General features: G+C 51.9%; 52 protein-coding genes and 1 pseudogene (1 of these 53 cut by a window edge). 33 read left to right on the forward strand and 20 right to left on the reverse strand.

Going from position 1 to position 53,325, the window contains the following annotated elements; genetic code table 11:
- The 5 genes from groL to X965_RS15210 all read left to right on the forward strand — a co-directional run.
- Positions 1-872, forward strand: the 3' portion of a protein-coding gene (gene groL, locus X965_RS15190; RefSeq protein WP_004234968.1) for a chaperonin GroEL. The gene continues 775 nt to the left of window position 1, outside the view; the window shows 872 of its 1,647 coding nt (coding positions 776-1,647); its start codon lies beyond the left edge, outside the window; it ends in the stop codon at positions 870-872.
- Positions 873-1,034: 162 nt separating this feature from the next.
- Complete coding sequence (locus X965_RS15195; protein WP_004234972.1) at positions 1,035-1,775, forward strand: MurR/RpiR family transcriptional regulator; 741 nt, start codon at positions 1,035-1,037, stop codon at positions 1,773-1,775.
- A gap of 270 nt (positions 1,776-2,045) precedes the next feature.
- Entirely contained in the window at positions 2,046-3,602 is a 1,557-nt protein-coding gene (locus X965_RS15200) for a PTS transporter subunit EIIC (RefSeq protein ID WP_004234974.1), read from the forward strand.
- 11 nt (positions 3,603-3,613) lie between these two features.
- Positions 3,614-4,984, forward strand: a complete 1,371-nt coding sequence (locus X965_RS15205; RefSeq protein ID WP_004240599.1) for an adenylosuccinate lyase family protein — start codon at positions 3,614-3,616, stop codon at positions 4,982-4,984.
- 187 nt (positions 4,985-5,171) lie between these two features.
- Positions 5,172-5,519, forward strand: a complete 348-nt coding sequence (locus tag X965_RS15210) for a DUF4156 domain-containing protein (protein WP_004234982.1) — start codon at positions 5,172-5,174, stop codon at positions 5,517-5,519.
- Between the two features lie 15 nt (positions 5,520-5,534).
- On the opposite strand, the gene X965_RS15215 is transcribed toward X965_RS15210, so the two are convergent.
- From X965_RS15215 to epmB, 3 genes are all read right to left on the reverse strand, one after another.
- On the reverse strand, positions 5,535-5,762 hold the full coding sequence (locus tag X965_RS15215) for a hypothetical protein (protein WP_004234983.1): 228 nt from the start codon (positions 5,760-5,762) through the stop codon (positions 5,535-5,537).
- A 157-nt stretch (positions 5,763-5,919) separates the two neighbouring features.
- Complete coding sequence (locus X965_RS15220; protein WP_036418772.1) at positions 5,920-6,702, reverse strand: class I SAM-dependent methyltransferase; 783 nt, start codon at positions 6,700-6,702, stop codon at positions 5,920-5,922.
- 99 nt (positions 6,703-6,801) lie between these two features.
- Entirely contained in the window at positions 6,802-7,830 is a 1,029-nt protein-coding gene (gene epmB, locus X965_RS15225; protein WP_004240597.1) for an EF-P beta-lysylation protein EpmB, read from the reverse strand.
- A 40-nt stretch (positions 7,831-7,870) separates the two neighbouring features.
- On the opposite strand from epmB, the gene efp reads away from it, so the two are divergent.
- Positions 7,871-8,437, forward strand: coding sequence for an elongation factor P (gene efp / locus X965_RS15230; protein ID WP_004234989.1), 567 nt, complete (start codon positions 7,871-7,873; stop codon positions 8,435-8,437).
- A 54-nt stretch (positions 8,438-8,491) separates the two neighbouring features.
- Here efp and X965_RS15235 read toward each other — a convergent pair whose 3' ends face one another.
- Positions 8,492-9,331, reverse strand: a complete 840-nt coding sequence (locus X965_RS15235; protein WP_004234991.1) for a hypothetical protein — start codon at positions 9,329-9,331, stop codon at positions 8,492-8,494.
- 41 nt (positions 9,332-9,372) lie between these two features.
- Positions 9,373-11,046 (reverse strand): kdo(2)-lipid A phosphoethanolamine 7''-transferase, encoded by a 1,674-nt coding sequence (eptB, locus tag X965_RS15240; protein ID WP_004234993.1) that lies wholly within the window; start codon positions 11,044-11,046, stop codon positions 9,373-9,375.
- Positions 11,047-11,302: 256 nt separating this feature from the next.
- On the opposite strand from eptB, the gene X965_RS15245 reads away from it, so the two are divergent.
- The 12 genes from X965_RS15245 to X965_RS15300 all read left to right on the forward strand — a co-directional run bounded on the left by X965_RS15245 (position 11,303) and on the right by X965_RS15300 (position 23,071).
- Positions 11,303-11,923: a 4Fe-4S dicluster domain-containing protein gene (locus tag X965_RS15245; protein ID WP_004234994.1), complete on the forward strand. Its 621-nt coding sequence runs from the start codon at positions 11,303-11,305 to the stop codon at positions 11,921-11,923.
- Positions 11,920-13,935, forward strand: a complete 2,016-nt coding sequence (gene hyfB, locus X965_RS15250) for a hydrogenase 4 subunit B (protein ID WP_004234996.1) — start codon at positions 11,920-11,922, stop codon at positions 13,933-13,935. Before X965_RS15245 ends, hyfB begins: the two co-directional genes overlap by 4 nt.
- Before the next feature lie 11 nt (positions 13,936-13,946).
- A complete protein-coding gene (locus X965_RS15255; RefSeq protein ID WP_036418733.1) occupies positions 13,947-14,897 on the forward strand; it encodes a respiratory chain complex I subunit 1 family protein in 951 nt (316 codons plus the stop codon).
- Positions 14,898-14,910: 13 nt separating this feature from the next.
- Positions 14,911-16,353 (forward strand): hydrogenase 4 subunit D, encoded by a 1,443-nt coding sequence (locus X965_RS15260; RefSeq protein ID WP_004235000.1) that lies wholly within the window; start codon positions 14,911-14,913, stop codon positions 16,351-16,353.
- Between the two features lie 12 nt (positions 16,354-16,365).
- Positions 16,366-17,016, forward strand: a complete 651-nt coding sequence (gene hyfE, locus X965_RS15265) for a hydrogenase 4 membrane subunit (RefSeq protein ID WP_004235001.1) — start codon at positions 16,366-16,368, stop codon at positions 17,014-17,016.
- Positions 17,017-17,020: 4 nt separating this feature from the next.
- Positions 17,021-18,601 (forward strand): hydrogenase 4 subunit F, encoded by a 1,581-nt coding sequence (locus X965_RS15270; protein WP_004240593.1) that lies wholly within the window; start codon positions 17,021-17,023, stop codon positions 18,599-18,601.
- Positions 18,602-18,603: 2 nt separating this feature from the next.
- A complete protein-coding gene (locus X965_RS15275; protein WP_036418734.1) occupies positions 18,604-20,337 on the forward strand; it encodes an NADH-quinone oxidoreductase subunit C in 1,734 nt (577 codons plus the stop codon).
- A 15-nt stretch (positions 20,338-20,352) separates the two neighbouring features.
- Entirely contained in the window at positions 20,353-20,919 is a 567-nt protein-coding gene (hyfH, locus tag X965_RS15280; RefSeq protein ID WP_036418735.1) for a hydrogenase 4 subunit H, read from the forward strand.
- A complete protein-coding gene (locus X965_RS15285; protein WP_015422993.1) occupies positions 20,916-21,698 on the forward strand; it encodes an NADH-quinone oxidoreductase subunit B family protein in 783 nt (260 codons plus the stop codon). Before hyfH ends, X965_RS15285 begins: the two co-directional genes overlap by 4 nt.
- Positions 21,691-22,125 carry a formate hydrogenlyase maturation HycH family protein gene (locus tag X965_RS15290; protein WP_004235007.1) on the forward strand — a complete coding sequence of 145 codons (435 nt, stop codon included), beginning with the start codon at positions 21,691-21,693 and terminating at the stop codon, positions 22,123-22,125. Before X965_RS15285 ends, X965_RS15290 begins: the two co-directional genes overlap by 8 nt.
- Positions 22,122-22,613 carry a hydrogenase maturation peptidase HycI gene (hycI, locus tag X965_RS15295; protein ID WP_004235008.1) on the forward strand — a complete coding sequence of 164 codons (492 nt, stop codon included), beginning with the start codon at positions 22,122-22,124 and terminating at the stop codon, positions 22,611-22,613. The genes X965_RS15290 and hycI overlap by 4 nt, the downstream gene beginning before the upstream one ends.
- 143 nt (positions 22,614-22,756) lie before the next feature.
- Positions 22,757-23,071, forward strand: a complete 315-nt coding sequence (locus X965_RS15300) for a hypothetical protein (RefSeq protein ID WP_004235010.1) — start codon at positions 22,757-22,759, stop codon at positions 23,069-23,071.
- Positions 23,072-23,126: 55 nt separating this feature from the next.
- On the opposite strand, the gene X965_RS15305 is transcribed toward X965_RS15300, so the two are convergent.
- From X965_RS15305 to X965_RS15315, 3 genes are all read right to left on the reverse strand, one after another.
- Positions 23,127-23,324, reverse strand: a complete 198-nt coding sequence (locus tag X965_RS15305) for a YbdD/YjiX family protein (protein WP_004235011.1) — start codon at positions 23,322-23,324, stop codon at positions 23,127-23,129.
- Between the two features lie 77 nt (positions 23,325-23,401).
- On the reverse strand, positions 23,402-25,504 hold the full coding sequence (gene cstA / locus X965_RS15310) for a pyruvate/proton symporter CstA (RefSeq protein ID WP_004235012.1): 2,103 nt from the start codon (positions 25,502-25,504) through the stop codon (positions 23,402-23,404).
- A 284-nt stretch (positions 25,505-25,788) separates the two neighbouring features.
- Positions 25,789-26,799 carry a hypothetical protein gene (locus X965_RS15315; protein ID WP_136344293.1) on the reverse strand — a complete coding sequence of 337 codons (1,011 nt, stop codon included), beginning with the start codon at positions 26,797-26,799 and terminating at the stop codon, positions 25,789-25,791.
- A gap of 206 nt (positions 26,800-27,005) precedes the next feature.
- Here X965_RS15315 and X965_RS15320 point away from each other — a divergent pair, with 206 nt between their 5' ends.
- Together X965_RS15320 and X965_RS15325 are read left to right on the forward strand one after the other, a co-directional pair.
- Positions 27,006-27,401: a type III secretion system chaperone gene (locus X965_RS15320; protein ID WP_032098532.1), complete on the forward strand. Its 396-nt coding sequence runs from the start codon at positions 27,006-27,008 to the stop codon at positions 27,399-27,401.
- A gap of 17 nt (positions 27,402-27,418) precedes the next feature.
- Positions 27,419-27,931, forward strand: a complete 513-nt coding sequence (locus tag X965_RS15325; protein ID WP_036418738.1) for a hypothetical protein — start codon at positions 27,419-27,421, stop codon at positions 27,929-27,931.
- Positions 27,932-28,406: 475 nt separating this feature from the next.
- Here the strand turns inward: X965_RS15325 and X965_RS15330 are convergent, their stop codons facing one another.
- Positions 28,407-29,318: an O-acetylserine/cysteine exporter gene (locus X965_RS15330; RefSeq protein ID WP_004236215.1), complete on the reverse strand. Its 912-nt coding sequence runs from the start codon at positions 29,316-29,318 to the stop codon at positions 28,407-28,409.
- Positions 29,319-29,813: 495 nt separating this feature from the next.
- Between X965_RS15330 and fdhF the strand changes: the two genes are divergently transcribed.
- The gene (gene fdhF, locus X965_RS15340) at positions 29,814-31,967 is read left to right on the forward strand and encodes a formate dehydrogenase subunit alpha (RefSeq protein ID WP_079549326.1); all 2,154 of its coding nucleotides are present in this window, start codon (positions 29,814-29,816) and stop codon (positions 31,965-31,967) included.
- Positions 31,968-32,199: 232 nt separating this feature from the next.
- Here the strand turns inward: fdhF and X965_RS15345 are convergent, their stop codons facing one another.
- Positions 32,200-33,807 carry a sigma 54-interacting transcriptional regulator gene (locus X965_RS15345; protein WP_004240587.1) on the reverse strand — a complete coding sequence of 536 codons (1,608 nt, stop codon included), beginning with the start codon at positions 33,805-33,807 and terminating at the stop codon, positions 32,200-32,202.
- 440 nt (positions 33,808-34,247) lie between these two features.
- Here X965_RS15345 and hydN point away from each other — a divergent pair, with 440 nt between their 5' ends.
- From hydN to X965_RS19060, 4 genes are all read left to right on the forward strand, one after another.
- The gene (hydN, locus tag X965_RS15350; protein WP_036418740.1) at positions 34,248-34,796 is read left to right on the forward strand and encodes an electron transport protein HydN; all 549 of its coding nucleotides are present in this window, start codon (positions 34,248-34,250) and stop codon (positions 34,794-34,796) included.
- A 10-nt stretch (positions 34,797-34,806) separates the two neighbouring features.
- Positions 34,807-35,148 (forward strand): hydrogenase maturation nickel metallochaperone HypA, encoded by a 342-nt coding sequence (gene hypA / locus X965_RS15355; protein ID WP_004236221.1) that lies wholly within the window; start codon positions 34,807-34,809, stop codon positions 35,146-35,148.
- A gap of 36 nt (positions 35,149-35,184) precedes the next feature.
- Entirely contained in the window at positions 35,185-35,457 is a 273-nt protein-coding gene (gene hybG, locus X965_RS15360) for a hydrogenase maturation factor HybG (RefSeq protein WP_004236222.1), read from the forward strand.
- Positions 35,458-35,744: 287 nt separating this feature from the next.
- A complete protein-coding gene (locus X965_RS19060; protein ID WP_004236223.1) occupies positions 35,745-35,912 on the forward strand; it encodes a hypothetical protein in 168 nt (55 codons plus the stop codon).
- 102 nt (positions 35,913-36,014) lie between these two features.
- Here the strand turns inward: X965_RS19060 and frdD are convergent, their stop codons facing one another.
- From frdD to frdA, 4 genes are read right to left on the reverse strand one after another with little or no spacing between them, the layout of a single operon-like run.
- Positions 36,015-36,371, reverse strand: coding sequence for a fumarate reductase subunit FrdD (gene frdD, locus X965_RS15365; protein WP_004236224.1), 357 nt, complete (start codon positions 36,369-36,371; stop codon positions 36,015-36,017).
- Positions 36,372-36,388: 17 nt separating this feature from the next.
- Positions 36,389-36,781, reverse strand: a complete 393-nt coding sequence (gene frdC, locus X965_RS15370; RefSeq protein WP_004236225.1) for a fumarate reductase subunit FrdC — start codon at positions 36,779-36,781, stop codon at positions 36,389-36,391.
- 11 nt (positions 36,782-36,792) lie between these two features.
- Positions 36,793-37,527, reverse strand: a complete 735-nt coding sequence (locus X965_RS15375) for a succinate dehydrogenase/fumarate reductase iron-sulfur subunit (RefSeq protein ID WP_004240582.1) — start codon at positions 37,525-37,527, stop codon at positions 36,793-36,795.
- Positions 37,520-39,322 carry a fumarate reductase (quinol) flavoprotein subunit gene (frdA, locus tag X965_RS15380; RefSeq protein WP_015422988.1) on the reverse strand — a complete coding sequence of 601 codons (1,803 nt, stop codon included), beginning with the start codon at positions 39,320-39,322 and terminating at the stop codon, positions 37,520-37,522. Before frdA ends, X965_RS15375 begins: the two co-directional genes overlap by 8 nt.
- Positions 39,323-39,927: 605 nt before the next feature.
- Here frdA and glpA point away from each other — a divergent pair.
- The 4 genes from glpA to X965_RS15400 all read left to right on the forward strand — a co-directional run bounded on the left by glpA (position 39,928) and on the right by X965_RS15400 (position 44,837).
- Entirely contained in the window at positions 39,928-41,574 is a 1,647-nt protein-coding gene (gene glpA, locus X965_RS15385) for an anaerobic glycerol-3-phosphate dehydrogenase subunit A (RefSeq protein WP_036418745.1), read from the forward strand.
- Positions 41,564-42,850, forward strand: a complete 1,287-nt coding sequence (gene glpB, locus X965_RS15390) for a glycerol-3-phosphate dehydrogenase subunit GlpB (RefSeq protein ID WP_036418747.1) — start codon at positions 41,564-41,566, stop codon at positions 42,848-42,850. The genes glpA and glpB overlap by 11 nt, the downstream gene beginning before the upstream one ends.
- The gene (gene glpC / locus X965_RS15395) at positions 42,847-44,043 is read left to right on the forward strand and encodes an anaerobic glycerol-3-phosphate dehydrogenase subunit GlpC (protein ID WP_036412985.1); all 1,197 of its coding nucleotides are present in this window, start codon (positions 42,847-42,849) and stop codon (positions 44,041-44,043) included. Before glpB ends, glpC begins: the two co-directional genes overlap by 4 nt.
- Positions 44,044-44,168: 125 nt before the next feature.
- Positions 44,169-44,837, forward strand: coding sequence for a DUF3313 domain-containing protein (locus X965_RS15400; protein ID WP_036412984.1), 669 nt, complete (start codon positions 44,169-44,171; stop codon positions 44,835-44,837).
- Between the two features lie 73 nt (positions 44,838-44,910).
- Here the strand turns inward: X965_RS15400 and X965_RS15405 are convergent, their stop codons facing one another.
- Together X965_RS15405 and X965_RS15410 are read right to left on the reverse strand one after the other, a co-directional pair.
- On the reverse strand, positions 44,911-46,014 hold the full coding sequence (locus X965_RS15405; RefSeq protein WP_004236232.1) for a glycerol dehydrogenase: 1,104 nt from the start codon (positions 46,012-46,014) through the stop codon (positions 44,911-44,913).
- 198 nt (positions 46,015-46,212) lie between these two features.
- The gene (locus X965_RS15410; RefSeq protein ID WP_004236234.1) at positions 46,213-46,881 is read right to left on the reverse strand and encodes a 7-cyano-7-deazaguanine/7-aminomethyl-7-deazaguanine transporter; all 669 of its coding nucleotides are present in this window, start codon (positions 46,879-46,881) and stop codon (positions 46,213-46,215) included.
- Between the two features lie 190 nt (positions 46,882-47,071).
- Here X965_RS15410 and tusA point away from each other — a divergent pair, with 190 nt between their 5' ends.
- Positions 47,072-47,326: a sulfurtransferase TusA gene (gene tusA, locus X965_RS15415; protein WP_036418750.1), complete on the forward strand. Its 255-nt coding sequence runs from the start codon at positions 47,072-47,074 to the stop codon at positions 47,324-47,326.
- 22 nt (positions 47,327-47,348) lie between these two features.
- Positions 47,349-48,188 carry a DUF817 domain-containing protein gene (locus X965_RS15420; protein ID WP_036418752.1) on the forward strand — a complete coding sequence of 280 codons (840 nt, stop codon included), beginning with the start codon at positions 47,349-47,351 and terminating at the stop codon, positions 48,186-48,188.
- A gap of 44 nt (positions 48,189-48,232) precedes the next feature.
- Here the strand turns inward: X965_RS15420 and X965_RS15425 are convergent, their stop codons facing one another.
- Together X965_RS15425 and X965_RS15430 are read right to left on the reverse strand one after the other, a co-directional pair.
- The gene (locus tag X965_RS15425) at positions 48,233-50,638 is read right to left on the reverse strand and encodes a zinc/cadmium/mercury/lead-transporting ATPase (RefSeq protein ID WP_036418753.1); all 2,406 of its coding nucleotides are present in this window, start codon (positions 50,636-50,638) and stop codon (positions 48,233-48,235) included.
- 140 nt (positions 50,639-50,778) lie between these two features.
- Positions 50,779-51,411, reverse strand: coding sequence for a lysoplasmalogenase (locus X965_RS15430; protein WP_004236242.1), 633 nt, complete (start codon positions 51,409-51,411; stop codon positions 50,779-50,781).
- Between the two features lie 105 nt (positions 51,412-51,516).
- Between X965_RS15430 and X965_RS15435 the strand changes: the two genes are divergently transcribed.
- On the forward strand, positions 51,517-51,870 hold the full coding sequence (locus tag X965_RS15435) for a DUF2500 domain-containing protein (protein WP_004236243.1): 354 nt from the start codon (positions 51,517-51,519) through the stop codon (positions 51,868-51,870).
- Here the strand turns inward: X965_RS15435 and X965_RS15440 are convergent, their stop codons facing one another.
- Both X965_RS15440 and rsmD read right to left on the reverse strand, forming a co-directional pair.
- The gene (locus X965_RS15440; protein WP_004236245.1) at positions 51,871-52,158 is read right to left on the reverse strand and encodes a DUF1145 family protein; all 288 of its coding nucleotides are present in this window, start codon (positions 52,156-52,158) and stop codon (positions 51,871-51,873) included.
- Positions 52,149-52,757: a 16S rRNA (guanine(966)-N(2))-methyltransferase gene (gene rsmD, locus X965_RS15445; RefSeq protein WP_004236246.1), complete on the reverse strand. Its 609-nt coding sequence runs from the start codon at positions 52,755-52,757 to the stop codon at positions 52,149-52,151. The genes X965_RS15440 and rsmD overlap by 10 nt, the downstream gene beginning before the upstream one ends.
- A 263-nt stretch (positions 52,758-53,020) precedes the next feature.
- Between rsmD and X965_RS15450 the strand changes: the two are divergent.
- Positions 53,021-53,325, forward strand: a pseudogene (locus X965_RS15450) (signal recognition particle-docking protein FtsY); the annotation flags it as partial.

The raw sequence follows: 53,325 nt of genomic DNA on the forward strand, positions 1-53,325 counted from the left end.
TGGCAACACTGGTGGTTAACACCATGCGCGGTATCGTGAAAGTGGCTGCGGTGAAAGCACCGGGCTTCGGCGACCGTCGTAAAGCGATGCTGCAGGATATCGCAACCCTGACCAACGGTACTGTTATCTCTGAAGAGATCGGTATGGAGCTGGAAAAAGCAACTCTGGAAGACCTGGGTCAGGCAAAACGTATCGTTATCAACAAAGATACCACTACTATCATTGATGGTGTGGGTGACGAAGAGACTATCGCAGCACGCGTTGGTCAGATCCGTCAGCAGATCGAAGATTCAACCTCAGATTACGACCGTGAAAAACTGCAGGAGCGCGTAGCGAAACTGGCAGGCGGTGTTGCTGTTATCAAAGTCGGTGCGGCAACTGAAGTTGAAATGAAAGAAAAACGCGCCCGTGTTGACGATGCTCTGCACGCAACCCGCGCAGCCGTTGAAGAAGGTGTGGTTGCCGGCGGCGGTACTGCATTAGTCCGCGTTGCGGCTGCTCTGACTGCCCTGACCGGTGATAACGAAGATCAGAACGTGGGTATCCGTGTTGCGCTGCGCGCAATGGAAGCACCTATGCGTCAGATCGTTGAAAACGCAGGTGAAGAACCATCTGTTGTTGTTAACACCGTGAAAGGAGGTAAAGGTAACTATGGTTACAACGCAGCCACCGAAGAATACGGCGACATGATCGCAATGGGTATCCTGGATCCGACTAAAGTAACCCGTTCTGCTCTGCAGTTCGCCGGTTCTATCGCGGGTCTGATGATCACCACTGAAGCGATGATCACTGAACTGCCTAAAGACGACAAAATGGATTTAGGTGCAGCCGGTGGTATGGGCGGCATGGGCGGTATGGGCGGCATGATGTAATCATGTAGTCTGACTGCAATTGTTTGCTGAAAAAGCCCGTAACCTGATTGGTTACGGGCTTTTTTTTGTGTGTCCGGTTTGTATTTTATAATATCCCACTGTTTATCATCATTATGAGGTATTATTGAGAGATACCGCTGCTGAAATGGGGGAGTGCCGGATATGCTGGATTTTCTGAAGAATTACGACAACTTAACCGTCAGTGAGAAGAAAGTATTAAAATATCTTACGGAAAATATTGCCGATATCCCCTGGTTAAATATTAATGAATTAGTCGCCAAAACGTTTGTGTCCAAAACGGTGATTATCAATTTATCCCAGAAATTAGGTTTCAGCGGGTTTAAAGAACTTAAATTTCAGATTAACAATCATATCCTCTCACAAAATAAAGCAGAGAAAAAAGCACCTGCATCCTATAAAAAACAGCTCGAGAATAATATTCATAAGACCTTCACACTGATTAATGAAGATCAGATCCGCGATTGTGCAAAAACATTGCGCGGTTCACGGAATATCTTTCTGGTGGCACGGGGAACCAGCAAGGCAGTCGGTTACTATCTGGAGCATTTATTATTTTCGCTGGGACTGCACTGCTTTTTTATTAATGATTATAACCTTTCTGATTCCTTTACCCGCCTTGTCAGCAAAGATGACACCGTGATTTTTATCTCCCTTTCCGGCGGAACCAAAAAGATCATTGAAACCGCAAAAATCGTCCAGCTGAAAGATGCCCATATCATCAGTATGACTGCCTTCCACACGAATGAACTGACCACATACGCAAATAACACACTCTTTTGCTTCTCTGACAGTTATGACACCAAACGGGATGACTCAAAGTCCAGAACAGGGTTTTTTATCCTGGTGGATTTATTAATTAATGAGCTGGAAAGTTTGCTGTAAATAAACTCATTATTTAGCTTAAGTTGAATTGAATGCTTTTTGTTCAATAATTCCTGCTTTTTTTAAAATAATCGTTTATTCAGAAAATCATTAACAGAACGTCTTAAAAATTATTATCATCCTGATTTTTAAATCATTATCGCCTTAGAATGACCCGGGTCATAATTTAAGACCTGAGATAATATTTAAAACCGTACCATCATTTCATTTCAAAAACGCAGTGCTAGTATTCCGGGTAATATCAATATTCTTCGTCGCAGGGAAAATAATATGGCTAAAAGAAAATTCGGAGAGTCGATCCAGCGCTTTGGCCGGACACTGCTCCTGCCAATCGGGGTTTTGGCTCCGATAGGTATGATTCTGGGGATAAGTGGTGCATTAGTGCAGACCTACATGATCGCCCGGTTCCCTTTCCTCGGAAATGAAACGGTTAACGCACTGCTTGTCAGCATTCGCTCTATTGCCGGTGTTATTTTTGACAACATTCCGCTGCTCTTTGCCATGGGGGTTGCCTACGGGATGAGTCAGCGTGATAAGGGGATCGCGGTCTTTGCCTCTGTGGTGGGGTATTTGTCGCTGATTATCACCATGAATATCTGGCTGGTACTCACCGGTAAACTGGCGGATCCGGCCATTATGGGGCAGGTGGGGCAAATTAAGGTTCTGGGGATCCAAACCTTAAATATCAGTGCCGCCGGGGGGATCATCACCGGTCTGATTGCCGCCTGGGCAACGGATAAGTTCTATAACCTTGAACTGCCGACTGCCTTCGCTTTCTTCTCCGGTAAAAAATCCGTTTCCATCATCATGGTCGGCCTGATGATTATGGTCGGCGCGACATTACCGTTTATCTGGGAAGTGCTGGTTCAGGGGCTGATGAAGCTCTCTGCTGTCTTTCTGAGTCCTGTCGGTCCGTTCTTTACGGCGGGCGGTGAGCGTCTGTTTATTCCGTTCGGTCTGCACCACGTCTGGAACGTGCTGTTCAGATTTACCGAAGCCGGCGGTACCTATGTGATTGACGGACAAACCTATGTCGGTGTTGTTCCGGCGCTGACTGAAGTGTTATTCAAACAGGGCCCCGGAACTGAATACTGGGCGATGATGCCAAGCCTGACGCGCTTTATGGCGCAGCAGCAAATGCTGGTGACGCTGTTCCTGTTCCCGGCAATCGCGTTAGCTATCTATAAAACATCGAAGAAAGAGAACCGCGCGGAAGTGAAATCCATGCTGGTGACGATGGTACTGACCGCCATGCTCGGTAACGTCACGGAACCGCTTGAATTTACCTTCGTGTTTATCGCACCGCTGCTGTATTTAATTTATGCCATCATCGTGGGTATTGGTGCGGTATTGCTGTCATTCGCCGGTGTCGCGATTGGTTATATCCGCGGAACCATCTTCGATTTCACGATTTTCGGCCTGCTGTACGAACGTACTAACTGGATATTCCTGGTGCTTATCGGTACCGGTCTGGCGGTGGTGACGTTCTTTATCTTCCGCTGGGCTATCCTCCGGTTTGATATTAAAACGCCGGGCCGTGAAGAATCCAGCAATCTGAAAAACACGTTAATTAAAGAAAAACGTTATGGTGAAATTGCGGAAATTCTTATCGAGGCGTTAGGCGGAAAACAAAATATCCGTAACGTTGATAACTGTATTACCCGTATGCGTATCGATATCGCAGAAGTGAATAAGATTGATAAAGAGTTAATGTCGGAATCAGGATGTACTGCATTCTTCTTTCCATCGGCAAACCACGTCCATGTTGTTTACGGACCGAAGGTTGAATTTGTCCGCAACGCTGTTGATGAAGCAATGAAGAAATAAAAGGATATATGATGAGAGCTTTATATGATTCTAAAAGTAAAACCATCGATGACCGCGGCATAAAAGCGCTGCTGTCAGATGAAGCCAAATACAATACCTGGCTGATGTTTGAATCAGTGTTAGCTCAGGCACAGGCAGAACTGGGGTTTATTCCCCGGTCTGCTGCCGGTGAAATTAAAGAAAAGGCGGTTATTGAGAATATCGATTTTGAAGAGATGAGCCGTATCTATCAGAAAATCGGTCATGGCTTCGTACCGTTCTTAAAAGTATTAGTGAATGCCTGCTCGGAAGAGAGTGGTAAATATATTCATTACGGTATTACCACCCAGAATATTCAGCAGAGTTCGCAGCTGTATATGATGAAGACAGTCCATAATAAATTTATGCTGCTGTTAAGTGAGATCCTGGAAAATTTATCGCGTCTCGCAGAAAAAACCAAACACATGGTGATGCCGGGCAGAACACACGGCCGTCACGCCATTCCTATCACTTACGGCTACAAAGTGGCTGTGTGGATCAGCGATTTTATTGATTGCAGCCAGCGCATGAAAGAGTGTGAAAAGCGTGTGTTCACTATCATGATGGGGGGCGCGGTCGGGGCATTTAACACCATGCCGGGTATCGGTCTGGAAGTCCAGAAACGAGTTGCTGAACTGACCGGCATGCATGCGATGGAAGTGCCGTCCCGCAACCTGAGCACCCATAAACTGGAGTATATGGCGAACCTGGCGCTGATGGCGAATATCTGCCACAAAATCGGTGAGGAAGTTTACAGCACCACGCTGGAAGAGATCGCGGAAGTTTCCGAAGGCTTTACCAGGGGTACTGTGGGCAGCAGCACTATGCCGCACAAAATTAACCCGAAACTGGCCAAAGGCATTATTGCGAACTCCCAGAAACTGTACTCACTGCCGGGTGTCGGCATGTACTCCGCTGTCAGACCGTATGAGGGTGACAGCAGCTCTTATATGTTATTCGACGGACTGATCGAGGAAGCACTCGAACTGACCACCGAAGTGCTGCTGAGAACAGAAGAGCTCACCAGAACCATCGTACCTCATGAAGAGAGAATGCTGCACAACGTCATGAGAAACAAAGGGCTGGATAACACCGAATACGTGATGATGAAAATGGCGGAAAAGCTGGGTAAGGATAAGGCGCATTCATTATTGTATGAGGAAGCGATTAAAACCGCTGCAGATGGTGAGGATTTCTACACAAACCTGACGAAAAACGACACTATTACCGCTGCCTTCAGCAATGAAGAAATCAAAGCAATGTTAGATCCGCGCGCGTATATTGGTCTGTCCGTCGAAATCGCCGAAAAAGAAGCGAAACGTGGTTCAGATGCCGCTCAGAAAATTAAAAAAGACTATCAGTAAATTACCGGGCTGACACAGGAAAAACCAAACCGGCACTCTGAGGAAACTCAGGTGCCGGTTTTTTTATGCATAATTTGCGGCTGATTGCGATCAGCGGGTGGTTTTCAGCGATTAGTTTTTGAAGTCGCTGCCACAAAGTGGTTAAATTAGCTGTATAAATTTTTTCCAACCGTGAATGAGGAAAACTATGCGGATTAAAATGTTACCCGGTGCTCTGGCACTGTTATTACTGGCAGGCTGTACGACCACGAACGAACTGAGCTCCGCCGGATCACAGGTCCGCTTTTCCGAAGAGCAGCCACCGGCAGAATGTCAGAAATTAGGTGAAGTTACCGGTGTACAGAGCAACTGGATGACCGGTGTCGGTAACGAAAGCAGCTCCATGCGCGGTGCGGCAAATGACCTGCGTAACAAAGCCGCGGCAATGGGCGGTAACGTGATTTATGGTCTCGGCAGCCCGGCAGAGTCAGCGATTGTGTCCAGCCTGATCCCGGTGGATAGCAAGCTGACGGGTCAGGTATTTAAGTGCCCATAATTTAACGAATTCGCGTCATCCTTCAACCTGCAGCGGTGTTGGCTTCGTTCGGCCACGCGGGTCACATACTGGTGTATGCTCCCCGGATGTCCTCACTTTGCCGCCTTGCTGCAGATTGAATGATTTAGCGAAATTGTCTGAGTCAGATACAAAAAAACCACCGTCAATATAAACGGTGGTTTTTTTATTCAGATGTGAAAAGCGCGGGCGGCGGGTAAAGAAAACAGAAAGCATGCGAGCCATGGATGGCGAGCCTGAGCGCACAGGGAGGTGTTCACAGCGACTTTCTGTTTTTACCCGCCGCTGGCGCAGACTCCGTAATCACGGACAACACACGGAAAGCAATAAATCAGCTTGCAGATAACCACTGTATTTACAGCGACTTTCTGTTTATCAGACCTCATCGTACCTTAACTGCCGCAGTCGCAATAAATGTCGGCAGATAATTATCGATAACAAAACGCGGGTTCGGTTGCCAGTCCTCATAAAAATCTGTCAGATGAAAACCGGCTTTCAGTTGTCCGCCGATCAAATCTGTCAGGGAATGACCAAACACAAAAGCTTCCTGCCGTGCCTGCTTCTCTGCCAACTGCTCCGGTGTTAATGCTGTCAGTTCAGAGAACGGCATTTTATATGCTGGTCTGATAATGCCTTCTTTGCGGTATTTCGCATCACGATCGCCGACAAACACCACTGAATTAAAGAAACTGGCCAATAGTGTGCCGCCGGTTTTCAGTACGCGGTGGCATTCACGCCATACCGGATTCACATCCGGGATATACAGATTGGAAATCGGATGGAACACGCAGTCAAAAGTACCATCCGCAAATGCGCTGAGATCCCGCATATCGCCCTGTACCGCCTGCAGTGTCAGCCCGTCGCGCTGAGCAACCTGACGATCGAGCTCAAGTTGCTTATCTGATAAATCAAACACCGTCACATCCGCACCGGCGGCAGCCAGTACCGGGGCCTGCTGACCACCGGCAGAGGCCAGACAGAGAATACGTTTGCCTTTCACATCTCCCAGCCAGTCTTTCGGCAGCGGCTGCGGGGTGAGATGCACATCCCAGTTTCCTTGTTTGGCAGCCGCAATCAGCTCTGCGCTGACCGGTGTTGACCACGCCTGTTGTTGTTCCGCCTGTTTATCCCACGCGGCCTGGTTTGAGGTTAAAAAATCCGTCATAATTTTGTACTCAATAATACATAATGTACGCAATTTAACCTGTCTGAAGTTACCTGTAAAATACTATTTCTTCAGATGACCGTGTTTACGTGGTAATACTCAGCTCTGACGCAGACGGAGATCGATCGGCGTTTTACTCGGTTCACCGCCGATTTCCCGGGTCAGACGCGGCACCAGATACCCGGAAATACGCGGCAGAAGATCATGCATGATGCGGCGGGCTTCATCATCACTGATCAGAAAATGTCCCGCACCCTGTACTTTATCCAGCACATGCAGGTAATAAGGCAGAATACCGGCGTCAAACAGCGCATTACTGAGCTGTGCCAGCACCTCTGCATTGTCATTCACATCACGCAGAAGAACGCTCTGATTGAGCAGGGTAACGCGGCTTTCACGCAGCTGATTCATTTTTTCTTTCAATGTATCGTCGATTTCATTCGCGTGATTGATATGTGTGACTAAAATTATCTGTAGCCGTGAATCGCGGAAACGCGCGGTCAGTCCCGGCGTAATGCGTTCAGGGATCACGACAGGCAGACGGCTGTGAATGCGCAGCCGCTGAATATGGGGAATCGCTTCCAGTTGCGTCAGCAGCCAGTCCAGCTCATGGTCTTTTGCCATCAGCGGATCACCGCCGGAGAAAATGATTTCATTGAGTTCAGGATGGTTAGCGATATAATCGAGCGCCTGCTGCCAGTTATGTCTGGTGCCTTTATTGTCCTCATACGGGAAGTGACGGCGGAAACAGTAGCGGCAGTTGACCGCGCACCCGCCTTTCACTAACAGCAATGCCCGGTTGTGATATTTATGCAGTAGTCCCGGAACAACACTGTGTTGTTCATCCAGCGGATCGTCAGAGAACCCCGGGGTCAGGTCAAATTCAGCCCTGTGTGTCATGGTCTGAAGTAATAACGGATCGCGCGGATTGCCTTTTTCCATTTTGGCGATAAAAGGACGGGGGACACGCAGAGCAAACAACCGGCGGGCATCAGTACCGGCACGCCAGTTTTCGTCCTGTTCCAGGCCTAATATTGCCAGCAGTTCTGTTGGGTTAGTGACAGAATCAGTGAGTTGATGCAGCCAGACTTCTCGGGCGGGTTGTTTTTGGGTTACAATATCGACCATTTTTTTGGCTATGCCATTTATTTAAAATTAGAGGATTTCCATGGCTACTTATAGTACCAACGAATTTCGCCAAGGTCTTAAAATTATGTTAGACGGCGAACCTTGCGTGGTTGTTGAAAGTGAGTTTGTTAAACCGGGTAAAGGTCAGGCATTCGCCCGTGTGCGTCTGCGTAAACTGATCTCCAACAAACTGCTGGAGAAAACCTTCAAATCAACAGACTCTGCGGAAGGCGCTGATGTCATGGATCTGAACCTGACTTACCTGTACAACGACGGTGAGTTCTGGCACTTCATGAACAACGAAACTTTCGAGCAGCTGGCTGCGGATGAGAAAGCTATCGGTGATAACGCCAAATGGCTGATCGACCAGGCTGAATGTATCGTTACCCTGTGGGACGGCCGTCCTATCGCGGTTACCCCGCCAAACTTTGTTGAGCTGGAAATCACGGAAACCGATCCGGGCCTGAAAGGTGATACTGCCGGTACCGGCGGTAAACCAGCGACCCTGAGCACTGGTGCAGTGGTTAAAGTACCTCTGTTCGTGCAGATTGGTGAAGTGATCAAAGTTGACACCCGTTCAGGTGAATACGTTTCCCGCGTGAAATAAGATTACGTGATGAATTACAAAACCGCCGCTGAATCAGCGGCGGTTTTTTTATATTCAGTAATATTCATAACGGTAACGCTGAATGGTTTGTAAGACCGGCTCCGGATTGTCATCCGCAGAATAGCCGTAATAATCGGCGATATAATTTTTTTGCAGCAGACAGTTACCGTGATGATCCCATTGTTCACAACGTTCGGTGAGTACATTCAGCAGTTCGCTGCCGCTGTAAATAGAGATCAAAGTGACTGATGGCCACGGCTGAGCAGTGTAAGTAAAGCGGGTCTCTGAGGAACCGGAGCCACGGGAAACGTGTGACAGGCGGCCTTGTGAATCATAGCGGTAAAAGAGACTTTCTGATTTTTCTCCGTCCGTTTTCACCTCATCCATACTGTGGAGCCGGCTGTTTTCCCAATTGATACGGGCAGTAACGGCATCCTCCTGTTCATCGTCACCGGTATTTTTATTCAGTAAGGTATAGCCGGCAATCTGTCCTTTATCATTTATCGTCCGGGTGATGTCTGTCTGTGAATTAATGTGTTTACCGTGAAATTTGTATTCTGCTGTGCCGGTCAGGTGAAGCGGATTATCCGGATCTGTTTTGTACTGTTCTTTCCGGTAAACATCCGGGCTTATCAGATAGTACATCTGCTGCTCATACTGCGTCACGGCACCGCACGGTGACAATGTAATGGTGGTTTCGCTGCTGCCGTAAGATTTTTGTTTGTTATTGCGTGTGGTAACAACGGATTTGACCGGCCCGTTCAGATACAGGCCGGTGATAATATAGGTATTTTCCCGGTTCAGCTGACGCTGTGCGTCCGTACAACTGCTGTCGTCTGCCATTGCTGCGGACAGCGGCAGGCAGAGCGCCAGCAGGGTAACTGTTTTTCTCATCCTTAAATTCTCTCTCTGTATCAGCGGATGAGGTTACTGTATCACCGATAGCAGAGATTATTTTTATTATTAATCCCGCCGTCGGATGATGTCACACCGGAACAGCCGAGAATGGTATCGAATAATTCATGATGGAAAAATGTCCGCGTCCGGCTGTTTTCTTTCAGGTTATCAAACAGAGACGGGTTATTTTTTATGTAGTTATCTGACATCCAGACAATAAACGGCACACGGAACTGCTCCGGCGGGGCAATATGCCGTGGCGTACCGTGCAGGCGCATCCCGTTATTTTCGCCCAGGGATTCCCCGTGATCGGAGGTATAAAAGACAATCGCATTTTTATCTTTTAATTTTTCGGTCAGATCATGCAGAAAATGATCGGTGTATAAGATCGAATTATCATAAGCATTGATCTCTTCCTGTATGCTGCATTTGGTTCCTTCCTCTGTGCATTCCGGCATATATTTGCGGAATTCAGGCGGATAACGCTTGGAATAAAGATGATGTGAGCCTTTGGTATGTAAAATGATCAGGTTCTGCCCCTGTTTTTTACGGGCGAGCATGTCATCAACTTCATCCATCAGTAATTCATCGCGGATAGCTTTGCCCGGCGTTCTGTTCTGAGCGGTGATCATCTCACGGATCAGATAATTATCCAGGTCCAGCCGGTTATAGAACCAGACTTCGCTTTGCATGGAAAACAGCTCGGAATAAAAGCCGTTCTGTTTCATCACAGAGAAAACATTATTTTCGGTAACTGTCCGCTGTTCGTTATCTTTTACGCCGCCTTCACGCACAAACATGCAGCGCAGCGATAATTTGGTGGAGGTATCACAGGACTGACCTTTAAAGGCGATAACGTTTTTATCGGCAGATAATAATGGCGTTGTTTCCCGTTCATAACCGAGTAATTGCATATGATCCCAGCGGGCGGTTTCGCCTATCACGAAAACCACATATAAATCGTCATTCTGCGGCGCCGGAGTGTAAGTAAATTCATCGGCCGGGTCGAATAAATCAATTTCATTAAAGGTATCGTCATATTTGACCACCGCATACTGTACCAGCGGCACAATCCAGTTGGTCGGTAAATAGGAGTAACTCAGCTCTCCGCCATAACTCGACACATCAATACTGCCGTTCATTTCAATTTTTTTCTGATTGGCATCCGCCAGTTTTAAATAACCGAAAATCAGAACCGGAATAACAATAAACGTAAACAGAGCGAGTGCCCGGCGGCGTGATGCCGTTTGTATGCTTGTTTTTTTTGCCGACCAGATCAGAAATAAAGCCGGAACGGAAAGCAGTGAGAACCAGAGATAAAAATGCCCGCCGACCGCTTCCTGTGACAGTTCAACACTGTCCGTTGCCAGCGTTGAAACTAAAATTCCGTAACCGATAATCACGTCATAAAACATCACGTAGTAACTGACAGCGATACTGACCAGAATAATAAAGCTGCTCAGAATCTTAAAACTCAGTAATCCGGTTTGGGCAATGAGCCGGAACAAGAAGAAGCTGAACAGAACATTGGCAAAAATTTCAGCAATCAGATAAAGGGAACCATAGTCTCCGGCCAGTAATAACTGGTTCTGAGCACGGGAAAAATACACGGTGTAGTTGAGAAAAAAGCCCAGAAACAGGGCAAGAACAGCAGAAACAACAAATTCATTTCTTAGTGTGTTTAATAACGGACGTATTGGCATCGGGTACATCACTTCATCGCTAAAGAGAGTTAGAGAAACGATCGGTTACTTGGTTCAATATTTATTCATTAATCATCTGCATCATAACTGATGACAGCAGACCGCATGACATTTTTGTCGTCATTAGTGTCGAACCGACAGTTATCCGCCCCTGAAAATTACGACAATATACTGATAAATATCCATTTTTACACATGGCATGAAAAATGCTTAGCAAGGGTATCAAACTATATGACTCGTCTGATTTTTCTGGAGGGTGGGGCGAATGAATCGCTTTGTTATTGCCGACCCGCATCTTTGTATCGGATGTAATACCTGTATGGCGGCCTGTTCTGAGACGCATAAACAGCAGGGATTACAAACACATCCGAGATTGAATGTGGTGAAAATCGGGGAACTGACCGCGCCGATGCTTTGTCGTCAGTGTGATGATGCTCCGTGTGCCCGTGTGTGTCCGGTGAATGCCATTACACACGAAAATGACATGATCGTGCTGAATGAAAGCCTGTGTATCGGCTGTAAACTGTGCGGTCTGGTCTGTCCGTTCGGGGCTATCACCCCGTCAGGCAGTAAACCTGTCGATATGCCGGATTTCTTTGAGCAGTATGTGCCGAAAGAGATGCTGCTGGATGTGCCGGACAGTCTGCCGACCATGAACCCGTTCCTGGCATGGAATGCCGGTATCCGTAATATCGCGGTGAAATGCGATTTGTGTGATTTCAGTGAAGAAGGACCGGCGTGTGTGAAAGTGTGCCCGACCGATGCCCTCCATCTCGTTGAAGAGAATCAGCTGGAAAACGAAAGTGCGAAACGTCGTACCGCGTCTGTCGATGCGATGCCGCCGGAGTTCGACATTTTCGTCTCAGGACAGGAGAGCAGAAAATGACATCTCTTGAATTACTCTTATGGTCCGTTGCCCTGTATACCGCCGGCGGTTTTATTTCGCTGCTGTTTAAACAGCAGGAAAAAATGGCAGTGTATGTTGCCGGGATCACGGCGATTGCCGGCGGGATCCTCGGTTTATTCAGCGCCGTTCCGGTGCTGATGAGCGGCGAAACACTGACGTTCTTCGCTCAGGGACCTTTCCCGTTCGCCCATTTTGTCGTCCGCCTCGACAGCCTCGCCGCCTTTATGGTGATGGTGATTTCGCTGCTGGTGACAGTCAGCGCTCTGTATTCCCTGAACTATGTGCAGGAATATCTGGGACGCGGCGCGTGGAGCATGGGTTTCTTCCTGAACCTGTTTATCGCCTCTATGGTTGCCCTGGTGGTGATGGACAACGCCTTCTGGTTCATCATTCTGTTTGAAATGATGTCGCTGGCCTCCTGGTTCCTGGTGATCGCGGATCAGGATGACAAATCCATCCGCGCCGGTCTGCTCTACTTCTTTATTGCCCACGCCGGTTCTGTGCTGATTATGATCGCTTTCTTCCTGATGTGGCGCGAAAGCGGCAGTCTGGATTTCGATTCCTTCCGTCAGCTCTCACTGTCTCCGGCGATGGCCTCTGTGGTCTTCCTGCTGGGCTTCTTCGGCTTCGGTGCCAAAGCGGGTATGTTACCGCTGCACAGCTGGCTGCCGCAGGCTCACCCGGCTGCACCGTCTCACGCCTCCGCACTGATGTCCGGTGTGATGGTGAAAATCGGTATCTTCGGGATCATTAAAGTCGGTATCGACCTGCTGGGTGCAACCCAGGGCTGGTGGGGTATCGTGGTACTGGGCTTCGGCGCGGTCTCTTCCGTTCTCGGCGTTATGTATGCGCTGGCGGAGCACGATATCAAACGTCTGCTGGCGTGGCACACCGTGGAAAACATCGGGATTATCCTGATGGGGGTCGGTGTGGCAATGGTTGGTATGGCGAATGATATGCCGGTGCTGGCGACGATTGGTCTGCTCGGCGCGATTTATCACCTGCTCAACCATGCGGTGTTTAAAGGTCTGCTGTTCCTCGGTGCCGGTGCGGTGATTTACCGTATCCACACCCGTGATATGGAAAAAATGGGCGGCCTCGCCAAACTGATGCCGCTGACTGCAACCGCGTTCTTAATCGGTTGTATGGCGATTTCCGCGTTACCGCCGCTCAACGGCTTTGTCAGTGAGTGGTACACCTATCAGTCACTGTTCTCAATGAGCCATGACGGCACATTCATCATGAAAATCAGCGGCCCGATTGCCATTGTGATGCTGGCGATTACCGGTGCACTGGCGGCGATGTGTTTCGTGAAAGTGTACGGTGTCAGTTTCTGCGGCGGTCCGCGCAGTGAAGCCGCCACTCATGCCCGCGAAGTGCCGTGGACAATGACTGCCGCAATGCTGATTCTGGCCGTGGTGTGTGTGCTGCTGGGTGTCGGTGCGAGTGTGATTGCACCGGTTCTGGCGAAAGTAGCGATGACCCTGACCGCAGGCACGGATGTGACAGTGGCACAGGGCGCGATGCTGGTACCGGATTCCGCTGCTCAGGCCATGATTTCACCGGCCATGACATTCCTGTTACTGCTGGCACTGCCGCTGATCCCGTTCATCATCTATCTGGTCTTCAAAGGCAAACAGATGAACTTCCGCCGCAAAGGCGACGCCTGGGCGTGTGGTTATGCCTGGGAACGCGATATGTCCGTATCTGCCGGTGGCTTTACCCAGCCGCTGCGCTCAATGTTTGCACCGTTGTACCGCATGCGCAAACAACTTGATCCGTCAGCGCGTCTGGCTCATGCCTTAGACGTGACCAAAGCCGGGGCCGGAAAAGTCGAGCCATTCTGGGATGAACGCATTATTTATCCGCTGGTGCGCGGGATTAACCGTTTCGCCAAACGCATTCAGTGCCTTCAGGGCGGGGACTTCAGACTTTACTGTCTGTATGTCGTGGCCGCACTGGTTGTTCTGCTTGTTGTGATTGCGGCGTAAGGAGAGAAACCATGTCGATTCAGGATACACCTACATTGATGACGGGGCTCTTCGCAGTGGTTCAGGCGATTTTCCTGCTGCTGCTGACGCCGTTGTTTACCGGCATCTCCCGTCAGATCCGCGCAAAAATGCACTCCCGTCAGGGGCCGGGCATTATGCAGGATTACCGTGATATTACCAAACTGCTGAAACGCCAGTCCGTGGCACCGCGTGATTCCGGGTTTATTTTCCGGGTGATGCCGTATGTGCTGCTCGGCAGCATGCTGCTGCTGGCGATGGCGCTGCCGGTTGTTACCACAACGTCACTGTTCAGCGGGGCAGGCGACCTCATCATCATTTTATATATTTTCGCGCTGTTCCGCTTTTTCTTCTCCCTGTCCGGTCTGGATACCGGCAGCCCGTTCGCCGGTATCGGTGCCAGCCGTGAGCTGACCCTCGGCGTGCTGGTGGAGCCGATTCTGTTCCTCGGCCTGCTGGTGGTTGCGCTGATTGCCGGTTCGACCAATATCGGCAGCATCAGTGCCGTGATGAGTCAGGGCTGGGTATCACCGACCGCCACCTTCCTGGCCATGCTGGCCTGTGGTTTCGCGACCTTTATCGAAATGGGCAAAATCCCGTTCGACGTCGCGGAAGCCGAGCAGGAACTGCAGGAAGGGCCGCTGACCGAGTACTCCGGTTCCGGTCTGGCGCTGGTGAAGTGGGGGATCGGTCTGAAACAGGTGGTTGTGGCAGTCCTGTTTCTCTCGATTTTCTTCCCGTTCGGCAGTGCATCCGTTCTGACCACAGGCAGTCTGCTGCTGGCGCTGGGACTGATGCTGGTAAAACTGCTGGTGATTTTCGTTCTGGCATCGCTGGTCGAAAACAGTCTGGCCCGTGGTCGTTTTCTGCTGACGCATCATGTGACCTGGTTAGGATTCGGCGTGGCTGCGCTCGGATTCGTGTTCTATCTCACCGGTCTGTAAGGAGCGATAAAGCATGTTAGAAAATATTGCACTGGCGACCCTGCTGATTCCGTTTGCCGGGGCGTTGCTGGTCAGTGTCCTGCCGACGCGCATGGCCCCGTGGCTGAGTACCTTAGTCGCGCTGCTGGCCTCTCTCGGTACGGCGGCACTGGGCTGGCTGTATCTCGACGGTGGTAAGACCGCCACCACACTGGAACTGGTTCAGGCCGGTAATATCGCGCTGTTCGGCTTTACCGTTGACGGCGTGAGCACTCTGATTGCGTTTGCGGTGGTGTTCCTCGGCTTCCTGATTTGTCTGTACTCCACCGGCTACCTGACTGAAGGTAACCGCGAGCACGCTCACGGGCCGACCCGCCGCTATTATGCCTTCCTGCTGATTTTTATCGGCGCGATGGCGGGCGTGGTGCTGTCATCCACGATTCTGGGGCAGTTACTGTTCTTTGAAATCACCGGTGGCTGTTCATGGGCGCTGATTGGTTACTACCAGACAGAAAAAGCCCAGCGTTCCGCAATGAAAGCGCTGCTGATCACACACGTGGGTTCCCTCGGCCTGTTTATGGCGGCGGCAACCCTGTTTATCAGTACCGGTACGTTTGCCCTGAGCGCGATTAACCAGCTGAATGAGGCACAAAGCCTGATCGTCTTCGGCGGGATCCTGTTTGCGGCATGGGGTAAATCAGCCCAGCTGCCGTTACAGGCCTGGCTGCCGGACGCGATGGAAGCGCCGACACCGGTGAGTGCGTATCTGCACGCCGCGTCTATGGTGAAAGTGGGCGTTTATATCTTTGCCCGCAGCATCATGTCCTCTGACCATGTGCCGGAAATCATCGGCTGGGTCGGCGTGGTGATGGCCGTTATCACGCTGGTGTATGGTTTTATGATGTATCTGCCGCAGAAAGATATGAAACGTCTGCTGGCCTGGTCAACCATTACCCAGCTGGCGTATATCTTCCTCGCGTTATCGCTGTCCATCTTCGGATCCAAAGAAGCCTTTGACGGCGGTATCGCGTACATCTTTAACCACGCGTTTGCCAAGAGTCTGTTCTTCCTGGTGGCCGGTGCGCTCAGCTACAGTTGCGGGACCCGTATGCTGCCGCGTCTGCGTGGTCTGTCAAAACGCTATCCGCTGCTGGGTGTCGGTTTCTGTGTGGCTGCGCTGGCGATTGCCGGGGTGCCGCCGCTTAACGGCTTCTTCAGTAAATTCCCGATTTTCGCGGCCGGTTTCGCGTTATCTGAACAGTTCTGGATCTTCGCGCCAATCATGGTGCTGGTGCTGATTGAATCTGTTGCCAGCTTTGCCTGGCTGCTCTACTGGTTCGGCAAAGTTGTGCCGGGCGAGCCGAGCGAAGACGTGGCAAACGGAACTCCGGTTCCGGCAGCAATGCAGTGGGTTATCGGCCTGCTGATTGTGATGTCGTTCTGTTCAAGTGTTATCGCCGTCATCTGGCTCGGTTAAGGGAGAGAAAGTATGACTGGTTCCATTATTGTGAACAATCTGGCGGGGCTGATGATGATCACCTCGCTGCTGGTCATCGGGGCGAAGCGCCCGGTGGCTTCCTGCTGGTTCTATGCACTTCAGTCTCTGGTGCTGGTGGCGATTTTCGCCACGTTGTCACAGACACTGGATGCACCGCAGCTGGGCATGTGGGCGATCACCGCCTTCGCGACCAAAGTGGTGCTGGTGCCGCTGATTATGGGCTATGCCTTCCGCAAACTGTCTGATCCGACCGCCAACGGCGGCGTGATAAGCCCGGCCTGGCTGATGCTGGCTGCGGCGGTGATTGTGGTGCTGTGCTGGTTTGTGGTCGAACCGGTGAAACTGCCGATGGTGGCGGATCTGAAACCGGCACTGGCGGTTTCCCTGGGTCACTTTATGCTGGGCTTACTCTGCATCGTGACACAGCGCAACATCCTGAAACAGGCATTCGGTTATTGCCTGATGGAAAACGGATCGCACCTGACACTGGCTCTGCTGGCGTATAAAGCGCCGGAGCTGGTGGAAATCGGTATCGCGACGGACGCCATTTTCGCTGTGATTATCATGGCGGTGCTGGCACGTAAAATCTATCGCACGCTCAACACACTGAACGTGGATCAACTGACCGCGCTGAAGGGGTGATGAGATGAGTCAAATCATGTTGTTAACGTTATTAATGGCAACGCCGCTGGTGATTTCACTGCTGGCATTTGCCTGCCGCCTGGCAGGCGGCGGGGCGAAAGGTGTGGTCACCCTGGTGCATACCACCGGTATCTCCCTGATGCTCGTCTTCTCGCTGTGGATGGTGTACACCATCAGTGCGGAAGGTGATCTGCTGATGGCGAACCGCTGGATCCACCTGGACAGCCTGGCCGGGTTATTCCTGGCGATCCTCGGGATTGTCGGTTTCCTGACCGGTCTGTACTCCATCGGTTACATGAACCACGAAGTGAATGATGGTGAAGTGAGTGTGGCAACACTCTGTAACTATTACGGTTTCTTCCATCTGTTCCTGTTCACCATGCTGCTGGTGATCACCAGTAACAACCTGATCCTGATGTGGGCGGCAGTAGAAGCCACCACACTCAGTTCTGCGTTCCTGGTGGGTATCTACGGACAGCGCTCTTCCCTGGAAGCGGCGTGGAAATACATCATCATCTGTAGTGTGGGTGTGGCGTTCGGTCTGTTCGGCACCATCCTCGTGTATGCGAATGCGGCGAGTGTGATGCCGGATCCGGAACTGGCTATCTTCTGGACCGAAGTGCTGAAACATACCGCGCTGCTGGATCCGACCCTGATGCACCTGGCCTTTGTGTTTGTGCTGATTGGTTTCGGTACCAAAACCGGTCTGTTCCCGATGCACGCCTGGCTGCCGGATGCACACAGTGAGGCGCCGAGCCCGGTCTCCGCGCTGCTGTCCGCGGTTCTGCTGAACTGCGCACTGCTGATTATCATCCGTTACTACATCATTATCACCTCGGCTATCGGCGGGGAATTCACACAAACACTGCTGCTGGTCTTCGGCCTGCTCTCTGTGGCTGTGGCGGCATTCTTTATCCTGATCCAGCGTGATATGAAACGCCTGCTGGCGTACTCCAGTGTGGAAAACATGGGGCTGATCGCGGTGGCGCTGGGTATCGGCGGCCCGCTGGGTGTGCTGGCCGCACTGCTGCACACACTGAACCACAGCCTGGGTAAAACCCTGCTGTTCTGCGGTTCCGGTAACGTGTTACTGAAGTACGGCACCCGTGATATCACGGTGGTCAAAGGGATGCTGCGCACCATGCCGTTTACGGCAGTTGTCTTTGCGGGCGGCGCGCTGGCACTCGGTGGTATGCCGCCGTTTAACGTGTTCCTGAGTGAGTTTATGACGGTGGTTGCGGGTCTGGCGGCTGATCATTTCTGGCTGACGCTGCTGCTTTTGATCCTGCTCACTATCGTCCTCGGCGGGTTGGTTAGAATGGTATCGAAAACCCTGTTCGGCGCACAGCCTGACTGCGTGTCACGCGGCGAGGCAGGGATCCTGACGACATTGCCGATGGCCATCCTCATTGTACTGATGCTGGTGATGGGCACCCACATTCCGCAGCCGGTTAGCCGTCTGCTCGAAAATGCCGCCACTATTGTCCTGACGGACAGTGCATTACCAGGTACAGAATTAACCACCCCGGACTACCGCTGGCCGTGGGGTGTTGATACAACATCCACATCATCGCAGGAGAAATAAACGTGAGCTATCAGAATTACACAGATACCCTTCAGGGCGTTCGTAAAGGCGCGGGCTATCTGGCACAGGTCCGCGAGAAATTTCCCCATGCGGTGCTGGAAGAGGAGTGGCAGACTGCCAACCAGCTGACCATCACCATCAAAACAGAAATGCTGCCGGAAGTGGTGGAGTTTCTGTACTACGGCTGCGGCGGCTGGCTGCCGGTGCTGTGGGGTAACGATGAGCGTCCGCTTAACGGGCAGTTCGCGGTTTACTATGCACTCTCTATGGAAGAGGGTGAAAAATGCTGGGTGACCGTGAAGGCGTATGTCAGCCCGATCACCCAGGAATTCCCGTCTGTCACACCGCGCGTGCCTGCTGCGGTGTGGGGCGAGCGTGAAATCCGCGATATGTACGGGCTGCGTCCGGTGGGTCTGCCGGATGAGCGCCGCCTGGTGCTGCCGGATGACTGGCCGGATGATCTCTATCCGCTGCGCAAAGACACCATGGATTACCGTCAGCGCCCGGCACCGACCACCGATACCGAAACTTACGAGTTTATCAACGACAGCAAAAAAGATGCGCGCGTTGTGCCAATCGGCCCGCTGCACATCACGTCTGATGAACCGGGTCACTTCCGTCTGTTTGTTGACGGGGAGCGGATTGTCGATGCGGACTACCGTATGTTCTACGTCCACCGCGGTATGGAAAAACTGGCGGAAACCCGTATGGGGTATAACGAAGTCACTTTCCTGTCTGACCGTGTGTGCGGCATCTGCGGCTTTACCCACAGCGTGGCGTACACCACTTCGGTGGAAAACGCCCTGGGGATTTATGTGCCGCAGCGTGCGCACACTATCCGCAGCGTGCTGCTGGAAGTGGAGCGTCTGCACAGCCACCTGCTGAACATCGGTCTCGCCAGCCACTTTACCGGCTTTGATACCGGCTTTATGCAATTCTTCCGTGTGCGTGAAAAATCCATGACCATGGCCGAGCTGCTGACCGGTGCCCGTAAAACTTACGGTACCAACCTGATCGGCGGTGTGCGCCGTGACTTCCTCAAAGAGCAGCGGGTGAAAACCATTCAGCTGGTCCGAGAGATGCGTGCGGATGTCACTCAACTGGTGGATATGCTGCTGAGCACGCCGAACATGGAACAGCGTACCGTCGGTGTCGGCCGTCTGGATCCGCAGGTTGCCCGTGATTACAGCCCGGTCGGGCCGATGATCCGCGCCAGCGGCTTCGCCCGTGACGTGCGTTTCGACCACCCGTTTGCCGATTACGGTAACCTGCCGAAAACCCTGTTTACCATGGACGGCTGCGATGTTTACTCCCGTGTGATGGTGCGTATCAAAGAAGTGCTGGATTCACTGTCCATGATCGAATATGCGCTGGATAACATGCCGGAAGGGCCGATTCTGACCGAAGGTTTTACCTATCAGCCGCACAAATTTGCGCTGGGTTACACCGAAGCACCGCGCGGGGAAGATATCCACTGGAGCATGCTGGGTGATAACCAGAAACTGTTCCGCTGGCGCTGCCGCGCGGCCACTTACGCTAACTGGCCGGTGCTGCGCTACATGCTGCAGGGCAATACCGTTTCCGATGCGCCGCTGATTATCGGCAGCCTTGACCCTTGCTACTCCTGTACTGACCGTGTGACGCTGGTGGATGTGAAAAAACGCAAAGCGAAAACTGTGGCGTACAAAGAGATCGAGCAGTACAGCATCGATCGCAAACATTCACCGCTGAAATAAGCCGGAGGGAATACCATGTTCAAACTGTTTAAAACCCTCCGCAATGCGAGGACAGCAACAATCAAATACCCGTTCAAACCACTGGAAGTGGCGCACGGGTTCCGTGGTAAGCCGGAATATGTGCCGGAACAGTGCATCGCCTGCGGTGCCTGTATTTCTGCCTGTCCGGCAAACGCCCTGACGATAGAAACTGACCTGGAAAGCGGTGAGCGCCGCTGGCAGTTATTCCTCGGCCGCTGCATTTATTGTGCACGCTGCGAGGAAGTCTGCCCGACCAGAGCTATCCATCTGACCGAGGAGTTTGAAACGGCGGTGATGAACAAGGCGGATCTCTATATGAAAGGGACATTCCGCTTACAGCACTGCCGCCAGTGCGGGGAAGCCTTCGCACCGAAAAAATCCGTGGAATATGCTATGGCGCTGATGGTGGCGTCAGGTGTTGAAGAGAGCGGAATTGAAGCATTGCGGCCGATGTATGAAACCTGTCCGTCCTGTAAGCAGAAAAATAACCTGCTGAACAATGACCGTCAGAACAATGACCGTCAGAACTTCCGTCTGCATATTGAGGGAGAAAAATCATGAGTTTGCCTGAAATCCCGGTGAACCATCATGTCAGCGAACCGCTGAAGATGGATGAGCAGGTGGCGAAACTGAAAAGCACGCTGCTGAAAGATATCAAACGTTCAGCGTATGTTTACCGTGTGGACTGCGGCGGTTGTAACGGCTGTGAGATTGAGATTTTCTCCGCGATTACCCCGGTCTTTGATGCCGAACGTTTCGGGATCAAAGTGGTGGCTTCGCCGCGTCATGCGGATATTCTGCTGTTTACCGGTGCGGTGACCCGCGCTATGCGGATGCCGGCACTGCGGGCGTATGAATCCGCGCCGGATCCGAAAATCTGTATCTCTTACGGTGCCTGCGGCTGCGGCGGCGGTATCTTCCATGACCTGTACTGTGTCTGGGGCGGCAGCGAGCACATCGTGCCGATTGATGTCTGGATCCCGGGCTGCCCGCCGACACCGGCTGCAACCATCTACGGTTTTGCGGTGGCTCTGGGTCTGCTGAACCAGAAACTGAAAGGTCAGGATCATGTCGAGGAAGACAATGAGCGCGTTCAGCTGCTGCTGCCTTCCATTCCGCTGGCAACCCGCGTGATGATTGAGCGTGAGGCACGCCGCCAGGCCGGGTATTATCAGGGGCGCGAAATCAGCGACCGCTTCCTGACACTGCTGGAAAATGCCACACCGGAGCAGGTGAAAGGCACAATGCAGACCTGGATGGATGAAGAGCAGGATCCGCGTCTGCGCGAAATTGTGAACCGTCTGGTGACCGTATTACAACAAGGAGGCATTCATGCCTGAACAGACACCCGATCATGCAGGTACTGACGGAAAAGTGATCTTCTGGTCGCTGAGACAGAAATTTGTCGACAGTGATACCGATGTTCCGGAAGAAGCTCAGCAGGTGATGTACTACTCGCTGGCAATCGGCCACCACGTTGGCATGATCGATTGTCTGAATACGGAGCTCATCTGCCCGCTCAGCGGTTATCAGTCCTGGGTGAATGCGCTTCCCGAAGGGGAGGCGCGCCGCAAATTGCAGGGGCTTATCACCTTCGGTGAAATCAATATCGACTCCACGCATACCAATATGCTGGCACTGGCACTGGATCCGCTGACGAAAGATAAAAATCCGGACTTCCGCGAATGGAGTGCCACGCTTATCCGCCTGCTGGGGGAAATTGAGCGTGAACCGGCAATTTACCTGATAGTGAAGCGCCGCCCATGAGTGAAACCACTGCAAAAAATGTGATGCTGGCGGTCGGTAACAGCATGATGGGGGATGATGCGGCGGGACCGATGCTGTCTGATCTGATGGAAGCGAACCCGGTTGACGGCTGGATTGCCGTTAACGGCGGCAGTGCACCGGAGAATGTGGCGCACCAGGTGCGGGCACTGAAACCGGAACGTCTGCTGATTGTGGATGCGGCGGATATCGGCCTGAATCCCGGAGAGATCCGCATTATTGACCCGGATGATATCGCTGACATGTTTATCATGAGCACGCATAATCTGCCGCTCAACTTTCTTATCGATCAGCTGAAAGAAGATATCCCGGAGGTGATTTTCCTGGGTATTCAGCCGGATCTGGTCGGGTTTTATATGCCGGTCAATGAGAAAGTCACCCGTGCTGTACAGCAGGTTTATGACGCGCTGCCGGGCTGGGAAGGATTGGGCGGATTTACGTTATTTGAAGGTGAGGAAGAAGACGAGTGAGTCAGTTTCTCTGATTATCACAGGAACCGCCGCAGAAATCCGGCGGTTTTTTTATGGATATGCGGATTTAAGGCCGGTATTTGATATCCGGCCGGTGCATTTTTTCTTATGGTCTGAGTTTTCTTTCTGAGAGTAAAAATACCATGAAAAAAATCGCTGTTATTATCCCGTTTGTCTTACTGCTGTCTGCCTGTGCCACCAAACAATACCCGCAGGCCGCAGCGGTATCCGGTGAGGAATCTGCCTTAATGAACTGTCATGATATTAAAACGGAAATTGCCAAAACCCGCAGCATTCAGCAGGAAATTGAAAAAACCGGGCAGTTTGACGGCAAAACGGTGCTGGGATTTCTGGGAGATTTCGGTATCGGTAACGGGATTGCCAAAGATGATGCCAGGGCAAAAGCCACTGTCCGCCTGAGTCAGCTGACGGCGTTACAGGAAAAAAACTGCCGCTGAAATAAAAAAATACCGCAATCAGTGCGGTATTTTTACATGATTGCCGTTGTGCGGCTCAGCAGCATTTCGGGCCGCCTTTGCTGCCGTAACGGGCATCCTGACGATCGCGGAAAAACTCTTCATAGGTCATCGGTGTCTGATCAGGATGGGTGTTTTTCATGTGTTGTACATAGTTATCGTAATCCGGCACACCAATCATCATTTTGGCGGTCTGACCGAGATAACGTCCTGCTTTTGCGAGAGTATCAAACATAATTATGACCCTGAACCTGTTGCGTACGGAGGAGCGGCAGTTGCCTGCCGCTCCTTATTTCACCAGTATATCAGATTTTAGTGAGCGGATTTGCTGTTTGCCACTAAATCAAGATAATTTTCCGGCATTGGCTCGTACGGTGTTTCGTTGTCCGTCGGTTTGTCGGATTTCAGAGCTTTCAGCGCGGTCTTCAGTGAGAAGACAGCCAGCACCACCACAACAACCATAAAGAACAGTGTCAGACCGGCATCGAGACGGTTGTTAAACACCAGCTGTGACAGCTGCGACGCGCTGTACTGCGACGGGATGTTACCGCTGTCAATCATTGCCTGGAATTTATTCGCTACCGCCAGGAAACCGACACGGGCATCTTCGCTGAACACTTTTTCCCAGCCTGCGGTCATGGTACAGATTAACAGCCATGCCATCGGCACCAGGGCTACCCAGGCGTAAGCCTGGCGTTTCATCTTGAACAGCACCACTGCGCACAGCATCAGTGCCATACCGGCCAGCATCTGGTTGGCGATACCGAACAGCGGCCACAGGGTGTTAATACCACCGAGCGGATCCACCACACCCTGATGCAGGAAGTAACCCCACGCCAGCACACACAGCGCGGTGGCGATCAGGTTGGCAGGCAGGGAATCGGTCCGTTTCAGCGCCGGGGAAATCACACCCAGTAAATCCTGTAACATAAAGCGGGCGGAGCGCGTACCGGCATCCACGGCCGTCAGGATAAACAGGGCTTCAAACAGGATGGCGAAGTGATACCAGAAGGAGACATCCATCAGGCCGCCGAGCGCCCCGTGCAGAATATAGGCCATACCGACGGCGAGTGTCGGTGCGCCCCCCGCGCGGGAGATAATGCTCTGTTCGCCCACTTCATTGGCGATATTGGTTAAGGTTTCCGGGGTTATCTGGAAGCCCCAGCTGCTGACCACACTGGCGGCAGACGCGACCACATCAGTGGTACCGGCCGGTGCCAGCATTGCCATCGGGCTGTTCATGGCGAAGTACACACCCGGGTCGATCACACAGGCGGCAACCAGTGCCATAATCGCCACGAAGGATTCCATCAGCATGCCGCCGTAACCGATAAAGCAGGCCTGGTTTTCGTTAGCCAGCATTTTCGGCGTGGTGCCGGAAGCAATCAGGGCGTGGAAGCCGGAGACCGCACCACAGGCAATAGTGATAAACAGGAACGGGAACAGATCCCCCGCCCAGACCGGGCCGGTGCCGTCGACAAATTTAGTCAGTGCCGGCATTTCCAGCATCGGGCGCATAATCAGGATACCGATCGCCAGACCGACGATTGTCCCGATTTTCAGGAACGTAGACAGATAATCACGCGGTGCCAGCAGTAACCAGACCGGCAGAACCGCCGCGACAAAGCCGTAACCGACCAGCATCCAGGTCAGCTGCACGCCGTCATAATCAAAATACGGTGCCCAGGTCGGGCTTTCGGCTACCCAGCCGCCGGAGATAATGGCGAACACCAGGAAAATCAGACCGATAACAGAGACCTCCCCGACACGTCCCGGGCGGATGTAGCGTGTGTAAATCCCCATAAAGAAGGCGAGCGGGATGGTAAAGGCAACGGTGTAGGTTCCCCACGGGCTGTGGGTCAGGGCTTTCACCACGATCATGGCGAGAACGGCGAGGATAATCACCATAATCATAAAACAGGCGATCAGCGCGATAACACCGGCGACATTCCCCATCTCCTCTTTGACCAGTTCCCCGAGGGAGCGGCCGTTGCGGCGGGTGGAAACAAACAGCACCATAAAGTCCTGTACTGCCCCGGCTAACACCACACCGGCGAGCAGCCAGAGCATGCCCGGCAGATAACCCATCTGTGCCGCAAGTACCGGGCCGACCAGCGGGCCTGCACCGGCGATAGCGGCAAAGTGGTGGCCGAACAGCACTTTTTTGTCTGTCGGTACATAATCAAGCCCGTCATTATTTTTAAAGGCGGGGGTCATGCGGGTTGCATCGACTTTCAGCACTTTTTCAGCGATATACAGTCCGTAATAGCGGTATGCCACCAGATAAATACAGACGGCGGCAACGACTATCCAGAGCGCGTTGATCTGTTCGCCTCTGTTCAGTGCGATATACCCGAGGGCAAAGGCACCGACAATTGCGAGCAGCACGCCGGCAAGTTGTTTGAACGCTTTCATAGATTTCACCTGTCCGAATGAGTAAAGAGGAGTAGTTTCAGTTTGTTATTATCCAATTGTACGGGAGAGGAATAACACTTATTTGACTTAGTTCCCAGCAGTAACCTGCGGATAAGATGGATTTATTTCATTATTGTTAGGTTAATCACTGTTAGCGGAATGTAGCGTGATTGTGGTTTCAGGGAGATGATAAGTGTGCGGAGTAAACCCTGATATTCAGAGGGGATATTGGCTGAATAGCCCCTCTGAACCGGGCCGGTATTAAACGTGTTTTACTGCGTTGATCATGACATTCGCTTCAGGATGTCCATGACATGGGTAATATCCTGTTCCGGATAGGATGTTGTCACCCTCGTGCTGAAATCAAATGAACGGTGAACGATATCGTCGATATCTACTGAGCCGGAAGATTTTGCAGGAGATGTGTGTTTTTTCTCTTCAGCGATACGGAGTACCTGTGCTCTTGTCTCTTCTCTGATGGCACTGAAATCCAGAGGCATTTCGGTGTATTTATCACATAACAGTGTATTATAAATATTCTCAGTCAGTGCGTAGTATATATCTGACCGGATTTTCCCCGTCATCATTGTTGTGAGTTTATCATGACTGTTAAGTATGTCAGTTTTATATGCGGAGTATTGTTCAATTAATTTTTTTGTTTCATCATTACTTAACGTTTTTTTTATATGGTTGGCCAGTTCTTTTTTTAAATTATCTGACATTTCAGGCATTTTTTTAGTAAAGTCGTGACTTAACTGTTTTTTTATCCCCGGCTCATTAATTTCGTTAGTCAGGATATTATTAAGCTTAAGAACGGACGGAGTGGAGCAGTTAATCCCGGGTTTTTCCAGCTCTTTGTTTCCGAGATGTTTTTCTTTAACAATATCAATTATTTTGTCCAGTTCTTCTGGTGTTGTCACAAGCTTTTTCTCTGCATACATCAGGTCAACTTCCCGTTTGATAATATTTACCGGTATGATACTTTTTTCCTGGGTAAGCCATTTTTTCACACCATCATTAATTTCTTTTTGTCTGTTTTCTGATTTTTCGTGGTTATTTCCGGCGCCGGGAATTGAGAGTTCTGATTTATAAACAAAGGATAATATCTGCCTGCTCAGAGTTGTGGTGTCGACATCAATATTGACGTAGTTTCCTGTAAGTTTGACATTCGTATTTTGCGGTGCGCTTAACCGATCCAGTAGTTTTTTCAGAAAAGGTATTTTTGACATGTCCTTCAGGTTGTTTTCTTCCGGGATTATTCTTTGAGTGCCGGATAGTTTGTTAACTAAATTCATTTTTATGATTTCCTTCCATATGTAAAACCAATGATTTTATTTTTAATTAAAATAATTTCTTTAATAAAAGAAAGATCATGGATTTTTTATAACTCCTGATTATATTCCAATTATGAAATAAATTTTTAATATGAATAATATATGAAAGTAATAGTAATGACGGTTTGTCATGATGAGATCATCATTTCATTAATCAGGAAACAGAGATGCAGGATTTATCCCCGTTTCACCGCACAGCCATGATGCTGCTGCGCCATATCAGGCTTGACGCCCCTCAGCCCGCTGCTGATCAGCATACATTTATGTTAACAATTGACAGCCGGTATTCATTATCTCTGGCCGTCATTGATGAGACAGACTGGTATCTGTCAGCAAATACCGGGGAATTACCACACATTACGCAAAATAATGAATTGCTGCAGAAAGTCCTGAAGCTGAATACGTTAACACAGCTTTCCGGGCAACCGGTGATTTCCCTGAATGAGAAAAATGAGTGGGTGATCTGGAGTCGTCTGTCACTGAATGGTACAGAAGATAGCCATATTATTGAATTATTTGAATATATTTTAAAGTCAGCGGATTACCTGCTGGATCTTCACTAATCACAGAGGGAGTTACTATGGGACCAATACAGGGACATCAGGCGATTCAGACCCTGAACAATGATATTTACGGTTCAGCGGGCAGTAACAGCTCATCATCGTATGTCAGTTCATCCGGGATTAAATCCGTTTTATTAAATGCATGGAATGCCGTTAAATCCGCTGTTTCCGGTATGTTGTCATCATTTGGTCTGCATCTCAGCGGACAGCAGGGCAGTGATAAACCGGGCAGAGAAATTGTGATGGATATGTCTTCACGGCCGGCGCAGCCGTTACCGGTTGATATTCAGTTTGATAATGATATTTATGAGAGCAGTGGCGGGAATGTTTATGATTCGGTTTCATCACCGGGACAGGGTTCACTGAGTTCGTCATTATCGGCATTTGAATCAGAGAATCTGTATGAGGAAATCGGTACCGGTCAGATACACACTCTGCCTGAGATTCCGCCGCCGGTAAATCTTTCGACCCATCCGTCATTATCTGCATCGGAGTCAGAGCATCTGTATGAGGAAATCGGTGCTGGTTAGATACACACTCTGCCTGAGACTCCGCCGCCGGTAAATCTTTCGACCCATCCGTCATTATCTGCATCGGAGTCAGAGCATCTGTATGAGGAAATCGGTGCTGGTCAGATACACACTCTGCCTGAGACTCCGCCGCCGGTGAATCTTTCAACCCATCCGTCATTATCGCGGTTACCCGGCCCTGATGACGATATTTAGGCAGAGCCGCGTGACAGTCTGAAAACAGTCAATGAGGCGCAATCAGAGGCAATATAGCTGATAAGTACATCGATGGATGATAATTATGCTGTTCCGTAGGATGTTATGAGTGCGGGCAGTACACCGGAGAATGATCCGCGGGGAGACAGTGACTATGATACTCCGTGGAAATTGCAGCCGGATCAGCAATTACAGCCAGGATTCGTGAAAGACTGAACACACTGTAACGTCACAGGTCAGTCTGCCCGTAAAACCCGGGCGGACTGACTGTTTATTCTCTTCAGACCGCTTTTCTGCGGGTCAGCAGTGTCACCAGACGTTTGCCGAATACCGTCAGAATCAGGCCCGCCATAATAAAGCCGAGACCGGCGAACTGCATCATGGTGATGGTTTCCCCCAGCAGCAGCGCACTGCTGGCAATCCCGGCAAACGGCACCAGCAAAGCAAACGGCGTGACACGCCAGGTTTCGTAGCGGCCCAGCAGACGGCTCCATAAGGTATATCCCACAAAGGTGGAGAGATAAGCGAGATACATAATCGCACCCACGGTCAGCAGGCTGATATGGGAAATACTGCTGACAATCGCGTCCGCACCTTCCATCCACAGCGACATCAGGATAAACGGAATAATCGGTACCAGCGCACTCCAGGCCACCAGTGACATCCCGTTACAGTCCGGTGTCTCTTTCATAATGATACGGTTGCAGATATTACCGCAGGCCCAGGAGAAGCCCCCGGCCAGGGTCATCATCAGTGCCATCAGCGGAATGTCGGTCAGACTGCCGCTGTCCCCGCCTTTCGCCAGCACGGTTAAACCGGCCACAGCGACAATAATGCCGATTACCTGGCTGATTTTCAGCGACTCTTTCAGAATCAGGCCACCCAGAACAATGGTGAAAAAGACCTGGGACTGCAATACCACAGAGGCGATCCCGGCCGGCATCCCGGCTTTGACCGCACTGAACAGAAAGGCAAACTGGCCGAAGCAGATGGTCAGGCCGTAAATAACCAGGCGGCTCAGGGCGATTTTCGGGCGCGGAATAAAGAAGACGGCAGGCAGGGCCACAAACAGAAAACGCAGTGCCCCGAGAAACAGCGGCGGAATGCCGGTGACACCCACTTTGATCACCACGAAGTTCACCCCCCAGATCACGGCGACCAGCAGGGCGATTAAAATATCATTAATTTTCATATCAGGTTTTTATCTCTCTTTTATTATTTTGATAATACGCGGAGCCACGCGCAGTATCAGACAGGAAGCGCCGTGAAAAATTAAGTCATTGTTAGTGTCATTGTAAAACAGCACCGGGGAACCGATATCAACAGTCAGCGGGAAATTATTCGTAAACTGTTATGAAATACGGGAAAAACCGGCGGTGCGGATGATTGATCACCATCATATTGTACTTCTTTAACACAGTTATAATTCATCATGCAATTGTAAAATTGTTCTGAAGGGACGTGTCTGCGTCAGTGTCGCTGTCTGACACCGGGCAGAACCGTTCGACATTTTTGACGATCCCGTCGGTGCCATCGCCTGTCATGGTTATAACAAAAAAATTAAAACAAAATATATTCAGTAAGTTAAAAGGATTTTATTTCAGCTTTAAAATTGGCATAAACCCTGCATGACTGGTGGTGATAAGGCGGTATTTATCCGCTAAGAGAAGATATAGGAGCAATGTTGATGGAAAAAGTCATCACCGTCTGCCCGTATTGCGCCTCAGGCTGTAAAATTAACCTGAAGGTGGAGAACGGGAAGATCATTGGCGCGGAGGGCGCGAATGGTCACACCAATGAAGGAGAGCTCTGCCTGAAAGGGTATTATGGCTGGGACTTCATTCATGACACCAAGATTTTAACCCCCCGCTTAAAGACCCCCATGATCCGCCGTCAGCGTGGTGGCAAACTGGAACCGGTCTCCTGGGAAGAGGCGATTGAGTTTGCCAGTTCCCGCCTGTTGGCTATCAAAGAGAAGTACGGCCCGAAAGCGATTATGACTACCGGTTCATCCCGTGGTCCGGGTAACGAAGCCAACTTCGTGATGCAAAAATTTGTTCGTGCAGCAGTCGGCAGTAACAATATTGACTGCTGCGCACGTGTCTGACACGGCCCTTCGGTTGCAGGTCTGCAGCGTTCGGTCGGTAACGGCGCAATGAGTAACTCAATCGTCGAGATTGAGGATACCAAATGTATTTTTATCTTCGGTTACAATGCCGCAGATTCACATCCTATCGTCGCCCGTCGTATTGTTAAGGCGAAAGAGAAGGGTGCACAAATTATTGTCTGTGACCCGCGCTATATTGAATCAGCGCGTCTTGCTGACATTCATTTGGCACTGAAAAACGGTTCAAACATTGCTCTTATCAATGCGTTAGCGCATGTGATTATTGCGGAAAACCTGCACGATAAAGCCTTCATTGACGGCCATACCGAGCAGTTTGAGGAATACCGCAAGCTGGTTGAGCCGTACACACCGGAGTCCGTGGAAGCGATCACCGGTCTGAAAGCTGAGGATATCCGCAAAACGGCCCGTATGTATGCGAAAGCTGAAAATGCGGTCATTCTGTGGGGTATGGGTGTGACGCAGTTCTATCAGGGTGTGGAAACTGTCCGCGCACTGACCAGTCTGGCGTTACTGACCGGCAACCTGGGTAAACCGCATGTCGGTGTCGGCCCGGTCCGTGGTCAGAACAACGTTCAGGGTGCCTGTGATATGGGCGCACTGCCGAACACACTGCCGGGCTATCAGTATGTGGAAGACAAAGCCGCACTGGAGAAATTTGCCAAATTCTGGGGCATCGAAAAAATGCCTGCCGAAAACGGTATTCCGCTGAGTGAGGTTCCGCACTTTATCGACGAAGGCGTACTGAAGGCGCACTACGTGATGGGTGAGGATCCGCTTCAGACTGAACCGGATCTGGCCACTATCCGCCGCACCTTCGATAAACTGGAGCTGCTGATTGTCCAGGATATCTTTATGACCAAAACCGCGTCGATTGCTGACGTGATTTTCCCTGCCACCTCCTGGGGGGAACATGAAGGTGTGTATACCGCAGCGGATCGCGGGTTCCAGCGCTTCTATAAAGCGGTTGAGCCGGTCGGCGATGTGAAACCGGACTGGGAAATTATCAGTCTGATGTCCACTGCCATGGGTTATCCGATGCATTACAACAACACCAAAGAGATCTGGGATGAGTTACGTGAACTCTGCCCTATCTACTATGGTGCGACCTACGAGAAAATGGCGGACCTGGCTTATATCCAGTGGCCGTGCCGCGATGTGGCGGACAGCGATCAGGGTACAGAATACCTGTACGACGGCGGTATCTTTGATACTCCGAACGGCAAAGGTCAGTTCTATACCTGTGAATGGCGTGCGCCGATCGACCAGGTCAGTGATGACTACCCGATGGTGCTGGCAACTGTCCGTGAAGTGGGGCACTACTCCTGCCGCTCCATGACCGGTAACTGTAAGGCACTGGCGGCATTGGCGGATGAGCCGGGCTATATTCAGATCAATACCGCAGATGCTGCGGCACTGGGGATTAAAGATCAGGAACTGGTCTGGGTGGCATCCCGTCAGGGTAAAGTTATCACCCGCGCGAATGTCAGTGAACGTCCTAACAAAGGGGCGGTTTACATGACCTATCAGTGGTGGATTGGTGCGTGTAACGAGCTGGTGGCGGAAAACCTCAGCCCGATTACCAAAACACCGGAATATAAATACTGTGCTGTCCGCGTCGAACCGATTGCGGATCAGAAACAGGCTGAGCATTATGTTGTTCAGGAATATACCGGTATTAAGCGCCGTCTGCGTGAAGCAGCGGAAGGGTGTTAATCCGTTCGTCTTAATATGATAAAAAACCGGCGCTCAGAAATGACCGCCGGTTTTTTTATATTTTCATTTTTTGTTTAATTATGATCTCAGTCGTATTCAGTTTCTGAATTTTGATCACATATTATTGCCTGAGAAATAAATGAACATATTACGACAGATATTCTGTTTCTTTTGCGATATGTTTTTATTTGCGAGATATTCTTATTTCAGTGGCTGCAGTTTAAATATCAGCTCAGTGATTATCTTCTTCGAATATATCCTGTACAGAAATACCTAACCGCTGCATACGGGATAATAATGTTGTCCGTTTCAGTCCCAGACGGGTTGCGGCACCCCGGGCACCGGCAACAACGCCGTTGGTGGCCTTCAGGGCAGCAATAATCCGGTCGCGCTCTTCGTCATCATTCTCCGGTGCAGCTGTCTGCATCCGTTTTTCCAGTGAGCTCGGGGTTTCCAGCGCCGTTTTCAGGCGTGAATGCTTTGGGATATTCAGTTCATGTAACTGAATGTTAAGGGTATTCCCGCGCGTCAGGATCACCGCCCGTTCAATCACATTTTCCAGTTCACGCACGTTGCCGGGCCACGGATAGCGGCTCAGCTGTTCGAGGGCATCACGCGGAATGCAGTCGATATTGCGGTTCATCCGGCGGGCAATCTTCTGTGTGAAGTAGGTCGCCAGCAGCGGAATATCCTCCGGACGTTCGCGCAGCGGCGGGATCCAGATAGGGAACACATTCAGCCGGTAGTAGAGATCTTCGCGGAACTCGCGCTCATCGGTCATGGATTTCAGGTTGCGGTTAGTGGCGGCAATCAGCCGCACATCCACCGGAATCACCTTATTACCGCCAATGCGCTCAATTTCCCGCTCCTGTAACACCCGCAGCAGTTTGGGCTGGAGATCCAGCGGCATATCGCCGATTTCATCGAGGAACAGGGTGCTTTTATCCGCCATTTCAAAGCGGCCGATATGAGTGGTGGTCGCGCCGGTGAAGGCGCCTTTGTCATGGCCGAACAGGTCGCTTTCCAGCAGCCCGGACGGGATGGCCGCGCAGTTCATTTTGATCATGCTGCGGTGATGGCGGTCACTCAGACGGTGGATGGCGCGGGCGATCAGCTCCTTCCCGGTGCCGGTTTCGCCGAGGATAAGCACGGTGCTGTCACTGGCGGCAACCAGATCCACCTGCTCCAGAATGTTGCGCATGGCATCACTCTGGAAAATGATTTCACTGAAACTTTCGTTGTTGTGAATCTGTTCGTTCAGCCACAGGTTTTCATGCTTGAGGCTGTCTTTCAGACGGGTGATCTCTTCATAGGCCGCAGCATTATCCACCGCAATGGCAAACCGGGCGGCTATCTGCTTGAGCAGATTACAGTTATCGTCAGTAAAAATATGATTATTTTCATGAGATAATATCAGAACGCCCAGCGGCTTATGGTTAAATGCCAGCGGCAGCAGCAGGGTTTCTGTCATGCCCTGCGCACAGACATGCTGATACAGCGGATCCTCTGTGGCACTGTCGAGTGTCAGGCGCATCGGCTGGTTACTGTCCAGAACCTGTGCCAGATCAGGATGCAGTTCATCCAGATGATATAATGTCTTTTCTGCGGGTTTGCGGGCCTGGTAATAGCTGGAATAACAAAGATATACAGCAGAACTGTAATTATCACACAATGCAATGCTTATCTGGCTCAGCCCGAAAAACCGGTGGATCTCGCGGGAGACCTCAGCAACCAGGCCGTCCATCTCCAGATGGGAAAGCACTGAGTTGGTGATATCTACCAATATCCGGTACTGGTCACGTTCATGGCGTATGTGTTCGGTCTTGTCAGTGTTGTCCACAACGTCTCCGCTCGTCTTCGTCTTTCACATTCCTGATCCGGACGGATTGCTCTTAAAATTAATTCCCCTCTGCGTAGTTATAGGTATAAATAAGGTGCAGAGAGGTAATAACCATTATTGTAATGACTCTGTAAGAAAAGAATATCGCTGTCTGATTTAAGTTTGATCCAATCCCCTATTTTTCGGCGGGATGAAAACCTAATATATTATGACACATATTGATGATAGAAATTATCGTCAAAAATGTCGAACTGTGTGACGAATATTCTCATTATGACACACAGCGCGGCAGCTTTATTTATTAATACGCTGATTTCACTGAAATTAAAAAAAATGCCAGACTGGCACGATGCATGCTTATTTCCTGATTATTCTAACCAGAGGACGGCTGCACCGGAGTGCCGGAAGTGAAGTCGCCGCGTATCATTCAGGAGAGTATGATGAACCGTTTCATCATTGCAGACCCAAAAAAGTGCATTGGCTGTCACACATGTGAAGTCGCTTGTGTTGTTTCGCATCAAGAGCAGGAAACCGGTATTGAAACAGTGGTGAAAGATGAATTCTTTCCCCGTATTCATGTGATGAAAGGGTACACCATCAGTACGGCGGTTGTCTGCCGTCAGTGTGAAGACGCACCGTGTGCCAATGTCTGCCCGAACGGCGCTATCAGCCGTAAAGATGATTTTGTGTATGTCGATCAGACCAAATGTATCGGCTGCAAAACCTGTGTAATTGCCTGTCCTTACGGCACCATGGAAGTGATCAGCCGTCCTGTTGCACAACAGATCACCGCGCTGAACACCATTCCGCAGTACCGCGCGGAAGCCCACAAGTGTGATTTATGCCATACCCGTGCGGGCGGACCTGCCTGTGTGGAAGTGTGTCCGACTCATGCATTAATGGTGGTTGACCGTAATAAGATGGATGAGATTGTCAAAGAACGCCGCCGTCGCGCCGCATTTGAAATGCCGGCCGACCTGATGTCCTGAGGACAGACGGATGCATGAGGTGACGTTATGCCAGAATGCGCTTGATATTATCGAGCAGCAGGCAAAGCAGAGCGGGGCGCAGCGCGTCACCGCTGTCTGGCTTGAACTGAGTGCGGTATCTTGTATCGAAGAAGATGCCCTGCATTTCTGCTTTGATATCGTCTGCCGTGATTCACTGGCGGAAGGGGCTGAACTGCATGTCACCACCGTCCCGGCGCAGGCCTGGTGCCGGGAGTGTCAGAAACCGGTCAGTGTGGCCGGATTTAACACCGGATGTCCGCACTGCGGCAGCCATAACCTGCAGGTGGACAGCAGTGATGCCATGCAGGTCAGACAAATCGAAATTCAGTAGTCCGGTAAGGACTTATCAGTCAATCAGGAGCCGGTTATGTGTTTAGGTATTCCCGGGCAAATCGTTGCCGTGGGTGACTCTGTAACAGACAATGCGCAGGTGGAAGTGTGTGGTGTCAGACGGGATGTGAACATCGCACTGGTTTGTGAAGGTGAGCCATCAGAAATGCTGGGGAAATGGGTGCTGGTTCATGTCGGTTTTGCCATGAGCATTATCGACGAACAGGAAGCCCGCGATACGCTGGATGCATTACTGGCTATGGAAAGTGTCGAAGAGGATGTGTCGTATTTTTTACGTGGTAATGCGTAGCGGTATGCTGTCCGGTTATCCTGCTGAAACACCTGTTCTGACAGGTGTTTAATTCCGCTGTTTTCTGCCGTATCCCTCCGTTCTGTTATTCTTCCGCAAGACTGTTTTTTTATTCAGGACATGGCTTTTCTGCCGGTCTGATAATGCTGTTACCCATCGGATTCTGAATTATCTTAGAGGGTTGGTGCCAGTATTCAGTACCGTATCTGTGCTTTTATGGTTTCTGAAAAAACAGAACAGGGGATACTCATTATCCCGGCTGGCATACTGCGCCGGTGTGCGGCCTGATGAATGATCCGGCCGGATTTATCTGTCATAACGGCCTCTGGCACCTGTTCTGGCAGTGGAACCCGTTTGGCTGCGAACATAAACATGCGTGCCGGGGGCACTGGTCTTTGGCGGATCTGGTCAGCTGGACAGATCCGCCTGTCGCGCCGCAGTCTGGTCAGTGGTGACTGGCAGCACCGCTACTGGCAGCTTAACCGTGCGGAAGTGGCCTGACGGCAGATAAAAAAAGACCGGCGTTTAAGCGCCGGTCTTTTTATGACAGACAATGATTACAGCGTGATGACACCAATCACGGCCATCACACTGAGGATGGTTGCCAGGCCGTAAAAGACCCAGCGTCCCGCAGGAACATGAATTTTCAGGTCATGCATGCAGTGGTGGATACGGTGAAGCGCACACCACAGCGGCAGGATAATCATCAGCAGCAGGAACGCTTTGCCGATAAAGCCCTGGCAGAAGGCCAGGATACGGCTGTAACTGAGCATATCCGGTGCCACAGCAAACGGGACCAGAAAAGCCAGCAGCACAATAACGGCCGGTGAAACAATGGCACTCCACATGCCGCCTGCGCCAAACAATCCCCAGAAAACCGGTTCCTGTGAGCGTTTCGGATTCGGATTAATCATATCAGTTTCCTTCCTTATCACAGTAACGCAACGGCCAGAATGACGGCGTTAACAATGAGGGTCACCACCCAGAGCAGACGGACAATCGGCTCCGGTCCCATTTTTTCGTCTTTGATAACAATATTGACGGCTTTCGGTGCCAGCTGGAACCAGGTCACCGTGTGCAGCAGGGTACCGGCCAGAGTCAGGATATTAACCAGTACCACCACCGGATTCTGCAGGAAGTGGACATACCCTGCCCAGTCCGCCGGGCCGCCCTTAAGACAGTAAACGCCGTACATAACCAGCAGACTGAACCAGAGCTGGACCACTGCGGTGCCTTCCCGCAGCATGTAAAAACGGTAAAAACCGAGTTTATTCCACCATGTCGGTGTCATTTCACGCACATAAGGCTTACGTTTGGTCGTCATTTCTCTCTTCCTTATTGTGGTTTCAGACGGGCAATAATGTAATCTTCCGCACTGGCGGCTTTACCCTGCTGAATAGCGGCTGCCGGGTCCACATGTTTCGGACAGACTTCCGAGCAGTAACCCACGAAGGTACAGGTCCATACGCCGTTATCGCCGTTGATTTGTTTCATCCGCTCTTTTTTACCGTGATCGCGGCTGTCGGTGTTATAGCGCTGTGCCAGTGTCAGCACACCCGGGCCGAGGAATTCCGGATTCAGACCAAACTGCGGACAGGCCGCGTAGCACAGACCGCAGTTAATGCAGCCGGAGAACTGATGGTATTTTGCCATCTGTCCCGGAGTCTGGTTATTCGGGCCTTCGGACGGTTTGCGGTCATTGCCGATAATATAAGGCTTGATAGCTTCCAGGCTCTCGATAAAGTGCGTCATATCCACAACCAGGTCGCGTTCGACCGGGAAGTTGCCGAGTGCCTCAATGTCCATGCCCTGCGGATATTCGCGCAGGAAGGTTTTACAGGCGAGCTTCGGCACCTTATTGACCATCATGCCGCAGGAGCCGCAGATAGCCATCCGGCAGGACCAGCGGTAGGAGAGATCCGGCGCCAGGTTGTCTTTGATATAGCCCAGCGCATCCAGCAGTGAGGTCTGCTCATCGTAAGGCACCTGATACGTGACAGCATGCGGCTCATTATCCGTTTCCGGGTTATAGCGCATCACTGACATTTTCAGCATTTTCATCTCAGCCATTGACGTTTTCCTTCTCTTTTGCCGCCTGTTCAGCCGCTGCCGCTTCACCACCGTAGACACGTTTTGCCGGGGCGGATTTGGTTATTTTCACATCACTGTATTCCAGATGCGGCGAACCGTCCGGATTGTGGAAGGCGAGGGTGTGTTTCAGGAAATTGACATCGTCGCGCTCAGTACAACCTTCATCCAGACGCTGGTGCGCACCGCGTGATTCTTTACGGTTAAAGGCGGAGTGCGCCATACATTCCGCGACATCCAGACCAAAGCCCAGCTCAATAGTGTAGAGCAGGTCGGTATTGAAGACAGAAGAGCGGTCAGTGATTTCAACGCGTCTGAAGCGCTCTTTCAGCTCAGCCAGTTTATCGATGGTTTTCTGCATCAGTTCCGGTGTGCGGTAGATACCGCAGCCTTCTTCCATTGCCTCACCCATCTCATCACGCAGTTTTGCCCAGTTTTCAGAGCCTTTCTGGTTCATCAGCGCTTTCAGATTGTTTTCAATGTCAGCGGTGCGGGCATCGATAGCATTACTGTTGGCAGCGTGTGTTTCCTGTGCGTGCTTAGCCGCTTCTTCCCCGGCCAGACGACCGAAGACCACCAGTTCCGCCAGGGAGTTGGAACCGAGGCGGTTAGCGCCGTGCAGACCGACGGAGGAACACTCACCGACAGCAAACAGCCCTTTGATGCGGGTTTCACAGCGCTGGTCGGTTTCGATACCACCCATGGTGTAGTGCGCGGTCGGACGGACAGGGATCGGCTCTTTGACCGGGTCCACGCCGACATACGCTTTCGCCAGCTCGCAGATAAACGGCAGGCGCTCCAGCAGTTTTTTCTCGCCGAGATGACGCAGATCCAGATAAACCACATCACCACGGTTGGTTTTGATAGTCCGGCCTTTGCGCCACTCGTGCCAGAACGCCTGGGAGACTTTATCGCGCGGGCCGAGTTCCATGTATTTGTTTTCCGGATGGCCGAGCGGGGTTTCCGGCCCCATACCGTAATCCTGCAGATAGCGGTAGCCGTCTTTGTTGACCAGAATACCGCCTTCGCCCCGGCAGCCTTCTGTCATCAGAATACCGGAACCCGGCAGACCGGTCGGGTGATACTGAACGAATTCCATATCCCGCAGCGGCACGCCGTGACGGAAAGCCATTCCCATTCCGTCGCCGGTGACAATCCCTCCATTGGTATTATAGCGGTAGACACGACCGGCGCCGCCGGTGGCCATAATCACGGAATTGGCGCGGATCTGAACTTTTGTCCCTTCCATCATGTTGAGTGCCACCAGACCGCGCACATGGCCTTCATCCACAATGATATCGAGGACAAAATGCTCATCAAAACGCTGGATCTGAGGGTATTTCAGAGAGGTCTGGAACAGGGTGTGCAGCATATGAAAGCCGGTTTTATCGGCGGCAAACCAGGTCCGCTCGATTTTCATACCGCCGAAACGGCGCACGTTGACGGAACCGTCTTCTTTGCGGCTCCACGGGCAGCCCCACAGTTCCAGCTGGGTCATTTCTGTCGGACAGTGTTCGACAAAATACTCCACCACATCCTGCTCACATAACCAGTCGCCCCCGGACACCGTATCACTGAAATGATAATCATAGGAATCATGGGATTGTGTCACAGCCGCAGAGCCACCTTCTGCGGCCACGGTGTGACTGCGCATCGGGTAAACTTTTGAGATCAGAGCAATTTTCAGGTTCGGGTTAGCTTCCGCAGCGGCAATCGCCGCCCGCAGCCCTGCACCGCCTGCTCCGATAATTGCGATATCGGCATTAAAGGTTTGCACTGTGCTTCTCCATTGTTCAGGTAAATCGAAAGTTAAAATGTAAAAACGAAATCTGAAACGGGTACTTAAAATTGTTATCAGTAACCGAATCCTTTCAGTTGATAAAAACGCTAATCATTTTCGGTTACTGACTGGTTATAAAATCACATTCTGTTCAAAGTATAGCGAATAGCTGATCGTTTAAATTTGATATAACCAAGGGTTTTAAGCGCTAATTTTGCATTTTTGCGGATGAATAACCGGATATTTCAGGTAATCACCTAAGTAATTACTTGTGTGTAGTTATTTTGTTTTATTCCGGTTACATAAAATATACAGGGTAAACATATAATTAGCGCTAAAAGCATAGCGTATATCAGCGGCGGCACAATAACTAAATATCAGAGGTGTGAATCAGGCAGAAAACAGGCGGAAAATCAGTCGGTTTACGGGTATTTCCTGTGGGAAAATCCGGATGTTGCGTATATGTGATATTCATCACGACTATGGATTATTTCGCTCTTATTTTTGGTGTTTTGTTTTCGTTTTTGCTCATTATCAATCACAAAGGAAGGAAAAACGGCTAAGCTATAACCATAATAAAGGAACATGACTGAGAGGAACCCATGTCTGATTCACCTGTCAATGAAGCGGATGTCATTATCATCGGCGGTGGCGCAACCGGTGCCGGGATGGCGCGGGACTGTGCCCGGCGCGGCCTGCGCACTCTGTTACTGGAGCGGTTTGATATCGCGACCGGCGCGACCGGCCGTAACCACGGCCTGCTGCACAGTGGTGCCCGTTATGCGGTGACGGATCCGGAATCCGCCCGGGAGTGTATTTCGGAAAACCGGATCCTGCGGCGCATTGCCCGCCACTGTGTTGAGGAAACAGACGGCCTGTTTATCACACTGCCGGAAGATGAGATGGCGTACCAGGCCACGTTTATTGAAGCCTGCCGCGCAGCAGGTATTGATACTCAGGTGATGTCCCCGCAGGAGGCACTGCGTTTTGAACCGTCGGTAAACCCGGCGCTGCTGGGTGCGGTTAAAGTGCCGGACGGTACCGTGGATCCGTTCCGTCTGACTGCCGCCAATATGCTGGATGCGCGGGAGCACGGTGCGCAGGTGCTGACTTATCACGAAGTCGCGGATGTACTGCGTCAGGGCGATCAGGTAACCGGCGTGCAGGTTTATGATCATCAGAATCACCGCCGTTATCCGCTGTATGCGCCGGTGGTGGTTAATGCGGCAGGGATCTGGAGCCAGCGTATCGCCGGTTTTGCCGGGGTGCATATCAGTATGCTGCCCGCCAAAGGATCACTGCTGATCCTCGGGCACCGCCTTAACCAGCGTGTTATTAACCGCTGCCGCAGACCGGGTGATGCGGATATCCTGGTGCCGGGGGATACCATTTCCCTGATCGGCACCACTTCTGTTCATATTCCTTATGATGATATCGACAACATGATTGTCACGGCGGATGAGGTCGATACCCTGATCCGCGAAGGCTCACGGCTGGCACCGGCGATGGCGCAGGCGCGTATTCTGCGGGCGTATGCGGGTGTTCGTCCGCTGGTGGCGGCGGATGACGACCCGACCGGGCGCAGTATCAGCCGGGGGATTGTGCTGCTGGATCATGAAAAACGCGACGGACTGCGCGGCTTCCTTACTATCACCGGCGGCAAGCTGATGACTTACCGGCTGATGGCGGAGTGGGCGACAGACGCGGTGTGCGCGAAGCTGGGTATAACGGCGCACTGTTCCACGGCGGAGGAGCCGCTGCCGGGCTCGGCGCATTCGGCGGAACAGACACTGCGTAAAGTGATCTCCCTTCCTGCCCCGTTACGCGGATCGGCGGTGTACCGTCACGGCGATCGCGCGGCAGAGTTGCCGCACACCACGCGGCTGGATAAAAGCCTGGTCTGTGAGTGTGAAGCGGTCACTGCCGGTGAGGTGCGCTATGCCACAGAAAGCCTGACGGTGAATAACCTGCTGGATCTGCGCCGCCGTACCCGTGTCGGCATGGGCACCTGCCAGGGCGAGCTGTGCGCCTGCCGTGCGGCGGAGCTGCTGACTCAGCTGAAAGTCACCACTGCTGAAAAATCCGAAACCGAACTGATGCATTTCCTGAATGAACGCTGGAAAGGTGTACGTCCGGTGGCGTGGGGAAATGCGCTGCGGGAGAGTGAATTTACCGGCTGGGTGTATCAGGGATTATGCGGGCTGGAAAACAGCGGGACAGAAGAACAGGGAGAGCAGCATGAAATATGATGTGGTTATCGCGGGCGGCGGTCTTGCCGGTCTTTCCTGCGGCATGAAACTGGCAGAGAGCGGACTGAGCTGCGCCATTATCAGCGCCGGACAGAGCGCGCTGCATTTCTCATCGGCGTCACTGGATCTGCTCTCGGCGCTGCCGGACGGGCAGCCGGTCACGGAGCCGCTTTCGGCACTGGCGGCGCTGGCACATCAGGCGCCTGCTCATCCTTACAGTGTGATAGGGGAAAGCGCGGTGCGCCGCTGCGTGTCACAGGCAATGTCGCTGTTACAGCAGGATACTTTACCGTTACAGGGATCGGCGGAGTGTAATCACTGGCGTCTGACCCCGGCAGGGCAGTGGCGGATGAGCTGGCTGACACCGGATGTGGTGCCGGTTCTGAGCGAAAAAATGACTGAAAACTGGCAGCCGGCTGCGGTTATCAGCATCACCGGTTTTCTTGATTTTCAGGCGGAAATGGCTGCCGCCGCACTGACCCGTCAGGGATATCCGGCGCAGGCGTATACCCTGCATCTGCCGTGCCTGGATAAATTACGTAATAATCCGAGTGAGTTTCGCTCTGTCAATATTGCCCGTGTGCTGGATTTGCCGCAGAACCGGCAGGAGTTGGCTGATGAGCTGGCGCAGTGCGGGATCACTGAACAAACTCTGATTTTACCGGCTTGCTTCGGGGCGGAAAACAGTGACGGAATTGCCTTCTTACAACAGCAACTGAATAAAACGGTTTATCAGCTGCCGACCCTCCCGCCGTCACTGCTGGGGATCCGCCTGCATCAGGCATTACTGCGCCGTTTCCGTCGGGCGGGCGGGTTTGTGATGCCGGGAGACAGTGTCATTTCTGTCCGTCGTGACGGTGAGCGGATCACTCAGCTGTTTACCCGCAATCACGGTGATATTCCGGTACAGGCTGAGCAGTTTGTGCTGGCGACCGGAAGTTTCTTCAGTAACGGGCTGGCGAGCGATATTGATCATATTTATGAGCCACTGCTGAATCTGAATCTGACTGAAACATTGCCGCGCCGGGAATGGACATCGGCAGATCTGTTTGCCCGTCAGCGCTATCTGGAGGCCGGGGTGGCGACAGATGCATATCTGCATCCGGCGGATGCGCACGGCACTATCACTAACCTGTATGCCGCCGGGGCGGTACTGGGCGGGTATAACCCGTTACAGGAGGGATGCGGGGCGGGTGTTTCTCTTGTCACTGCGATGTACGCAGCGGAACAGATTCTGGCGCAGATTGGCGTGGTGGTAACGGAGGCACAGGTATGAGTACGGGACAAACACAGTTCGAGAACTGCATCAAATGTACAGTCTGTACAACTTACTGCCCGGTGGCGAAGGTGAATCCGGATTATCCCGGCCCGAAACAGGCGGGGCCGGACGGCGAGCGGCTGCGCCTGAAAGACGCCATGCTGTATGATGATGCGCTCACCCTCTGCACCAACTGCAAACGCTGCGAAGTGGCGTGCCCGTCAGATGTCCGTATCGGGGATATTATCGCCCGCGCCAAACTGACGTATTCTCCGTCACGGCCTAAGATCCGCGACGCGATTCTGAGCCACACTGATCTGATGGGATCACTTTCCTCGCCGTTTGCGCCGGTGGTTAACACCATCACAGGCCTGAAACCGGTGCGTAAACTGCTGGATACCGCTCTGAAGATTGATCACCGCCGTGAGCTGCCGAAATATTCGTTCGGCACCTTCCGCCGCTGGTACAAAAAACAGCAGGAAAAACAGGCAAAATTCGGCGAACAGGTCGCGTACTTCCACGGTTGTTATGTGAATTATAACCATCCGCAGCTCGGTAAAGATGTGATTAAGGTCTTTAACAGCATGGGGATCGGCGTGCAGTTGCTGGAGCGGGAAAAATGCTGTGGTGTGGCGCTGATCGCTAACGGTTTTGCAAAGCAGGCGAAAAAACAGGCGGCGGTGAATGTGGAATCCCTCACCAAAGCCATTGTTGAACAGAAGATGCCGGTGATTGCGACATCCTCCACCTGTGCTTTTACCCTGCGGGATGAATATCCGCATATCCTGGATGTGGATACCGCGCCGCTGCGCGATAACATAGAGCTGGTGACCCGTTATCTTTACCGGCTGATGCAGGACGGGCGCAAGCCGGTGCTGCGGCACATGCCGCTGAAAGTCGGTTATCACACGCCGTGCCATATGGAAAAAATGGGCTGGACGGCCTATTCCCTTGAGCTTATCCGCTCAATTCCGGGGGTGGAACTGATCGTGCTGGATTCACAATGCTGTGGTATCGCCGGAACTTACGGGTTTAAAAAGGAAAACTACGAAACATCTCAGGCGATTGGTTCCCCGCTGTTCCGCCAGATAGAGGAAAGCGGTATTGATCTGGTGATCAGTGACTGTGAAACCTGCAAATGGCAGATTGAGATGTCCACCAGCAAAAAATGCGAACACCCGATATCTCTGCTGGCGCGGGCGCTGGCATAAATAAAGGATGACAGAAACCGGCTGAATATTACGTATAAACCGCATTTTCTATTCACTTTCCTCTTCCGCCCGGTGCTAGCATCGGGCGGATTTTTAAAGAAGATGATAAAGATATTGAGAGGAAAATGAACAATTTCGCATCACATTCAGTCACTAAATATATTATTGCCGTCTCCGTGGTATTCCTGCTTTCCGCCTGCTCAAGCCGCCTGCCGAATCACACCGAACAATCTGATTTTCTGAGTGACTATCAGCGCCTGACCGAAACAGAAACAGCTTCCGGCGAGGTGATTAAATCCTGGCGTGCTGACGATTTCACCGCAGAAAGCCCGAAAACAAAGCTTATCTTTACGCCGGTTGTGTTTAAGCCGCTGAATGAAAATAACAAAATGGGTAAACAGTTTATGACTGTTTTGCTCAATTACACCAATCAGCAGATCAAAAGTGAGCTGGCAAAACGGTATCAGCTGACAGAAACTGCCGCACCGGGTGTGCTGCGTTTTGAGGGCGTGGTTACTGCCGTTAAGGTCACCAACAAAGATTTCAAACCCTATGAGGTCTTACCGGTGATGCTGATTGTCGCCGGAACACAGCTGGCAATCGGTAACCGTGATGCGGATACGTCAATGTATTTTGAATGGAAAATCACCGATTCCGTATCAAAAAAACCGTATCTTGAAGCGATCCGCAAAAATAAAGGTGAGCAGATGAGTAATAAGGATCAGACCATCACCTTACAGGAACTGAAAGCAGCGGTTGATACGATCGCCGCAGAGATCCTGCCCGCCGCATAATGAATACCGGCGGCGGATTACAGACAATAACGCCCGGTTATCCCGGGCGTTATTGAACAGAATAATAAGCAGATTAATACAGCCAGTCGCGACCCATGCGGTCAGCAGCCATAATAGCGGCATAGACCTGGTCAGAATCGACTTCAAACGGCATGTTGTAGATGGTTTCGTTGTCCGCGCAGCTCAGCTCGGCAACCGCCATCACTTTCTCTTCCAGCTCGGTACCGATGCTGTCCACACCCAGTTCTTCCAGGGTGATTGGCAGACCGACCTGGGCACAGAATTCCAGTACGGTTTCCAGCTCTTCCGCCGGGGCATTTTCCAGTACTAACTGTACGAGGGTGCCGAATGCCACTTTTTCACCGTGGTACATGTGGTGGCACTCTTCCAGCGCGGTAAAGCCGTTGTGGATAGCATGTGCCGCCGCAAGACCGGCACTTTCAAAGCCCAGCCCGCTGAGCAGGGTGTTGGCTTCAATGATGTTTTCCACCGCTTTGGTGCTGACTCCGGCTTCCACCGCCAGTTTGGCTTTGATGCCGTCGCTGAGCAGAGTATCAAAGCAGAGATTCGCCAGTGCCAGTGCCGCCAGTGTGGTACTGCCGCCGGCCATAGTGGCTTTTCCGGCTGCACTGCATGCACGCGCCTCAAAGTAAGTGGCCAGAGCATCACCCATTCCGGCAACCAGCAGACGTGCCGGCGCGCGGGCAATGATATTGGTATCCATCACCACCACGTTCGGGTTCTGCGGATAGAACAGGTAGCTGTCGAACGCACCGAGTTCATTATAGATAACGGACAGTGCGCTGGTCGGCGCATCGGTTGATGCGATAGTCGGGGCAATGATCACCGGCAGTTTGGCAAAATGCGCCACGGCCTTGGCGGTATCCAGTGTTTTACCGCCGCCCACACCCAGTACCGCCTGGCATTTGTGGTTTTTCGCCAGTTTGGTCAGACGGTCGATCTCCTCGTGAGTACACTCGCCGCCGAAGGTTTCAAAGACACCGCTGACTTCGTATTCGCTCAGGCTGTCATTCACAATATCGCCCACCAGTTCGCGGACAAATTTATCAGCAATCACCAACGTTTTTTCCGCTAATGGTCTGATGTATTTACCCACATGGTAAAGCGCGTCCGGACCCTGAATGTATTTGGCCGGGGATTGGATCACTTTTAACATACTCAAACTCCTGAATGCATTCGCGTTATGGTGTCAGTGAGGGATATTCCGTCTGAATCAGACTAACAGTTACAGTAACGGATATGTGAGAGCTGACGCACTGTACGGGCCGGGAGCACGGGGGCAGATCGGGAAAATGTGATACAGACGACAGCGCAGAGGCAGGATAGCGCCTCTGCGTGTCAGAAAAATGAACAATCAGTGATGCGCGGGCAGGGAGCCGTCAGCGCGTTGCGCAAAAAAAGAGCGCAGGATCAGATTAAGCAGCACGCCGTAAGCCGGCAGGAAGAACAGCATGCAGATAGTGACTTTGAAACTGTAATCCACCAGGGCGATTTCCACCCAGTTTGCCGCCATAAACGGATCGGTACTGCGCCAGAAGGCGATAAAGAAGAAGGCCAGGGTATCGATCAGGTTACCGACAAACATCGCGGCAGCCGGTGCCACATACCAGCGGCGGTTCTGACGCAGGCGGTTAAAGACATTCACATCCAGAATCTGTCCGAGGGCATAGGCCATAAAGCTGGCGGCGGCAATCCGCGCCACAAACAGGTTGAAGTGTGACAGTGCCTCAAAACCGGCCCATTCCCCCTGAAAGAACAGGGCGGAGACCACATAGGAAATCGCCAGAGCCGGGATCATCACCGAGGTAATAATCCGCCGTGCCAGCGGTGCGCCGTAGATACGGACGGTCAGGTCAGTCGCCAGGAAAATAAACGGAAACGTGAAAGCCCCCCAGGTGGTATGGAAGCCGAAAATGGTGATCGGCAACTGCACCAGGTAGTTACTGGAGGTAATGATCAGAACATGAAAAAGTGATAACCAGATAAGCGCAGTGCGCCGCTGGCGGGCAGATAAATCAAACATATTGTACCTTTTTGGTGGTTGGGGTGAGGGAACCCAATAATCTCAGCGCGCAATAATACGCCGTTTGCGCAACAAAAGCAAAGGACTCTCCCGGAGGGAAAACGGCCCGGAAGATTAAAAACACAGAAGCGGCGCCGGGCTTTTATTTCCGGTATAATTCCCGGATTCGTTACTTAACAGGACAATCATGATGTCTGATACTTTTTCCTGTGCCGATAAAACACTCGACACACTCGGGCTGCGCTGCCCGGAGCCGGTGATGCTGGTGCGTAAAACCATCCGCGGGATGAATACCGGTGAAGTTTTGCTGGTGGTGGCGGATGATCCGGCAACCACGCGGGACATTCCGGGGTTCTGCCGTTTTATGGAGCATGAGCTGGTGGCCCAGGAAGCTGAAACCGCGCCGTACCGCTATCTGATCCGCAAAAAAGAGAGTGTGCTGTAATCCATCTTTCAGGGACTGAACCATGCTTGACCGCTTTGATACCTTTCTGCTGGTGCAGAAACGCTCGTCTCTGACCGGCTGGCGCCGGTTTATCCTTGAATTCTGGTTTTTTGGTCTGAAAGAGGCACGGGCGTGCCTGTTTGCCGCCTTCTTTTTCCTCGCCCTGTTTCTGGTGCCTGCCGCCGGTGTCGCCGGGATCCCCCGTTATGATTTTCTGCTGATCCTGGCGGTCCTGTTTCAGGCTGCTATGGTGTGGAAAAAGCTGGAAACAACGGATGAACTGAAAGCCATCTGTATTTTCCATGTGGTCGGTTTTGTCATGGAGTTGTTTAAAACCTCATCCGCTATCGGTTCGTGGAGTTATCCTGATGAGGCGTATACCAAATTATGGAATGTGCCGTTATTCACCGGGTTTATGTATGCGGCTGTCGGCAGTTATGTGATTCAGGCGTGGCGCTTCCTGAACGTCCGGATTGAAAACTTCCCGCCGTACTGGCTGGCGACCCTGATTGCGCTGGCGATTTATGTGAATTTCTTTGCTCATCACTTCACCGGCGATTACCGCTGGTATCTCACCGCCTTTATTCTCGGGCTGTATGCGCGGACCATGGTTTATTACACGCCGTATGATAAAGAGCGCAAAATGCCGTTGTTACTGAGTTTTGTGCTGATCGGCTTTTTTATCTGGCTGGCGGAAAACTTCGGTACCTTTTTCGGTGTCTGGCAGTATCCGAACCAGATCGGGGCGTGGGCGACCGTGCATGCCGGAAAATGGGCATCCTGGTCGCTGCTGGTGATTGTCACCTTCACGATTGTGGCCTATCTCAAGCACATTAAAGCCACGATCCTGGTGGTGAGATAAAAAAAGGGATGCCGCAGCATCCCTTTTCAGTCAGTAACCCGTGGTTATTTTTTCATGACCCGCAGCAGGCGGACAGCGTTGGCGGTCACCAGTGCGGTCGCACCGGAGTCAGCCAGAACCGCAACCCACAGGCCGGTCAGCCCCATCAGGGTGGTGACCAGGAACACGGCTTTCAGACCCAGAGCGATAGTAATGTTCTCGCGGATAATCTTACGGGTGGCCCGCGACAGCGTGATCACTTCGGCAATGCCGGTCAGGCGGTTGTGAGTCAGTGCGGCATCGGCGGTTTCCAGTGCCACATCGGTCCCGCTGCCCATGGCAACCCCGATACTGGCTGCTTTCATTGCCGGGGCATCATTGATACCGTCGCCGACCATCATGGTGTGATGTTCATTATTCAGCGCCATCACCGCTTTGACTTTATCTTCCGGCATCAGTCCGGCACGGAAATCCATGCCGATGGTACCGGCGATAGCAGCGGCTGCACGCGGGTTATCCCCGGTCAGCATCACGGCGCTGACACCCATCGCTTTCAGCTGGCTGATGGCTTCAATGGCATCACTGCGCAGCGTATCCTGCATGGCGATAAGTCCGGTCAGCCGGTTACCTGCAACCACAGCAACGACCGTTTTCCCTTCATTTTCCAGCCGGGTCACTTCTGCCGCAGCGGCATCGGTCAGCAGGCCGTCTGCCAGTTTACCCGGTGCGCTGACCAGGATGGTCACACCGCTGAGTTCACCTTCAACCCCTTTACCGGCATGGGCTTTACGGTTTTCCGCTTCGGTGATAGTCAGCCCCAGAGCTTCAGTGCGCTCCAGAATCGCTTTGGCTAACGGGTGATGTGATCCGCTTTCCACGGCGGAGGCAAACGTCAGCACATCCGCATCACTGTGACTATTCAGGGCAACAATATCAGTCACCTGCGGTTTACCCTCTGTCAGCGTACCGGTTTTATCCAGCGCGACAGTGGTCACGGTACCCAGCTGCTCCAGTGCGGCACCGCCTTTGATCAGCGCACCACGGCGGGTGGCGGCGGCCAGCGCGGAGGTGATAGCCGCAGGGGTGGAAATTACCAGTGCACACGGACAACCAATCAGCAGCAGTGTCAGACCACGGTAGATCCACGGATACCATTCCTGGCCCATAAACAGCGGCGGAATAACAATCACCAGGGCGGAGAACAGCATAATCATCGGCGTATAGTAGCGGCTGAAACGGTCGATAAAGCGTTCGATTGGCGCACGGCGCTCTTCCGCTTCCTCAATCAGTGTCAGAATACGGTCGATGGCGTTCTGACCCTGCTCGGAGACCACTTTCATCTGCACTGCGCGATCCACTGACAGCGAACCGGCAGCCACTTTTTCACCCTGTGCCCGCTCAACCGGGACGGATTCCCCGGTCAGGGCGCTTTCGTCAAAGCTGGCAAACTCACTGAGAAGTTCGGCATCTGTCGGCAGACGGCCGCCAGGTGCGATTTCAATAATGTCGCCGGGACGCAGCTGTGCAACCGGCACGGATACTTTCTGCCCGTCCTTAATCACCACCGCATCTTCCGGCACCAGCGCCATCAGCGCGCTGACTCCCCGCCGTGCACGGCCTGCCGCATAGGATTCCAGCATTTCGCCCAGCAGGAACAGCAGGATAACCATGGCCGCTTCTTCAGTGGCGCCGATAATTATGGCGCCGACTGCCGCGACCGTCATCAGCGTTTCAATCGCAAACGGGGTGCCGGAGCGGATAAGACGCAGCGAGCTTTTGGCGATCGGGAACAGCCCGATCAGCGTTGAGGCGATAAAGGCGTATTTGCCGAACTCCGGGTTCACAAACTCCAGCGCGTAGCTGAGGGCAATCAGCACCGCCAGAATCAGCATCGGCGTTGCCTGTTTCAGCAGGCTCTGCTCTTCTTTTTTCTTCGGTGCGGCACTGCTGCCGTTCAGATCCCAGAGGACAAATCCGGCCTGCTGAACAGCACTGGTCACATCCGCGCGGACATCCCCGGCGGCATCCACCACCAGTTTTTCGGTGGCAAACATCACTTTTGCCCGGGTGACCGCCGCAATTTTCAGAACGGCAGTTTCAATCTTGCGCGCACAGCTCGGGCAGTCCATCCCTTCCACCTGCCAGTTGTAACGCTGGCTGCCGCTTAATTCAGGCAGTGCGGTATCATCCGGGGCGGCGTGATCGTGTGAACAGCAGCTGCCGTGTGCGTGTTCATGACCGGCGTGGTCATGGTCATGTTCAGAATGCGCATGATCGTGCGGGGCATGACCATGCGCACGGGACTCATCGTCGTCGTGTTCCGGATGTTCATGCTCACTGTGATCGTGTGCGGTATGGTCGTGTGACTGATGAGCCTGTGACTCACTTTTTCCGCCGGTGGTGCAGGCAGATTTGCTGCCGCAGCAGTTGCTGGTATGAGTATGCTCATGATGTTCTTTGTTCGGGTGCATAAACACCTCCCTGTTCAACGGTGAGTTGATGTTAATTTTTCTCATTAACAGGAAGTGTACACATTGGAGTCTACTCCAGAGTCAACAACAGGGGCGCATAATTATTGGCAAATTGTGCGCTCCTGTTGTCAGGGGCAGAATTACATCAGCGTGATAGCGCGGACAATCAGGAAATGCCCGAGGAAATAGAAGGTGGAATACACCGCTTTGGCCAGTTTAAAGGTAAACAGGAAGCGGTTAATCAGCCACAGGATCAGGTTCAGCACCAGACAGAATGCCCCGATCATCAGGGAGAAGTTGTAATCGGTACCCAGCCCGAAGAACTGCTCTCCGGCAAGCCAGCCCATCACCAGCGCACTGAGCAGCGCCGTCAGCACCGGTACTTTATGATCGCCGAGTTTGTACCAGAGCAGCGCGAGTACCGCGATGGCAATCACCGGCACGGCAATCATCAGCGGAATATAGAAGGTGAAATTATTGAGCAGGGCGAAGCTCAGGGCATAGAGCAGATAAAACACGGCACTGGTATACAGTGACAGGTCGATTTTATTATCAGCAACCAGGCGGATGGTATCGGAGACAATGGCCACTAACAGCCCGACACACACCAGATACCCGGAGATATCCAGCCCGTAATCCCCGCTCCACGCCCACAGCAGCAACAGCAGCAGGGTGACGGGACGGAAAACCCAGCGCTGCCAGTTTGGTCCCCGGTAGGCGGCGTCGATATAGAGCCAGCCGGAAAAAAGTACAGCAATAAATGGCCAATTCATAGGGTGTCCTTGAGGTATGTTGATGGCGATTAACACCTGAATATTTGATAATATCCCGTATTTACAGAACACGATCAACCAGATTGCAGGAAAACAACCATACTCATGAACAAATTCGGTTTGTTAGGTTTTATTGTCGCCGCTTTGATTATTATCCTGGCGACCCGCCGCTTCTTTGAACAGCGCAAACAAAATGAGATAAACGATCATTCTGCGGTGGTGACATATCAGGTCACGGTGACAGAGAAAAAGGATTATCCGTACCCGAATATGCGTTCCCGTGAGCGGGATGTGGTTTTCCCGGAAACCTTCCGTTATGAGGTGCATTTCACGCCGCTGTCGGGGAAAACCATTGTGGTGTACATCAAAGAGGATGAATATAAAGAGATTACCCTGCATTCACGCGGAACGTTGTCAATGCAGGGGACGCGGTTTATCCGTTATGAGCCGCTGCGCTGATCAGGGTTTATCCTGATCTTTCAGTTCTGCCTGCTGGCGGCGCAGCAGGGCGAGCAGTTCAAACACACCGAATAAAAAGACACGTACTTTACCGGCGGCTGTCAGTTTCTTATCCTGCGGCTGACCGGCATTGAACAGCGACATCAGCAGCCCGTGCATCACCACCATAAAAAAGGTGGCGATATGCATAAAGATATTCAGCGGTTTCGGGAACGGATGCACCAGGCTGAAAATCAGAAAACCCCAGACGGCCAGCATCAGTATGCGGCCAATATTAATCAGGAACATACGGACTCCTGTTCAGTCGTCTGCGTCTGACGCAGATAAAGACGATACGCAACCTGGCCGGCCACCTTCTCCCGGTGGCACACCCAGTTACCCGGAACAACCAGTGTGTCTGATTCCGCCTCGGCTTCAATGTAGATCATTGCTTCCGGGCTGAGCCAGTTATTCTGCTCCAGTAAATCAACGGTTTCCTGAAGCAGCCCTTTACGGAACGGCGGGTCGAGAAACACCACATCAAACGGTGTTCCCGGCTGTGCCAGAAACTGCAGGGCGCTCTGATTAACGACAGTCGCCTGTTCACATTTGAGCAGACGCGCATTGGCGCTGATCTGAGCCGCAACAGCGCGGTTGAGTTCCGTAAATGTCACGGCGGAGGCATAGCGGGAAAGCGCCTCAAAACCGAGTGCGCCGCTGCCTGCAAACGCATCAAGACAGCGTGCGCCGTTAATCACCGGCATCAGCCAGTTAAACAGAGTTTCGCGCACGCGATCAGTGGTCGGGCGCAGGCCGTCATGTGTCAGAACCGGCAGTTTACGTCCGCGCCAGAGACCGGCGATAATGCGGATCTGCCCTTGTGGTGCGGTTTGAGCTTTTTTAACCATAACCTTCGTAACTTATTAATTCTGAAATTATTAATTCAGAAATATGAATAACAGACGGGAAAACAGCGGAATATTATACGCAGGTTTTGTAAAAATTCGTTTAAATTTAATATGAAATTACGGAAAGCCGATGCGCAACCATCCTGTGAAATGATAGACTGCGTCTGATTTGCAACTAATGATGATAAAGACGCCATATCTGCTCAGGATTTTCCGGACATACCGTGCCGGAAGGTGACGGGTGGCAGTATGCAAGGAGTATAGTGGCTGTGGCAAAAGAGAAGAAAAAAGGTTTTTTTTCCTGGCTGGGTTTTGGCCGTAAAGAAGAAGATGAACAGGCGCAGCAGGAACAGGCGGCTCAGGAAGAACAGGCACGTTTAGCCGAAGAGCAGACTCGTCGTGATGCAGAGGCGGCTGAACAGGCGCGTTTAGCCGAAGAACAGGCCCGTCGTGATGAAGAAGCGGCTGAACAGGCGCGTTTAGCCGAAGAACAGGCCCGCCGTGATACAGAAGCGGCTGAACAGGCGCGTTTAGCCGAAGAGCAGGCCCGCCGTGATGCGGAAGCGGC

The sequence above is a fragment of the Morganella sp. EGD-HP17 genome, from assembly GCF_000512315.2.
Lineage (GTDB): Bacteria > Pseudomonadota > Gammaproteobacteria > Enterobacterales > Enterobacteriaceae > Morganella > Morganella morganii.

What these genes read in the sequence shown, in the direction of transcription:
- X965_RS15195 (WP_004234972.1), top strand. Translation starts at nt 1,035, where the DNA reads ATGCTGGATTTTCTGAAGAATTACGACAACTTAACCGTCAGTGAGAAG.
- X965_RS15200 (WP_004234974.1), top strand. Translation starts at nt 2,046, where the DNA reads ATGGCTAAAAGAAAATTCGGAGAGTCGATCCAGCGCTTTGGCCGGACA.
- X965_RS15205 (WP_004240599.1), top strand. Translation starts at nt 3,614, where the DNA reads ATGAGAGCTTTATATGATTCTAAAAGTAAAACCATCGATGACCGCGGC.
- X965_RS15210 (WP_004234982.1), top strand. Translation starts at nt 5,172, where the DNA reads ATGCGGATTAAAATGTTACCCGGTGCTCTGGCACTGTTATTACTGGCA.
- X965_RS15215 (WP_004234983.1), bottom strand. Translation starts at nt 5,762, where the DNA reads ATGGCTCGCATGCTTTCTGTTTTCTTTACCCGCCGCCCGCGCTTTTCA.
- X965_RS15220 (WP_036418772.1), bottom strand. Translation starts at nt 6,702, where the DNA reads ATGACGGATTTTTTAACCTCAAACCAGGCCGCGTGGGATAAACAGGCG.
- epmB (WP_004240597.1), bottom strand. Translation starts at nt 7,830, where the DNA reads ATGGTCGATATTGTAACCCAAAAACAACCCGCCCGAGAAGTCTGGCTG.
- efp (WP_004234989.1), top strand. Translation starts at nt 7,871, where the DNA reads ATGGCTACTTATAGTACCAACGAATTTCGCCAAGGTCTTAAAATTATG.
- X965_RS15235 (WP_004234991.1), bottom strand. Translation starts at nt 9,331, where the DNA reads ATGAGAAAAACAGTTACCCTGCTGGCGCTCTGCCTGCCGCTGTCCGCA.
- eptB (WP_004234993.1), bottom strand. Translation starts at nt 11,046, where the DNA reads ATGTACCCGATGCCAATACGTCCGTTATTAAACACACTAAGAAATGAA.
- X965_RS15245 (WP_004234994.1), top strand. Translation starts at nt 11,303, where the DNA reads ATGAATCGCTTTGTTATTGCCGACCCGCATCTTTGTATCGGATGTAAT.
- hyfB (WP_004234996.1), top strand. Translation starts at nt 11,920, where the DNA reads ATGACATCTCTTGAATTACTCTTATGGTCCGTTGCCCTGTATACCGCC.
- X965_RS15255 (WP_036418733.1), top strand. Translation starts at nt 13,947, where the DNA reads ATGTCGATTCAGGATACACCTACATTGATGACGGGGCTCTTCGCAGTG.
- X965_RS15260 (WP_004235000.1), top strand. Translation starts at nt 14,911, where the DNA reads ATGTTAGAAAATATTGCACTGGCGACCCTGCTGATTCCGTTTGCCGGG.
- hyfE (WP_004235001.1), top strand. Translation starts at nt 16,366, where the DNA reads ATGACTGGTTCCATTATTGTGAACAATCTGGCGGGGCTGATGATGATC.
- X965_RS15270 (WP_004240593.1), top strand. Translation starts at nt 17,021, where the DNA reads ATGAGTCAAATCATGTTGTTAACGTTATTAATGGCAACGCCGCTGGTG.
- hyfH (WP_036418735.1), top strand. Translation starts at nt 20,353, where the DNA reads ATGTTCAAACTGTTTAAAACCCTCCGCAATGCGAGGACAGCAACAATC.
- X965_RS15285 (WP_015422993.1), top strand. Translation starts at nt 20,916, where the DNA reads ATGAGTTTGCCTGAAATCCCGGTGAACCATCATGTCAGCGAACCGCTG.
- X965_RS15290 (WP_004235007.1), top strand. Translation starts at nt 21,691, where the DNA reads ATGCCTGAACAGACACCCGATCATGCAGGTACTGACGGAAAAGTGATC.
- hycI (WP_004235008.1), top strand. Translation starts at nt 22,122, where the DNA reads ATGAGTGAAACCACTGCAAAAAATGTGATGCTGGCGGTCGGTAACAGC.
- X965_RS15300 (WP_004235010.1), top strand. Translation starts at nt 22,757, where the DNA reads ATGAAAAAAATCGCTGTTATTATCCCGTTTGTCTTACTGCTGTCTGCC.
- X965_RS15305 (WP_004235011.1), bottom strand. Translation starts at nt 23,324, where the DNA reads ATGTTTGATACTCTCGCAAAAGCAGGACGTTATCTCGGTCAGACCGCC.
- cstA (WP_004235012.1), bottom strand. Translation starts at nt 25,504, where the DNA reads ATGAAAGCGTTCAAACAACTTGCCGGCGTGCTGCTCGCAATTGTCGGT.
- X965_RS15315 (WP_136344293.1), bottom strand. Translation starts at nt 26,799, where the DNA reads ATGAATTTAGTTAACAAACTATCCGGCACTCAAAGAATAATCCCGGAA.
- X965_RS15320 (WP_032098532.1), top strand. Translation starts at nt 27,006, where the DNA reads ATGCAGGATTTATCCCCGTTTCACCGCACAGCCATGATGCTGCTGCGC.
- X965_RS15325 (WP_036418738.1), top strand. Translation starts at nt 27,419, where the DNA reads ATGGGACCAATACAGGGACATCAGGCGATTCAGACCCTGAACAATGAT.
- X965_RS15330 (WP_004236215.1), bottom strand. Translation starts at nt 29,318, where the DNA reads ATGAAAATTAATGATATTTTAATCGCCCTGCTGGTCGCCGTGATCTGG.
- hydN (WP_036418740.1), top strand. Translation starts at nt 34,248, where the DNA reads ATGAACCGTTTCATCATTGCAGACCCAAAAAAGTGCATTGGCTGTCAC.
- hypA (WP_004236221.1), top strand. Translation starts at nt 34,807, where the DNA reads ATGCATGAGGTGACGTTATGCCAGAATGCGCTTGATATTATCGAGCAG.
- hybG (WP_004236222.1), top strand. Translation starts at nt 35,185, where the DNA reads ATGTGTTTAGGTATTCCCGGGCAAATCGTTGCCGTGGGTGACTCTGTA.
- X965_RS19060 (WP_004236223.1), top strand. Translation starts at nt 35,745, where the DNA reads ATGAATGATCCGGCCGGATTTATCTGTCATAACGGCCTCTGGCACCTG.
- frdD (WP_004236224.1), bottom strand. Translation starts at nt 36,371, where the DNA reads ATGATTAATCCGAATCCGAAACGCTCACAGGAACCGGTTTTCTGGGGA.
- frdC (WP_004236225.1), bottom strand. Translation starts at nt 36,781, where the DNA reads ATGACGACCAAACGTAAGCCTTATGTGCGTGAAATGACACCGACATGG.
- X965_RS15375 (WP_004240582.1), bottom strand. Translation starts at nt 37,527, where the DNA reads ATGGCTGAGATGAAAATGCTGAAAATGTCAGTGATGCGCTATAACCCG.
- glpA (WP_036418745.1), top strand. Translation starts at nt 39,928, where the DNA reads ATGTCTGATTCACCTGTCAATGAAGCGGATGTCATTATCATCGGCGGT.
- glpB (WP_036418747.1), top strand. Translation starts at nt 41,564, where the DNA reads ATGAAATATGATGTGGTTATCGCGGGCGGCGGTCTTGCCGGTCTTTCC.
- glpC (WP_036412985.1), top strand. Translation starts at nt 42,847, where the DNA reads ATGAGTACGGGACAAACACAGTTCGAGAACTGCATCAAATGTACAGTC.
- X965_RS15400 (WP_036412984.1), top strand. Translation starts at nt 44,169, where the DNA reads ATGAACAATTTCGCATCACATTCAGTCACTAAATATATTATTGCCGTC.
- X965_RS15405 (WP_004236232.1), bottom strand. Translation starts at nt 46,014, where the DNA reads ATGTTAAAAGTGATCCAATCCCCGGCCAAATACATTCAGGGTCCGGAC.
- X965_RS15410 (WP_004236234.1), bottom strand. Translation starts at nt 46,881, where the DNA reads ATGTTTGATTTATCTGCCCGCCAGCGGCGCACTGCGCTTATCTGGTTA.
- tusA (WP_036418750.1), top strand. Translation starts at nt 47,072, where the DNA reads ATGTCTGATACTTTTTCCTGTGCCGATAAAACACTCGACACACTCGGG.
- X965_RS15420 (WP_036418752.1), top strand. Translation starts at nt 47,349, where the DNA reads ATGCTTGACCGCTTTGATACCTTTCTGCTGGTGCAGAAACGCTCGTCT.
- X965_RS15425 (WP_036418753.1), bottom strand. Translation starts at nt 50,638, where the DNA reads ATGCACCCGAACAAAGAACATCATGAGCATACTCATACCAGCAACTGC.
- X965_RS15430 (WP_004236242.1), bottom strand. Translation starts at nt 51,411, where the DNA reads ATGAATTGGCCATTTATTGCTGTACTTTTTTCCGGCTGGCTCTATATC.
- X965_RS15435 (WP_004236243.1), top strand. Translation starts at nt 51,517, where the DNA reads ATGAACAAATTCGGTTTGTTAGGTTTTATTGTCGCCGCTTTGATTATT.
- X965_RS15440 (WP_004236245.1), bottom strand. Translation starts at nt 52,158, where the DNA reads ATGTTCCTGATTAATATTGGCCGCATACTGATGCTGGCCGTCTGGGGT.
- rsmD (WP_004236246.1), bottom strand. Translation starts at nt 52,757, where the DNA reads ATGGTTAAAAAAGCTCAAACCGCACCACAAGGGCAGATCCGCATTATC.